This is a genomic window from Endobacterium panacihumi (genome assembly GCF_050847465.1).
Lineage (GTDB): Bacteria > Pseudomonadota > Alphaproteobacteria > Rhizobiales > Rhizobiaceae > Neorhizobium > Neorhizobium panacihumi.
Map to the genome: position 1 here is coordinate 57,672 of NZ_JBOZRA010000007.1, position 56,226 is coordinate 113,897.

The following is a 56,226-nucleotide window of genomic DNA, read 5'->3' on the forward strand; positions in this document are numbered from 1 at the left end:
GATTTCCCGCTGCACCACGACATCGAGCGCCGTCGTTGGTTCGTCCATGACAACCATTTTCGGCCCGAGCGCCAAACAGATGGCGATGACGATACGTTGGCGCATGCCGCCGGAAAACTGGTGCGGATAATCGCGCATGCGGTCGGGGTTGATATCGACCAGTTTCAGCATCTCCGCCGTGCGCTCGCGGGCTTGCGCCTTCGTCAAACCGAGATGAGCTTTCAGCACGTCATAAAACTGCGCTTCGACACGCAGAACCGGGTTGAGCGAGTTCATGGCGCTTTGAAAAACCATCGCCACCTCGCGCCAGCGAAAGGCGGCCAGCGCCTTCGGGTCGAGGTCCAGAACATCACGGCCATCGAGCAGGATTTCGCTCCCCGTGCGGATCAGCGCCGGCGGCCGGTGCAGGCGGCTGATGGCAAAGGCGATCGTGCTTTTGCCGCAGCCGGATTCGCCGGCAAGCCCAAAAACTTCGCCGGGCGCGACATCGAAGCTGACATTGTCGACGGCACGGAAATCGGTTTGATCGCCGATATAGTCGATCGTCAGGTTTTTCACGGACAACAATGGCTGGCTCACAGGCGACCCTCCCCATTGCGCACGAGAAGCGACCAACGACCCAGACGGTTGCCGGTGCGCAAGCGTGGATTGGCGATCTCATCGACGGCAAAATTCAACAACGACATGCCGATGCCGAGAAAGGCGAGTGCAAAACAGGGTGTCAAAATTTCCCACCATGCGCCGACCGAAAGCGCCGATGCCTTCTGCGCGGCAAACAGCATGTTGCCCCAGGAAATTGCGCGCGGGTCTCCGAGGCCCAAAAATTCCAGCGTCGCCTGCGTGATGATTGCAAAAATCACGCTGCCGATAAAATTGATGCCGACAATGGAGATGACGTTCGGAAAAATCTCGAAGGCCATGATGCGCCATTGTTTCTCGCCCATCATCTCGGCGGATTTGACAAAGTCCTTCTGTTTTACCGAGAGCGTTTCGGCGCGTGTCACCCGCGCTCCCCACGCCCATGAGGTGGCGCCGAGGATCAGTGCGATGACGACCGGGCTTGCCTGACCGATAAAGGCGGCCAGAACCAGCAGCAGCGGCAGATTGGGCACCACAAGCACCATGTTGGTGAAGAAGCTGATGACTTCATCCGTCTTACCGCCGCGATAACCGGCAACGATGCCGAGCACGGTGCCGACGATGGTGATCAGCAGGCCGGCGCCAAACCCCACCATGAGAGAGGTACGTGCACCATAAAGCACACGGGCAAACACATCCTGCCCGATACGGGTCGTACCAAGAATATGATCCATGGACGGGGCCTGATGCGGCCGGCCGGTGCGGGTGGCGGGGTTGTATTCGGTCAGCAGAGGTGCTGCGATCGCCAGAATGGCGATGGTGGCGATAATCGCCAGTCCCACAAGCGCCTTGCGGTTTCGAAGCAGTGTCTTCATGTCATGCCGCCTTCAGTCGCGGGTCGAGCAGGACATAGCTGACATCGACGATAAAATTGGCGACCAGCATGGTGGCGGTCATGATCAGCAACTGGCCCTGAATGACAGGGTAATCGCGCGCCAGAATGGCCTGATAGAGCACATTGCCGAGGCCGGGATAATTGAACACCACTTCCGTCACCAACGAGCCACCCAAGATGGTGCCGATGGCGATGGCGAGGCTCGAAACGGTCGGCAGCAGCGCGTTGCGGGCCGCATACCACAGCATGACACGGCGATCGGAAAGCCCCTTGGCGCGGGCCATGACGATATAATCCTCGCCCAGAAGATTGATCATGTTGTTGCGCATGGTGACGGTAAAACCGCCGATCAGCACGGTACACAGCGTCAGCATCGGCAGCACGCCGTGATAGGCGACACTGGAAATGTATTGCAGCGTGAAGGCGGGATCGAGCGACGGGTCGGCGGCATAACCGTTGGGGAACCAGTCCAGCGTGAAGCCGAACACGAAGAGCACGATCAGCGAGGTGACGACCGCCGGCACCGAGGTCGCGAAAATGGATGTCACCGACACAACAACATCAAAACGGCTGCCGCGTTTCCAGGCGGCCATCACACCCAGCCATGTGCCGAGGATAAAACTGATGATCGTCGCAGTGCCCATCAGCACCAGTGTCCAGATCAGCGCATGGCCGAGAACCGAGGTGACGGGCAGGGGGAAATATTTGATCGAACGGCCGAGATCACCGGTAAAGATGCTGCCAATATAGGTGAGGTATTGCTTCCACAGCGGCCCATCGACGAAACCGAAGGTGAGCTTGAGCGATTCCAGACTTTCCGGCGGCAGTTCGGCGCCGGCGCTGGAAAACATCAGCTGGATCGGATCTCCCGGCATCAGGCGTGGCAGAAAGAAATTGATGGTCGCGGCCGCCAGAAAGGCTGCGAGATAAAATCCCAGGCGGCGTAGAAGAAAGGCCATGCTCGGCTCCCTCAAACCGGCAGCAACATCTGTCGATACTGCTGCCGTCGGATTGATGACCTCAGCCGGCTGGCTTCAGCGCCAGAAGGTGCAGAATGCGCGCCGGGTTGGTGCGCGAGATCGAGGGGTTCACGAACGGGTTCTCTTCCGTCGACCAGCCGGTAAACCGCTTGGTGTTGTACTGGTACCAGTTCGGATTGTTGAAGACCGGGATCATCGGCATGTTTTCAGCCACGATCCGCTGCGCCTTCGCCATCACTTCCTTCTGCTTGGCTGGGTCCGCCGTGTGGGTGAATTCCACCACCAGCGCTTCCAGCTCCGGGTTGAACCAGCGCTGCGCAGTAAAGCGGGTCTTGCCCTTGTCGGCAGCGCTGAAGGCGCGTTTGTAGGGGTAATACGGCGAGGCCGATGCCGGCAGGCTGTTGATCGCCGCGTCGAATTTGCCGGAGATCAGGTTGGAGGTCCACACGGCCTCTTCCGGCGTCTCGATCTTCGCATCGACGCCCGCCGCCTGCATGCCCTCGATGGCGATGTTGACGGTATCGACCCAGTCGGTCCACGAGCTTGGTACGACGATCGAGAAGGACAGTTTTGTACCATCCGGGTTTTCGCGGAAACCGTCGCCATCCTTGTCGGCATAACCGGCGTCGTCCAGCAGTGCCTTGGCGGCCTTGGCATCATATTTGCCGAATTTGCCGAGATCGGCCGCGACCTTCTCGTCGGCCCAGCTCTTGTAGAGCTCGCCCATCAGGCCGGGGTCTTCGTTGAGCGTCGGATAACCGTAACCGGCAATGTCGATCATCGTGGCACGGTCGAGCGCCATGCTCATCGCCTGACGGAATTTCAGGTCGTTGAAGGCCTTTTTGTTGTTCTCGTTGGCGGTTTCCAGATTGAACAGAAATGCAACCATGCTGCTCGGCGAATACCAGAAATGGTAATGTTCCGGGTCCTTGGCGACGTAGACATTCTCGATGTCGGGAATGAAGGAGACGCCCCAGTCGAGCGTGCCGTCGGCGGTCGCGGTCAGGATCTGGTTGTTGTCGGCCAGCTGCGGAAAGCGCAGGCAATCGACCTTCAGCGTCGCGGCATCCCAATAATTGGGGTTGCGGCACTGGTCATAGGTCTGGCCGGTGAAGCGTGGGATTTCGGTCAATGCGCCGCTCGCCACCGGGTTTTCATTGGCAAAGGTCACCGGGTCGGCAATGTCCTTCCAGATGTGCTCGGGCACGATCGGCAGCTGCGACAGCTGCTCGGCGGCAATCGAGCTTGGCTCCTTCAGCGTGAAACGGACCGTCTGGCCGTCAACAGCCTCGACGCCGGTGATGAAGGTCCAGATGCTGACAAAATCCAGCGCCGGGAATTTCTTGATATAGTCATAGGTGAATTTGACGTCCGCTGCCGTCAGCGGCTTGCCGTCCGACCATTTCAGGCCAACCCGCAGCTTGAAATCGACGCTCTTCAGATCGTCGGCAAGCGTGTAGCTTTCTGCCAGACGATAGACCGGCTTGTTGCTGTCGAAACGGTTGAAGACGATCAGCGGCTCATACATGAAATCGAGCGTCGATTGCCGAGCCGATGTCTGGTTGAACGGGTTGAAGTTGCGCACCCATGTGGTTGCGGGTTCGATATTGGCGGTCAGCACGGTCTGGGCGGATGCCGTGCCGGCAAGCAGGGCCAGCGCGGCTGTTATGAAAACGGTATTCCTCATGTCGGTTCCCCTTGTTTTTATAATGGGCAGGCGAGGTTTTTATGCAGCGAGTTTTTCCGCAAAAATGGCTTCGATCTCTTCCTGCGCGCGGCGGTAATCGATCTTGAGAGTGCCGAGCCGGGCATTGCCGGCGGCGATGCGGTCAAGCGTTTTCTGCGTCACCGGGCGTGCTGCCTTGGCCGCTGCCTCGCTCTCGGCCAGATCGCCATGGCTGTGCAGCGCGATGTCCGAGCCGGCATCGAGCACCTGTTTGACGCGCTCGGGCAGCGTGCCTTGCAGGGATTCCATAAAGATGCAGTCGGAGATCAGCACGCCGTCATAACCGAGATCCTTGCGGATCACTTCGTGCATGGTCGGCGAAATCGACGCCGGCAGTTCCGGGTCGTATTCGGAATAAACCACATGCGCGACCATGGCCCAAGGCGTGTCCTTCAAGGCAACGAAGGGCGCAAAATCGGTCATCGTCAGGATTTCCTTGGAGGCGTCCACGACCGGGCGCTCCTTGTGGGAATCCAGCGTGGCGCGGCCATGGCCGGGAATGTGCTTCATCACCGGCAGGTTGCCGGTTTCCAAGAGCCCATCCACCACTTCGCGACCAAGCGCCGCGATAAATTCCGGGTCGGGACCAAAGGAACGCGCGCCGATGACATCGCTGGTCGTCTCAAAAACCAGATCGAGAACCGGCGAGCAGCCGCTGGAAAGACCGAGTTCCGACATCATCGAGCCCATGGCCTGTGAGGACAGGCGCAGCGCCTTGCGACCAGCCTCGAAATCCTTGCGGGCCAGCTTGGCGAATTCGCCAAAGCTGCGGAACAGCGGCCATGGTCCGCCATCGAGATGTTGCACCCGGCCGCCTTCCTGATCGGTGAATACAGGCGCATCATCGCGGCCAACGGCTTCGCGAAAACGCTCGATCAGGATTTTTGCCTGTTCGGGATTGCGCAGGTTGCGGCGCCCGACAAACAGGCCGAGCGGATTGGTGTCGCGGAACAGCTTGAATTCATCGTCGGAAAGGGTCGGGTTGGGCAGGCCGACAAAAAGCGCCAATGGTGTCGAGGACATCAGGATCTCTCTCCCTTTTATTCAGGATTGTGTTTTCGGGCGCCGCAGCATGCCCTCGTAAAGCCCCCTGTCGCGGGCCGGAATTTCGATCGCGCCGACGGCGCTTTTGTAAAAGTCGACAGGGCCTGCATCGCCGATAAAGGCATAGGCGTGGCCAAGCGTTTTCATCGTCTGCAGGCAATCGGAAAACAGCGACAGGCCGATGCCGCGACCGCGCGCGTCCTCCGCCACCCCGGTTGGGCCGAAAAAGCCGCGCGCTGTCGTGTCGTAACAGGCAAAGCCAAGCAGCTTGCCGTTTTTCACCGCAATCAGGCAGGCAATCGGCTGGCGGGAAAAGGCAACGGACACTTCGCTTGCCCAATTGTCGCTGAAATGCGCGCGAACCCATTCGACAACAAGATGCATTTCAGGCGGCAGGGCAGGGCGAATGGTCACGGAATGGCCATTGGCGTTTTCTGCCAAAGCGCTACATTCCGATGCATACAGGTTCACCAGCATGTCCGGCATCCCACCTCCTGCTTCCATAAAAATGGAATAGACGCCATTATTTTGTGTTAGGTTTGATCATAGGGCGGGCGTTGTCAAGTGGAGGTGTAATGCTCCACAATGACGCAGGATTTTTCCGAAGCGGTGAAGTGACCGGTGTGCGGCGAAGCGCGGAGAATTTATTCCGCAGCCTGCCGCATGGCTTCAACGTCCAGCAGATGTCCGGAACGGTTGGCCTTCGTCGCAAGATAATTGCGGTTTTCCGCCGTCACCACGCCCAGAACCGGCGTGCGGCGATGAACGTCGAAACCGGCCTTCTCTAGCGCCGCAATCTTGCGCGGATTGTTGGTCAGCATCTCTACGGATGTCACGCCAAGCGCCTCCAGCATGGCGACGGCCGCACCATACCGCCGGCCGTCCTCATCAAAACCGAGCTGGGCATCGGCGTCGATCGTATCCAGCCCCTCCTCCTGGTAGCCATAGGCCCGCATCTTGGCGGCAATGCCGGTGCCGCGACCTTCCTGGTCGAGATAGAGGAGGATGCCGCCGCCACGTTGCTCCAACAGCAAAATGCCTTCGCGCAACTGATCGCCGCAATCGCATTTCAGCGAACCGAAAAGGTCTCCTGTGATGCAGGAGGAGTGTATGCGCACCGGTACCGGCTTTTGGAGGTTCGGTTTGCCGATTACGATGGCAACCTGATCGCGCTGAGCTAAGCCGCCACGAAACACCACGAATTCGGCGGCCTCGATGCCTTTGAGGGGAACCTTCGTACGCGCCACTACCGAAAACTCGGCTTCAGCCACCGGCGCATCATCGAAGGCTGAACAGGGCAGCCGTGCGCAACCATCAAAACGTACGTCGTCTTCTTCGATTGGCAGGCAGATGAAGGCCGGCAAGAGCAAGGCCAAGCGGGCCAGTCGGCCGAACTGCGTCAGCGGGGCCAAGGGCGAGCGCCAGACAGGCAATTGATGGGTGCCCCGGCCATAGGCGATCTCGGTGATATCGTCATAAGTCAGGCCGTCGAGTGCCAGAAAAATGCCGTTGGGAGCATCGATGTCGAGTGCGCCAGCCCTGTCTTTGGTCAGGAAAAGCTCGTGCTGGTTCTGGGTGATCTCGGCAAATCGTTTCACCATTTCCGGTGTCGCCGTATCCAATGACAGTGCCGCGTATGCCAGCCCGTCGGTCTCGACAATCACGGGCCGCCCGTAACGCAGTTCAGAAACCGCGCGCTCGCACGAAATCCGGGCTTCGTCCTGTTCGGAGATAAAGCTGGCAGGAAGGTTCGACATCGGTTCTCCTTCGCATTTGCTTGCGAGCTGGCAGGCAAAAGGGCATCTGGCGTGTTGGTATGCAGATCTGAGGTAGGGCGTCCGGCAGTGGATTCCGACCCCTGTCGCAGGAAGAAACGCAAGAAACGCGTTTTTGCTCACCCGATCACGCAGCTGTTATAATCTCAGGATTTTCTGATGCTTAGTCACCTTGATGCCGTTGTCGCGGTGATTGGAAGCGATGATGTCCGTCAGCGTTCTACACAGTTGCGTAATCGATCGTTTTTGCGGCTTGTCAGGTCGTGGGTACTGCCTAGTTGCCTGTAGGTAAGCAGACAAGCGAAAGCGAAATTTCCATGGATTTGCAAAGCGGCCCCACGAATATTGCCGCGCAGAATGAACGGCTTGAGCAGGAGCCTTTGGGTTTACACAAAAGCTCGGCCCTTGATTATGCAGGTTTGCCTGTGGCATGGCGCCGCCGCATCGTGCTCTTCCTCAATCTCGCAACGATCAGTACTCTCGGTTTCCTGGTTTTTCGCATCCTGTCGCCCGGTGGCATCAGTGGTGCCGAGGCCATCATGTTGCTGGGTTTTCTGATTGCAACGCCATGGACGGTCCTCGGTTTCTGGAATGCCGTCATCGGCCTGACATTGCTGCATGGTCCCGGAAATCCCGCCCGAAGCGTCTATCCATTTTATCCGCAGGGGCACGGCACTCAGCCAAAAACACTGAGATCACAAACCGCGCTGACGATCTTTCTGCGCAATGAGGATCCACGTCCGGTCTTTACGCACCTGGACGCAATGGCGCGCAGCCTGCGATCGACAGGGCTTGAACGGCATTTTCGTTTTTTTGTTCTCAGCGACACATCCGATACGCGCATTGCAGCAGCCGAAGAGGCGGAATTTGCCCGATTTGCGGCGGGTCTTGTCGAGGATGGAGCCAATGTCCCCGTCTACCGTCGCCGGCAGGTCAATGCCGGTTTCAAGGCCGGCAATATTCTCGATTTCCTTGAGGAATATGGCCGCGACTACGATTTTTTCCTGCCGCTCGATTCCGATAGTGTCATGTCCGGCGAGATTGTCACCCGTCTGGCAGCGGCCATGGAGGCGCGGCCGGAGATCGGCATTCTTCAGACGCTGGTGGTCGGCATGCCGGCGGAAAGCGGCTTTGCCCGCATGTTCCAGTTCGGCATGCGGCATGGGATGCGCTCTTTCACCATGGGGTCGGCTTGGTGGAATGCCGATTGCGGTGCCTATTGGGGGCATAATGCCCTGATCCGCACCTCCGCTTTCCTTGGCCATTGCGAGCTTCCGGTTCTGCCCGGCTCACCGCCGCTCGGCGGCCATATCCTCAGTCACGACCAGCTCGAAGCCGCTTTCATGCGGCGAGGCGGTTACGAGGTGCGCGTTCTGCCCATCGAAACCCGCAGTTTCGAAGCCAACCCACCGACGCTTCCGGATTTTGCCAAGCGTGATCTGCGCTGGTGCCAAGGCAATATGCAATACTGGCGTTTCCTGTTCGAGCCAGGCCTGAAGCCGATCAGCCGTTTTCAGGTTCTGCAGGCGATTTTGATGTATATGGCGCCGCCGGCCTGGCTTCTGGCGACATTTGCCGCCACGTGGAAAGGTGCCTCGTCCGGTTTTGATGCCACTTATCTGCAGCTTGGGCTGTGGCTGTTCTTCTCGATCTTTTTCCTCTCCATTGCACCGAAACTCGCCGGCATGCTCGATGTGCTGCTGACCCGCGGTGCCGTCAGAAGTTACGGCGGTTTTTTGCGTTTCGGCATGTCGTCCATCATCGAAGTGCTGGCCTCGATGTTGATGGCGCCGATCATGGCGGTTTACGTGTCGATCTTTTTGATCGGCCTCCTTTTCGGGCGGTCTGTCACATGGAGCGGTCAGAACCGCGAACGGTTGGGCGTTGTTTTTTCCTCTGCCGTGAAGGCGATGGGCGTGCAGACCGTTATCGGCGTTTCGCTGGCGGTGACGATTTTTCTCGGCGTCGGTTGGATCGGGGTGCTGTGGACGTTGCCGGTGATTGCCGGTCTCTGTTTTGCTATTCCTTTCACGATGTTCACGGCCTCTGCAGCCTTCGGGCGCTGGACGACAAGGCTCGGCCTGTTTGCCATTCCTGAGGAAGGACATTTGCCGCGTGTGTTGAGCCGCCTAGTGCCTGATCGCGCTCGTCGCTGGCGCAGGCCCGTCGCCCGTCATCGGAGCCGCCGCGACATTGCCGTCGATGAAGCTCCGGCGGATGGGCGCGCATGACGATGACCCACGCACTCTGGCTGACCGGAAAGAACCAGGCAACACTGCGCGAGACCGCGCTCGGTCCATTGCGTGAAGACGATGTGCGGATCACAAGCCTGTTCGGTGCTATCAGCCGCGGCACGGAAGCCTTGGTCGCGAATGGCGCTGTGCCGACGGGTGAATACCAAACGATGCGGGCACCGCTTCAGGAAGGCCATTTTCCGTTTCCGGTGAAATACGGTTACGCCGTTGTCGGTACGATCGAGGAAGGCCCGGCCGAGCGGATCGGCGAGACGGTCTTTTGCCTGCATCCGCATCAGGATGTCTTTCACGCTCCAGCGGCCATGGCCATCCGGGTGCCTGATATCGTATCGACGCCGCGCGCCGTCTTAGCCGCCAATATGGAAACGGCGCTGAATGGCGTATGGGATGCGGCTATCCTGCCGGGGGACAAGGTGGTGATCGTCGGCGGCGGTCTGGTCGGCCTGCTGGTCGCATTTCTGGCTGCGAAAATTCCCGGTACGAATGTTACTGTTGTCGATGTGAATGACGGCCGCGCTGTTCTGGTGGAGAAATTCGGTTGCCGTTTCTCACCGCCCAGCGCTGCAGAGGCGATTGCGGGTGGCAGCGATGTCGTCATCCATACATCAGCCAGCGCTGCCGGTCTGGCAACATCCGTCGCCCTTGCTGGCTTTGAGGCGCGGATCGTCGAAATGTCCTGGTATGGCGACCGCATGCCGGAGGTGTCGCTTGGTGGCCGTTTTCATAGTCAGCGCCTGTCGATTGTCGGGTCGCAGGTCGGCCATGTGCCGCATCACCGCCGCGCCCGATGGCCGCTAACGCGTCGCATGGAAAAGGCACTTGAACTGCTGGCCGACGAGCGTCTCGACGGACTGTTCTCCGGCGAAACCGCATTCGGAAGCCTTGCCGAAGATTACGCAAAAATTCTTGCTGATGCCGGCACGCTCTGCCACCGCATCCGTTATCGTTGAACCCAAGGGAAAGTTTGAAAATGTTTGCTGTCGAAGTTCGCGACCACATGATGATTGCTCATAGCCTGCCGCGTCCCGTCTTCGGTCCGGCGCAGGGCATGCATGGGGCCACCTTCGTGGTCGATGCCGCCTTCATGACCGAGGATCTGGATGAGGATGGGTTGGGCGTCGATATCGGGCTGGCGACGACGGTGCTGAAGGAAACCATTGCGCCCTTGAACTATCAGAACCTCGATGACCTCGCTATCTTCAAAGGCAAGGTCACCACGACGGAAGTGCTTGCCAAGCATGTTTTCGATCAGTTGCGCGGGCGCATTCAGGCGGGGGATCTCGGTCCAGGTGGCGCGCGTATCAAGCGGATGAAGATCACCCTGCACGAAAGCCACGTGGCGCGCGCCTGGTATGAGGCCGCGGTTTGACCGGCACCGTTTCGCAGCGCCATCTGGTTTTCGCCATACCCGGCGATCTTCAGACGATGAGTGGTGGTTACGGTTACGACCGCCGCATGATGGACGAGTTGCAGGCGCTGGGCTGGGTGGTCGATCATCTGGAATTGCCTGGCGGTTTTCCCGCTCCGACTGAGGCGGAGCTTGAAACGACGGCTGCACAACTGGCGGCCCTGCCGGATGACAGCCTCGTTGTCGTTGATGGACTTGCCTTCGGCGCGATGCCCGGGATTGCCGAGGTGGAGGCAAAACGGTTGCGACTGGTCGCGCTCGTTCACCATCCGCTGGCGCTCGAAACGGGCGTTTCGGTCGATGTGGCGGAAAAGCTGAAGGAAAGCGAGACGGCGGCACTAAGGACGACACGTGGCGTCGTGGTTACAAGCCCGGCGACGGCACGCACGCTCGTTGCGGATTTCGAATGTGCCGAAGACCACATTTGTGTTGCCATACCGGGTACCGAACAGGCGCCGCCGGCTCAGGGCCGTGGAGGCGATGAACCGATGATCCTGTCGGTAGGTTCGCTGACGACGCGCAAGGATCACAAGACACTGGTGGCGGCGCTCGCTCTTCTCGCCGATCGTCCCTGGCAATGCCGCATTGTCGGCAGTGACAAGATGGACATGAAGTCTGCCGAGGCTCTGCGTCGACAGATCGATGAGCTTGGCTTGTCGGAACGTATTGTTGTGACCGGCGCTGTTTTTAATGTCGCGGCTGAATATGACCGTGCCGATATTTTCGCACTTGCCAGTCACTACGAGGGTTTTGGCATGGCTTTCGCCGAAGCCATGGTGCGTGGCCTGCCGATCGTCGGCTGCCATGGCGGCGCCATCCCCGATCTGGTCGATCCGCGCGCGGGTATCCTTGTCGACCCGGGTGATGCTACGGCGTTCGCGCATGCATTGGCGCGACTGATGGACGATGCGGCGCAACGGCAGACTTTGGCCAACGGATCGCTTGCCACCGGCCGACGTTTGCCCGACTGGCCAAGAACGGCCAAAACCCTGTCCGATTTTCTGGAAGGTATCTTATGAGCGGATTTGAAACACGCTGGCTCGACCTGCGTGAGGAAGCGGACCATGCGGCGCGGGATGCCAGGCTCTTACGACAGGCGATCGCACATGCCGACGCAGCCGGCAACGATGCAATGGTCGTCGATCTGGGATGCGGTACGGGATCGACCGTACGCGCGTTCTTTCCGGCGTCCGGCCGCTGGCGCTGGCGATTGCTGGACAATGATCCGGCGTTACTCGCCGAAGCGCGCGAACGCCATATGCAGCTTCCGAGCCTTGAATGCGTGCAGATTGATCTTGCCAAACTCTCTCCCGAGGATGTGAGCACGGCCCAGTTGATCACCGCGTCGGCCTTGTTCGATCTTGTTTCGACGGCGTTTCTTCAGGGGCTGGTGAAGTCGCTGGTTTCTCCAAATGCTGCCCTCTATACGGCCCTCAACTACGACGGCCGCTGTGTCTGGTCCGATCCTCACCCTGCGGATCAGGTGATAGTCGAAGCATTCAACAGCCATCAGCGTGGTGAAAAGGGTTTTGGTCCGGCGCTCGGTCCCGATGCCTGTGGCGTATTGTGCCAGTTGCTTGAAACATCAGGTTTTCGCGTGGAGATGGCCGACAGCCCATGGCGGCTGGGTATCGAACATGCGGAACTGCAAACCCGGTTCATCACCGGCATGGCCACAGCCGCTGCGGAGACACGTCTTCTGGATCAAGCCGATATCGAGGACTGGCGCAGGCAACGGATCGACCTGATCAGTACATCCGGATGCGAAGTCGGGCATTGGGACATGTTCGCTCGCCGGTAGAGCGCGGGCTTTAAGGAACAGCCACCATTGCTTCGCTGCCATGATCGCACTGCTCCACGGCACTTGTCCGCAGGTCGCAATCGAACAGCACGTCGCTTCCAAGGTTGTAGGCGGTCACTTTCGGCCGCAGCGCCTGAGACAGCGCCTTGATCGGTGGCAGGCTGAGGCCCGGCAGGCCCGAACCGACGATGATCGGTGCAATACAGACATGCAGTCGATCGACGAGGTCGTGACAGAGAAAATGCTCGATCGTGGTCGCGCCGCCCTCGATCAGGATATTGGTCAGGCCGCGTGCAACAAGAGCATCCAGAATATCCGCCGGCTCCAGCAGGCCATTCTGATTGCGCGGTAACGAAATCGTTTCAACATCGGTGCGCGCCCGCTGGTCATCGGCCTGGATGATGACGGTTTTCGACTGCCCGTCCAGGAGCTTGAAGCCGTGCGGAATGCGGCCGTTCGGATCGATGGCGATGCGCACCGGGTTCGGCCCGCTGACATTGCGAACCGTCAGCCGCGGATCGTCGGCCAGCACGCAGCCGACGCCGACAATCACCGCATCCGCCAGTGCGCGAATGCGGTGGAGATGGTCAAAACCATCCTGCCCTGAAAGGTCTCGCGCGTCGCCATCCACGGTCGCCACGCGCCCGTCAAGCGATTGGCCGACCTGCGCCAGCACCATCGGCCTGCCGGTTCGCCGCGCAATCGGCAGGTAAAGCGCGACCGCGTCATTCTCGTCCGCATGAAGCGGTGCAACGTTGCGCTCACGGATCGAGAGCAGCGTTTCCCACGATTTCTGGCAGGGGCGGGTGGCTTGAAACATGATCGATCTTTCGCGCAGGCAGGTTTCTGAAGGCTTGTCTCCTGCGAAAAGCATATGAGGCGCAAAATGTTCCTCTCAACCATGCCTCACGAGATTGTCAGGCAGGAGAATGAGACCCGGACGTCTGTCATCGGTATCGACGGAGACCTCTTTGCCAACGTCTAATTACCGACAGGGAGGAACTCTGCCTACCTCTTCAGCCTGGCAATTGTTGAGAGAACCAGAATGACATTCAGCGTCGACTCCAAGGGTGTTTATGCGATCGCGACCACGCCGTTTTTTGAAGACGGTTCCATCGATTTCGATTCCATCGACAGTTTGACCGATTTTTATCTGGACAGCGGCTGCACCGGCATCACCATTCTTGGCATCATGGGCGAGGCTCCGAAACTGGAGCCGGAGGAAAGCCGTGCCATTATCAAACGTGTCGTCTCCCGCGCCAAAGTGCCGATCATCGTTGGCGTATCGGCGCCGGGATTCGCGGCGATGAAATCCCTTGCCGCACCTCGATGGATATGGGGGCAGCAGGCGTGATGGTCGCGCCGACGCCGGCGCTTCGCACGGATGACCAGATCATCAATTATTTCGCCGGGTGTCATTGCACAAATCATCAGCAATCACTCGTCCTGCCTGATGTTGAAGCACGAGGACTGGCCGGGGCTGGAAAAGATCTCGAAACTGCGGGCGATGCAGAAGGCGGGCGAATTGCGGCCGTTCTCCATCCTCTGCGGCAATGGTGGCATGTTTCTGGATTTCGAACCCGAACGCGGTGCCGACGGCGCCATGACCGGTTACGGTTTTCCCGACATGCTGACCGAACTGGTTTCACTGTGTGCCGAGGGCAAGCGGGATGAGGCGCATGACCTGTTCGATGCCCATCTGCCGCTGATCCGTTACGAACAGCAGCTTGGCATCGGACTTGCCGTACGCAAGCATGTCCTGAAACGCCGTGGCGTCATCCGTTCGGATGCTCAGCGCAAGCCGGCGCAAATGTTGACGTCTGCCGCACGCGCGGAAGTCGATTATCTCCTTTCGCGTGTCGCATGACACGACAAGCGCGCCGACGTCTGAGCGAAAAAAAAACGGCCGTTCCAGTCCGGGCGGCCGTTTTTGTGTCCGTCGTCGATTGCCGGTCAGGCGGCAACATCGACCTTTGCGGTCGTGTTGAGGTACTCGATCAGGTCTTCGATGGTGACGACCAGAAGGCCGTGCTTTTCGGCAAAAACTTCCAGCTGCGGCAGACGCGACATCGTACCGTCGTCATTAGCGACTTCACAGATCACGCCCGAAGGCGCGCGGCCGGCGAGACGTGCCAATTCGACGGCGGCTTCAGTGTGGCCCGGACGGGCACGAACGCCTTCTGGATGCGCGCGCAGTGGAAAGATATGGCCGGGACGGGCAAAATCATCCGGCTTCGCATCGCCTGCCGCCAGCGCACGCACGGTCGCGGAGCGGTCTGCGGCGGAAATGCCGGTCGTGGTGCCGGGAATGTAGTCGACCGATACGGTGAAGGCGGTCTTCAGCGACTCGGTGTTGCGCGCCACCATCAGCGGAATGTCGAGTTCGTCGAGACGCTCACCCTCCATGGCCATGCAGACGAGGCCGCGGGCATGGTTCATCATGAAGGCGATATCCTTCGACTCCGCAGCATCGGCCGCGATGACGAGATCACCTTCGTTTTCGCGATCCTCGTTGTCAACGACAACAACCATCTCGCCGCGGCGGATAGCTTCGATCGCATCTTCAATTTTCGAAATGGTCATTTCCAAGCCTTTCAAGGGTTATGCCGGCGAACCGACACCAAACTCGTGGCCGTTTCTTTAGAAAACGGACACAAACATCCCTTGGGCGAACAAGCGTCGCACACCCGTTGAAGGGTGGTCTTCGCATTGTCCTCTTCCATCCGGACTATACCGTCGGCTCCGGCATCTCACCGGATCTGCTGACCCTTCAATTGCTTGAAGGCGCTCGCGGGCTCCGGAATTGCTTCCGATACCGCCGGTGGGGAATTGCACCCCGCCCTGAGAACATTCCAAACATAAGTTCTTAATTGAGCAAATTGCAAGGGCATAACCTCGCATTTTGTGCATTCGAACGGCCCGCTCCGGTGAACGGACCGTTCGAATAGCGTATTACGACATGATCAGGCCACCATCGACATTGATCGTCTGGCCGGTGATATAGGCGGCATCATCGCTGGCGAGGAAGGTGACGAGACCGGCAACATCCTCACCGGAACCGGCGCGCTTCATCGGAATGCCCTGCACCCATTCCTTCATCAACTCGCCCGGCGCGTAATCGCCCAGCAGCTTGCCCCAGACTTCATCATTGTAGGCCCACATGTCGGTTTCGATAATGCCGGGGCAAAAGGCGTTGACGGTGATGTTGTCGGTCGCCACTTCCTTGGCAAGGCTCTGGGTGATGCCGACCACGCCCATCTTGGACGCGGCATAATGCGGCGTGTAGATAAAACCGTCGCGGGCCTGGCCGGAGGCGGTGTTGATGATGCGGCCGCCCTTGCCATGCTTGCGGATGCGGGCAATCGCTTCCTGGGCGCAGAGGAACACGCCCTTGGTGTTGACGGCCATGACCTTGTCCCATTCGTTTTCGGTCATGTCCTCGATCTTGGCGATGGTGATGACGCCGGCATTCTGGATCGACACGTCGACCGAGCCGAATTCCTTTTCCGCCGCGTCATAAAGAGCCACCACGCTTGCCTTGTCCGTCACGTCGCCGACGAAGGAGATCGCCTTGCCGCCATCGGCGCGGATCTGCTCGGCCACGGCATGCACCGATTCCTCGTTCGCCGAAACGACGAGATTGGCGCCTTCGCGGGCAAAACGTTTGGCGATGGCAGCGCCGATACCGCGGCTTGCGCCGGTGATGACGACGGTCTTGTTGGTGAAGCGTGACATGGGACCTCCCTGATATGGTTTGCTTCTAGGTGAATTCGCTCAACCGTTCCGCCGTGAAGCGGTCGGTGATGAGGACGTCGATCAGCTTGCCGCGCAGCGCGCCGGCGATGGCCGCCGTCTTGCGCTTGCCGCCGGCAGTGCCGATCACGCGGGGCACGGCCCGCAATTCTTCCAAAGTCATGCCGACGACACGCTCGTAGATTTCGCCGGCCAGCGGCTCGCCGTCGGCGGTGTAGAACCGGAGACAGATGTCACCGACCGCGCCGCGACTGGCCAGTTCTTCCAGTTCGGCTTGCGTAAACGTGTTGCCGGAATAGATGAGGTTCTGCGAAGGGGCCATCGCGCCGATGCCGACAAAGGCGGTGGTCACACGCTTGAACTGGTCCACCGTCGCCTTCACCTGCGGGTCAGAGACGAGAATGCGCTTGGACTCCGGCGAGCCGGTCACGCAAGGGGCGGGCAGAAGCTGCGGTTCGCCATTGATCAGATGCGCCAGCCTCGTCGTCAGTTGCGTGGCATGGATCTGCGCGCTCGGTACGCCGATGCCGCCGAGAAGCTGGATCACACGTTCGGCGCGCACCCGTTTGATCGGATGGATGTTATCCAGCATCTGCTGCAGCGTCGCGCTCCAGCTGGACACGCCGATCACATCGCCATCCTCCAGCGTCTGTTCCAGCAGGTGGGCGGCGGCAATGCCGATGGCGGAAAACACCGCGTCGTCATTGTCCTCGCGGCAATCGGCGACGATGACTTCGCTGATGCCGAATTTTTCGCGGATGGCGGCTTCGAGATCCGGATAGGTGCCGCTGGGGGCGACAATCGAAACGCGCACGATGCCTTCCGATTCCGCCCGTTTCAAAAGCCGCGAGACGGATGCCTGCGAAATTCGCAGCAGCTCGGATATGTCGCTCTGCTTCAATCCTTCGAGATGATACATCTGGGCGACGCGCGTGATCATGCGCAGTTCGTTGGTGCGGCTCATGGGCGGCTGGCTCCTGTCTCATATGCGTGAGACTCAACCTCAGCGGGCCGTCCGACGCGTGTGCGAGGCATAGGAAATAAACGCCGCCATTGGAATGCAGGCTGTGCGATTGCCGGCTGCAACTGCAGATTTTCAAGCATGAATGACGTGGTCGCGAAGCATCCGCTTCCCGCTCCCGACCGTTTTGGAATTTTCAGAACCACGCTTGACATGGGTTAATCCTGCCGTATCATGAATATTAAATCAAGCGTGAATAAATATTCATGCGGAGGAAAAACAGGAGGAGACGCCGTGACCATCTCAGTCTGGCCAGACAACAAGCCGCTCGACGTCGCGGCGATCCGCGGCCTGCCGGAAAGCGAGCGCGCCGAACAGCTCAAGCTCGTTGCCAAGCAGGTCCGCCGCCTCGTCGTGCAGATGATCGACGCTGCCCGCGCCGGCCATATCGGCGGCGATCTGTCGGTGACGGATGCGCTGGTGACGGCCGCATTCGGCGTCCTCAACATCTCGCCGGAAACGGCTGACGATCCGGGCCGCGACCGTCTCATTCTGTCCAAGGGCCACTGTGCGGCGGCGCTTTATTCGGTTCTGGCTCTGCGCGGCTTTTTCCCGGTCGAAGACCTCGAAACCTTCATGAAGCCGCTTTCGAAGCTCAACGGTCACCCCAACCGTCTCAAGGTGAAGGGCGTCGAAGCCAATACCGGTCCGCTCGGCCACGGTCTTCCGATCGGTGTCGGCTCGGCTGTTGCCTCCAAACTGTCGGGCAAGAACTGGCAGACTTTTGTTTTCACCGGCGACGGCGAATTGCAGGAAGGCTCCAACTGGGAAGCGGCCATGACCGCAGCCCACCGCAAGCTCGACAATCTGGTTGTCATCGTCGACCGCAACCGTCTGCAGCAGGGCGCGCGCACCGAAGACACCGCCTCGCTTGACCCGCTCGCCGACAAATGGGCTTCATTCGGCTGGGAAGTCGCCGAAATCGACGGCAATGATACCGCAGCACTGCTGAAAACCTTTACGCAGAACCGCAACGGCAAGCCGCTCGCCGTGATCGCCAACACGCTCAAGGGCAAGGGTGTCTCGTTCATCGAGGACCGTGTCGAATGGCATCACAAGGTTCCGTCCAAGGAGCAGGTCGAACTCGCATTGAAGGAACTTGCCTGATGAACGCCCATAGCAGTGTGTCCAACGAAACCTTCGATTGCCGCGTCGCTTTTTCCGAAAAGCTGATCGCCCTCGCCGAAGCCGATCCGCGTATCGTTGCCGTCTGCAACGACTCGGTTGGTTCCAGCAATCTCAACGCTTTCCGTGACCGCTTCCCGGATCGCCTGATCAATGTCGGCATTGCCGAACAGAACATGGTCGGCGTTGCCGCCGGTCTCGCCAATGGCGGTTTCATTCCGTTCGTTTGCGCCGCAGGTCCATTCCTGTCCGGTCGCGCCACCGAACAGGTCAAGGCCGACGTTGCCTATTCCAACTACGGTATCGTGCTCTGCGCCATGAGCCCGGGCATGGCTTACGGTGAGTTGGGTCCGACCCACCACTCGATTGAAGACATCAGCTGGATGCGGGCGATCGACAATCTCGACGTGCTCGTGCCGGCCGATCCGGAACAGACCAAGGCCGCCATGGATTGGGCCGTCAAATCCGGTCGCCCGATCTATATGCGCGTCGGTCGCCACAAAGTGCCTTCGGTTACCCCGGCTGATCGCGAAACCGCCTTCACCTTCGGCAAGATCGACGTCACCGGCGATGGCAAGGATGTCGCGCTCGTCGCCACCGGCACGCTGGTCTCCCGCGCGCTCGAAGCGCAGGCCATTCTCGCCGCCGAAGGCATTTCCGCTCGCGTCCTGAACGTTTCAACCATCAAGCCGCTTGATGCCGAAACCATCATCAAGGCCGCCAAGGAAACCAAGGGTCTTGTTGTCGCCGAAGAAGGCGTGCTCGAAGGTGGTCTCGGTGCCGCCGTCGCCACCACTCTTGCCGAAAACCATCCGGCACGCGCAAAATTCCTCGGCGTTACCAGCTTTGCGCCGACCGGCTCCAACGACTTTCTGCTCGAGCATTTTGGTCTGACCGCCAAGGGCATTGCAGATGCTGCCCGCAAGCTGGTGGGCTGAGCCATGAGTGGCCCCTTCGTCCTCGCCATCGATCAGGGTACGGGCTCGACAAAAGCCCTGCTCGTCGATCGCGACAGCAAGGTTGTTGCCCGCGGCCAGCATCCGCTCGGCCTGTCGACGCCCCAGCCGGGCTGGGTCGAGCAGGATGCCGAAGAAATCTGGCAAAGCGTGCTGGCCGCCATTCGTGAAGCGGTGTCGCCCGAAATTGCGGGCGATATCGTCGCCATCGGTTTTTCGACGCAGCGTGAAAGCTGCCTGCTGTGGGAACGTAGCTCCGGCAAACCATTGTCGCCGCTTCTGTCCTGGCAGGACCAGCGCACGCTGAGCCTCTGCGAAGCCGTGCCGGAAACAACGCAGCGGATGATCCGGGCAAGAACCGGCCTGCCGCTCGATCCGATGTTTTCCGCCGTCAAGGCGCAGTGGCTGCTCGATCGCGTCGATCCCGACCGCTCGCGCGCCAAAGCCGGCGAGATCTGTGTCGGCACGATCGACAGCTACCTGATCGCTCGCCTCGGCGGCGAGCATGTGGTCGAAATCGGCAATGCCTCGCGCATGCAGCTCGTCGATCTGGAGAAGGGCGATTACGACGCCGACCTTCTGGCGCTGTTCAACATTCCGCGGGCTTCCCTTCCGCGCGTCGTGCCGTCGCGATACGATTTCGCAAAGGTCAGCGGCATCGCACCGCTTGCCGACGGCACGCCTGTTACCGCTGTCCTTGCAGACAGCCATGCGGCTCTCTTTGCCCACGGCGCTTTCCAGCCCGGCAAGGTGAAGGCCACGCAGGGCACCGGCTCGTCGGTAATGGGCCTCTATGACAGTTCGGTCCCGGCCGACCAAATCGATCTCGGCGTCTGCCGCACGATTGCGTGGCAGGTGGATGACATCGCCTATGCCTTCGAGGGCAATATCCGCTCGGTTGGATCGACCCTCGTCTGGCTGGCGGACTTTTTGGGCATCAGCACCGCTGACCTCGCAACGCTTGCGGCCAGTGTCACGGACAGCAACGGCGTCACCATCGTTCCGGCCTTCGGCGGCCTTGGCGCTCCCTATTGGGATGCCAATGCAGTGGGCATTATCGGCGGCGTGGCACTTGGCACCTCGCGGGCGCAGGTGGCGCGGGCGGCGGTGGATTCCATCGCTCACCAGATCGTCGATGTCCTCGACCGTGTTCTGGTCTCCGGCCTCAAGGTCGATCAGCTGTATGTCGATGGCGGTCCGACCAAAAACGAGCTGCTGATGCAGCTGGAAACGGATTTGGCCGGCGTACCGGTCGTGCGTCCGCAGACGGCCGAGCTTTCGGCCATGGGTGCCGCGCATCTGGCTGGTCTCGGCGCCGGTATCTGGACGCTGGACGATCTCGCGGCATTGCCGCGTGAAGGTAATGTCTTCACCCCGCAGATGGACGATCTCGCCCGTCAGCGCCAGCGATTGGAATGGCGACGGATGGTGGCGCGCTCGCGCGGCCTGTCCGTGCACGAACGGTCCGAACCCCGCAAGGCGGAGCGTTCGGCAACCTACTGAAATAACGATCGCGTCACAGGAGAAGGTGCGCGACAGGGAGGCTTATATGAGTGAGATCACGGAACAGGTTGCGCCGAAGAGCGGTGTCATCAGCATGTCCTTCGTGAAGAAGATGTCGGGACCGCTGGTCGGCCTCATCCTGTTGTGCGTCTTCTTTTCGCTGACCTCGGAATTTTTCCTGTCGGCCAGAAACGGCCTCAACATCCTCGATCAGGTGACGGTGCTCGGCATTCTCGCCATCGGCATGACGCTGGTCATCGTCATCGGTGGTATCGACCTGTCGGTCGGTTCGGTGCTGGCGTTTTCGATGATGATGATGGGGGTCATGCAACGGCAGATGGGCCTGCCGCTGGAACTGGCGATCGTGGTCGGTATCGGCACCGGAGCAATCTGCGGTCTGGTCTCCGGCCTGCTGATCACCGTTGCCAAACTGCCGCCCTTTATCGCCACGCTGGCGGTCATGTCGGTCACCCGTGGCCTTGCCAACATTCTTACCGAAGGCAAGCAGATCGTCGGTTATCCTGACTGGTTCACCTCCCTTGCCACGGTTCGCCAGTTCGGCTTCCTGTCGATGACGGTGGCCACCTTCATCGTGCTGGCGATCATTGCTGCCATCATTCTGAAATACCGCCCGGCCGGCCGTAACCTGTTTGCCATCGGCGGCAACCCGGAAGTGGCGCGCCTTGCCGGCATCAACGTCAATCTCAATACCTGCATCGTCTACGCCTTGAGCGGCGCGCTGGCCGGCCTTGCCGCCGTTGCCTTCGCTGCCCGCCTCGACAGCTCGCAGCCCAGTGCAGGTCTTGGTTACGAACTCGACACGATCGCAGCTGTCGTGATCGGTGGCGCCTCGCTTTCGGGCGGCGTCGGCTCGATCTTCGGCACTGTCGTCGGCGTCTTCATCATCGGTGTCCTGCGTAACGGTCTCAACCTTCTCGGTGTCTCGCCCTTCATTCAGCAGGTGCTGATCGGCGTCGTGATCGCCGCTGCCGTTACCTTCGACACGCTCGGAAGAAAGAGGAGATAACCGGCACCGGGGGAGGGTGCTCCTCAGTTCTCGCATACCCAGCAGACCTTAAGCAGACCATAGAAATTGTCGTCAATTCAGTGGAGGAACACATGACGAAGACTTTCCGTATGCTCGCAGCCACCGTCGCCTTCTCGGCCATGGCTTTCGCCGCCAACGCCCAGGAAAAGGTGACGATCGGCCTTGCCGTCGCCAACCTGCAGGCCGACTTCTTCAACCAGATCAAGGAATCGGTCGAAAAAGCCGCCAAGGAACAGGGCATCGAAGTCGTCACCGTCGACGCCAAGGGCGATAGCGCCACGCAGGTCAGCCAGATCCAGGATCTGATCACCCGCCAGGTCAAGGCGCTGATCTACATCCCGGCCGGCGCGACTGCCGCAACCGTTCCGGTCAAGGCCGCCAAGGAAGCCAATATCCCGGTCGTCACCGTGGACCGTAACCCGGAAGGCGCACCGGGCGATACGTTCATCGCCACCGACAGCGTTGCCGCTGCCAAGGAACTCGGCGATTATGTCTGCAAGGTTTCCGGCGGCAAGGGCACGCTCGCCGTCATCCAGGGCCAGCTCGGCACCACGCCGGAGCAGGATCGCGACAAGGGTTTTGCCGAAGCCATGAAGGCATGCCCGGGCATCACCGAAGCCGGCCGTCAGGCATCCAACGCCTGGATGCAGGACGAAGGTTTTGCCATCGCCCAGGACATGCTGCAGCGTAACCCGACGATCAACATCTTCTTCGGCCGCGCCGATGCGCTTGCTCTCGGTGCCGCACAGGCTGCCAAGGTCGGCGGCGTTTCGGATGCCATCATCGTCGGTTTCGACGGTGACCGCGCCGGTCTCGAAGCCGTCAAGGCCGGCACGCTGAAGGCCACCATGACCCAGCAGACTCAAGGCATGGGCCGTCTGGCACTGAAGTCCGCTCTCGAACTGATCAAGGGCGAAAAGCCGCCGGCAGAACAGCTGCAGCCTGCAACTCTGACCACGGCAGACAATGCCGAAGCCTTCATCAAGGAACATCCCTGATCGAAACTCTGCGCCCCGGTCTTCTCCGGGGCGCAGATCCCATGCTCGGAAAGGAGGCCGACATGCCTACTGAAAACCACAGCGCCGAAAACGCGGGCGAAACCATTCTGTCGGTTCGCAACCTGTCGAAAACCTATGGCAAGATCACCGTACTCAAGAATGTCAGCTTCGACATCAAGCGCGGTGAGGTCGTGGCGCTTCTGGGTGAGAACGGCGCCGGCAAGTCGACCCTGTCCTCGATCATCGCAGGCCTCGTCACCCCGACCGACGGCACGATGCAGTGGCAGGGCGCAGCCTATTCCCCGGCAACCCCGTCTGATGCGCTGAATGCCGGTCTCGGCCTCATCCATCAGGAAATGCGCCTTCTTCCCGAACTGTCGATCGCCGAAAACATCTTTGTCGGCCGTCTGCCGACCCGCTCCGGCCGTGTCGACAATTTCGAAATGTATCGCCGTGCCGACGAGCAGCTGAAGCGCCTCGGCCTCAATGTGTCTCCCGCCACCAAGGTCAAATATCTGCGCGTCGCCGCCCAGCAGCAGGTGGAAATCGCCAAGGCGCTGACGCTAAACGCCCGTTTCCTCATTCTCGACGAGCCGACGGCGGCACTCGGCGGCGAAGAAACAGACAAGCTGTTCGAACAGATCGAACGGCTGAAAAACGAAGGCGTGTCCTTCATCTATATCTCGCATCGCCTCGAAGAGATCGCGCGCATCGCCGACCGCGTCATCGTCATGCGTGACGGCGAACTGGTGGCGAATTTCGACAGCGCCAAGGTGCCGGTGTCCAATCTGGTGGAAGCCATGGTTGGCCGCCAGCTCGACCGCATTTTTCCACATCTGCCGGCCCCCACCCACAAGCCGCTGATCGAAGTGAAGAACCTCTCGTCCGCCGAAGGCGATTTTCACGATGTCAGCTTCACGGTGTCATCAGGCGAAGTCATGGGCATTGCCGGCATCGTCGGCGCGGGCCGCACCGAACTGGTGCGCGCTATTGCCGGTGCCGATCCGGTGAAAACCGGTTCCGTCACCGTTGATGGAAAGGTTCTGACACTCAAAAGCCCGGCCGACGCCATGGCGGCCGGCATTGCGCTGGTGCCGGAAGATCGCAAGCTGCAGGGGCTCGTGCTCGACCACACGATCGGCAACAATATCGCGCTCGGCAATTACCCGCGCATCACGCCGCGCAGCTGGGTCACGCCCACCGAAATCCGCAACTTTGCCACAACCGCCATCAAGCGGTTCGGCATCAAAGGCAGCGCCGACCAGCGCGCCAACGAACTCTCCGGCGGCAACCAGCAGAAGATCGTCATTGCCCGCGCCATTTCGGCCGGACCGAAGGTCGTCATCCTCGATGAACCGACCCGCGGCATCGATGTCGGCGCGCGTTCCGCCATCTACGACGTGATCGCCGAGCTCGCCAAACAGGGCATGGCCGTCATCGTCGTCAGCTCCGACCTCGATGAGGTTCTGGGCCTGTCCCACAAGGTTCTGGTCATGGCCCGCGGCCGCAACCAGGGCATCCTTTCCGGCGCTGACGCCACGCGCCACGCCGTCATGGAGCGGGCAACCGCCTAATATTATGAAATTCAGGAGACTGTGATGAAGCTCTTTTCTCTCGCCGGCGATGTTGCTTTTGTCACCGGTGCCGGCAGCGGCATCGGTCAGGCGATTGCCATCGGTCTGGCGGAAGCCGGTGCCGATGTGGCGCTGTTCGATCTGTCGCCCAAGGGCCTTGCCGAAACGCTGGATGCGGTGAAGGCGCATGGCCGCAAGGGTTTTGTTTTTGAAGGCAGCGTTTCCGACGAGAAACATTTGGCCGCAGCCGTTGAAGGCGCCGAAAAGGAGCTAGGCGCACTCACGGTGGCGGTCAACTCGGCCGGCATTGCCAACGCCATGCCGGCCGAGGATATGCCGCGCGAACGCTGGCAGCAGATGATGGACGTCAATCTCACCGGCGTCTTCCTCTCCTGCCAGGCGCAGGCACGCGTCATGCTGCCGCGCGGCAAGGGTTCGATCGTCAATATCGCCTCAATGTCCGGCTCGATCGTCAATCGTGGTCTGTCGCAGGCGCATTACAACACGTCGAAGGCCGGTGTGATCCACCTTTCCAAGAGCCTTGCCATGGAATGGGTGGAAAAGGGCCTGCGCGTCAACGCCATCAGCCCCGGTTACACGCTGTCGCCGATGAATAAGCGCCCGGAAGTCGCCGACCAGCTGAAGATTTTTGCCAATGAAACGCCGATGGCACGCATCGCTACCGTCGATGAAATGGTTGGTCCGGCCGTGTTCCTCTCCAGCGCCGCCGCATCCTTCATCACCGGCCATGACCTTCTGGTCGATGGCGGCTTCACCGCCTGGTAACTGCCATGACACAGCAGATACGCCCGCTGATCGCGGGAAACTGGAAGATGAACGGGCTTGCTGCCTCGCTTTCCGAACTCGCCCTTATCGCCGAAGGAGCCGAGGCACACAGTCAACGCCTCGATACGCTCATCTGCCCACCGGCGACACTGCTCGCGGCTTCCAGCGCAAAGGTGGCCGGAAAGGCGCTTGCCATCGGTGCGCAGGATTGCAGCAGCGAAACTCACGGTGCCTATACCGGTGACGTGTCGGCGGCCATGGTCGCCGATAGTGGCGGCCGCGCCGTCATCGTTGGCCATTCCGAACGTCGGCAGGGACGCAGCGAAACCGATGCGGATGTGAAGCGCAAGGCCGAACGTGTCATCGAAGCCGGTCTGCAGGCGATCATCTGCATCGGCGAGACCGAAGAGGAAATGCTGAAAGGCGCCACGCAGGACGTGCTGCTGCGGCAGTTGCAGGAATCCGTTCCCGCCGGCTCCACATCAGCGTCGGTGGTCATCGCCTATGAACCCGTTTGGGCCATCGGTACCGGTCGCACGCCGAGCATCGAGAATATTGCCGGTCTGCATGCCTTCATCCGCACCTCGCTGATTGATCTGCTGGGTGAAGAAGGGAAGGGCATGCGCATCCTTTACGGTGGTTCGGTAAAGCCCGACAATGCTGCCGAGATTGCCCGCATCGAAGACGTCAACGGCGCGCTTGTCGGTGGTGCCAGCCTCAAGGCCAGCGATTTTCTGGCGATCGTCAACGCATTCTGACGATTTTACGGGTGCCGCGCGATGGCTGCGGCACCCAATTTTCCACATGTGATTTGAATTTTTGCCGAGGCCGGAATGCCCGGATGCGGTCTCGCCGGTGGGCTGAGCAACGCCGCCCAAATATCTGCCGGCGCTTGCGAATTCCCGTCCCCACCTTCCAAACGCTTCCCGCCGGATTCGCAGATTTACGACCCACCTGGCCTGCGGCATACGCTCGCACGTGAGGTACGTAAGTCAAAAACTCTTTGCAACCATCGAGAGTCGTCGTATCACTCTTCACAAGAGGAGAGTGACCGGCCGCATTCGTGGTGGTCGCTTGAGGTGGCGCAAGCCGCTTCCGGGAGACAACGAATGCCGATCGGCAGGTGCGATCTGTAGCGCACATGTCCATCGGCATGAACGTTGGGAGCACGCCAATCACGGCGGGCGTCTAGAGGAGGGTAGGATATGAAGAAGCTTCTGTTCACATGCGCGGCCATCAGCCTTGCGGTCGGCGCATTCGCCGGCACAGCCAGCGCGTCGCCCGACAAGCCGGTCATCGGCTTTTCGATTGACGACCTGCGCGTCGAGCGCTGGGTCCGCGACCGCGATTACTTTATCGCTGCGGCCGAGCAGCTGGGCGCCAAGGTCAGCGTTCAGTCGGCCGATGGCAATGAGGAAAAGCAGGTCAAGCAGGTCGAGAACCTGATCGCACAGGGTGTCGATGCCATCGTCATCGTCCCGATGAACTCGAAGGTTTTCGATGCGGTCGTGGCCGATGCCAAGGCATCCGGCATCAAGGTCCTGTCCTATGACCGGCTGATCCTCAATGCCGATGTCGATGCCTATATCTCGTTCGACAACGAGCGCGTCGGCTTCATGCAGGCGGAAAACGTGCTGAAGGTGAAGCCGGAAGGCAATTATTACCTGCTCGGCGGATCCCCGACCGACAATAACGCAAAATATCTGCGCGCCGGTCAGGAAAAGGCACTGAAAGCCGCCGTCGATTCCGGCAAGGTAAAAATCGTCGGCTCGCAATGGGTCAAGGAATGGAGCCCGACCGAAGCGCTCTCCATCATGGAAAATGCGCTGACGGCTGCCGACAACAAGATCGATGCGGTTGTGGCGTCCAATGACGGCACCGCCGGTGGCGCCATCCAGGCGCTGGCGGCACAGGGCCTTGCCGGCAAGACTGCCGTTTCCGGTCAGGATTCCGACCTTGCCGCCGTCAAGCGCGTGCTCGATGGCACGCAGACCGTCACCGTCTACAAGCCGCTGAAGCTGATCGCCTCGGAAGCCGCCAAGCTGACGGTGCAGATGGTCAAGGGCGAAAAGCCGGCCTTCACCTCGAAGATCAACAACGGCACCAAGGAAGTCGATACGATGTTGCTGACGCCCACCGCCGTCACCAAGGAAAACATCGATATCTACGTCAAGGACGGCTTCTACACCAAGGAACAGATCGGCCTGAAATAATCCGGCCGGTTGGCCCCGGAGCCTGAACGGTTCCGGGGCCCTGTTTTATGTGCGAGGTGTCATGAGCGAATCTTTTCTTTTAGAGATGAAGAATATCTCCAAGAGCTTTTCCGGTGTGAAGGCTCTGGATGGCATTCATCTTCAGGTCCGTCCCGGCGAATGCGTCGGTCTCTGCGGCGAAAACGGTGCAGGCAAATCCACGCTGATGAAGGTGCTTTCCGCCGTTTATCCCTACGGCACATGGGAGGGCGAAATTTTATGGGAAGGCCGCGAGCTGAAGGCGGCGTCCATTCGCGAAACCGAAAGGGTCGGCATTGCCATCATCCATCAGGAACTGATGATGGTGCCGCACCTGTCGGTGGCGGAGAACATCTTTCTCGGCAACGAGATCAGCACTCACGGCTTTCTCGATTACGACGCGATGAATGCGCGGGCCCAGGAATTGCTGGCCAAACTCAACGTGCATGACATCAATCCGGCGCTGCCGGTTCTGAACTATTCCGGCGGCAAGCAGCAGCTCATCGAAATTGCCAAGGCGCTCAACAAGAACGCCAAGCTGCTGATCCTCGACGAACCGACCTCGGCGCTGACCTCGTCGGAAATCCGCACGCTGCTGGATCTCATCAAGCGCTTCAAGGCGGACGGCATGGCCTGCGTCTACATTTCCCACAAGCTGGAAGAGGTGGCCGAGATCGCCGACACCGTCACCGTCATCCGCGACGGCACGCATATCGGCACCAAGCCGATGGCGGACTTCACCACCGCCAGCATCGTGACGATGATGGTCGGCCGCGAGATGAAAAATCTCTACCCGAAGGAAGACCACGCCATCGGCGAGATCATTCTCGAGGCGCGCAACATCACCTGCTGGGATGTCACCAATCCCGACCGCAAGGTGGTGGACAATGTTTCGCTCAAAATCCGCAAGGGCGAAATTCTTGGCATCGCTGGTCTCGTGGGGGCAGGCCGCACCGAACTGGTCTCGACCCTATTTGGCGCTTACCCCACAGCACATCAGGGCACGATCCATCTCGATGGCCAGGAAGTGTCGATCAAAACGCCACGCGATGCTGTCAGGGCCGGCATCTGCATGGTGCCGGAGGATCGCAAGAAGAGTGGCATCCTGCCGATCATCGGCGTCGGCCACAACATGACAATCTCGGTGCTCAGCCGTTTCGCGCGTTTCGGCCTGATCGACGAACATGAGGAACTGGCGCAGATCCAGGCCGAAATTATCCGCCTCAAGATCAAGACCGCCGATCCGCTGCTGCCGATCGCCTCGCTTTCGGGCGGCAACCAGCAGAAGGCGGTCCTCTCGAAGATGATGCTGCCGGAACCACGTGTGCTGATCCTCGACGAACCGACACGCGGCGTCGATGTCGGCGCCAAATACGAAATCTACAAGCTGATCTTCGCGCTCGCCAAAACCGGCGTGGCGGTGCTGATGGTGTCTTCCGAATTGCCGGAGGTGCTCGGCATTTCCGATCGTGTTCTTGTCATCGGCGAGGGGCAGCTGCGCGGCGATTTCGTCAACGACAATCTCACCCAGGAACAGGTGCTGGCGGCCGCGATCGGCCATGCCGCACAGGTCGCCTGATCCTACTGTCATTGCTGGTGAAGGTTTTGAAATGACTGGCATAGTTTTGAGAAAATTCCTGTCCGAAAACAAGATCGTCGCGCTTCTGATCGTGGTGGCGCTGATCTGGGCGCTGTTCGGATATCTCACCTACAATACCGATACCGGCGTCTCCGGCTTCCTGACGGCGCGCAATTTTTCGAACCTCCTGCGCCAGATGGCGATCACCGGAATGCTGGCGGCCGCCATGGTCTTTGTCATCGTCGCCGGCGAAATCGATCTGTCCGTCGGCTCGCTGCTCGGGCTTCTCGGCGGCATCGCGGCCATTCTCGATGCTGTCTACGGCTGGCCGCTGGCCGGAACGATCGCCTTCGTGCTTCTGGCCGGTGCGGCCCTCGGCCTGATGAACGGCTGGTTGACCTCCTATCTCGGCATCCCCTCCTTCATCGTTACGCTCGGCGGGCAGCTCGCCTTTCGCGGCGCCGTGCTGGGCATCACCGGCGGCATCACCATCGCTCCGGTCTCTCCGGGCCTCAAATATCTGGGCCAGGGTTATCTGCCGGGCTGGCTCGGCAATGGCTGCGCGATCCTGCTCTTCGCCGTGCTGCTGTTCATGGCGATCCGCACCCGCCGCAAGCGCCTTCAGCACAATCTGAAAGTGCCGACACCCGCCATGGAGGCCGCAAAATTGTTCGGCACCGGGCTTCTCATTCTCGGTTTCGTGCTGGTGTTGAATTCCTACCAAGGCATTCCGGTGCCGGTTCTGCTGCTTCTCTTCGTGCTGGCCGTCTTCACGGTCATCGCCAAGGGTACCGTGTTCGGCCGTTACATCTACGCCGCCGGCTCCAATTCCGAAGCAACGCGCCTCTCCGGCGTCAATGTCAATCTGGTAAAAATGTCGGTCTTCGGCCTGATGGGGCTGATGGCCGCACTCGCCGGCCTTACCACCACGGCACGCCTTGCCGCCGGCACGCCGTCTGCCGGTTTCGGCGGCGAACTGGATGCGATCGCCTCCTGCTTCATCGGCGGCACTTCGATGCGCGGCGGTGTCGGGTCGGTCATCGGCGCGCTGGTCGGCGCGCTGATCATGGCAAGCCTCGATAACGGCATGTCGATGATGGGGGTCGACACGTTCTGGCAGCAGATCATCAAGGGCATCATCCTCGTCATCGCTGTGTATCTCGACATCATCTCGTCGGGTGTGAAACGGCTCTGATTTGATGTGGTTACCGGCGTGGACACTTACGCGCCGGCAACAACGTCCTCCGCTGCCTGCCGGATCGTCTGCATCAGGATCGTCAGCGGCAATGACGGCGTGGCATCGGCGCGAATGGTCAGCCCCACTGGCCCGCGCGTTTCCGATGTATCGATCGGCAAGGCGGCCAGAAACCCGTCGGCAAGATCGGTAGCGATCACGCCCCGCGAAATGATCCAGATCGCATCGCTCTGGCGCACGAAGGCGCGACCGAATGCATCGGACACCGTTTCCACCTGCGTCGGCAGGTTGGCGACACCATTGGCGATCAGAAACTGTTCGACATAAGGCCGGATGATCGAGCCGCGCGTCGGCATCAGCACCGGATAATCTGCAAATCCCTCGAATATGGATGTTTTGCTCGCCAGCAGAGGATGTCCGGCACGCACCACAAACACGACCTGTTCGGAATAAAGGTGCTCGAAGGAAAACCCCGCCATCTTTTCCGGCGCCGCCAGCCGTCCGACCACCAGATCGAGATCGTCGACCCGCAACTGTTCCAGCAAAACAGCATTGTCGCCTGTGACGATCTTGATGCGGCTGCCGGTTTTTTCCTTCAGAAACATCGACATGGCGCGTGGCATGATGCGTGTCGAAACCGTCGGCAGCGCACCGACTCGCACAGGCGGCGCTGCATCGAACAGTTCCTGCGAAACACTGTCCACGCCCTGCCTGAGCGCCGTCAGTGCCGCACCGGCATGGCGCAGGAAAACATCGCCATAACGGGTCAGGCGAATGCCGCGCCCGTCACGCTCGACAACGGCGACGCCGAGCGCCTCCTCCAGCTCGCGAATGGTTTTGGTCACGGCCGGCTGGCTGACATTGAGAATATCGGCCGCCTTCGCCACGCTCTTCTGGCGTGCCACCTCCACAAATGTCTGCAAATGCCGGAATTTAACGCGATTGGCTTTCAATTCATAATCCCCCGGTTAATGAAATGCGCCCAAAAATCATTTTACCTAACCATTTGATCGCTGCAATCTCTGTTGTGGAGGAGATTTCAGATGCAGTTCGTTTCGATCAACGACATCGTCATCCGTTATGACGTGGCGGGCGCGGGCGACCGCAAGCCGGTCATAGTCTTCATCAATTCGCTCGGCACCGATGCCCGTATCTGGGACCTCGTCCTGCCGAAATTTTCCGACGACTATACCGTCATCACCTATGACAAGCGCGGCCACGGCCTCTCCGATCTCGGCCAGCCACCCTACCGGATCGAGGACCACGCCGCCGATCTTGCCGGGCTGATCGATCATCTCGGTTATGCCGATGTCATTATTTGCGGCCTCTCCGTCGGTGGGCTGATCGCCCAATCGCTGTATGCCACGCGGCCGGATCTCGTTCGCGTACTCGTGCTGGCCGATACCGCCCACAAGATCGGCACCGCCGACATGTGGGCCGAGCGTATCACCAGGGTCGAGGCGGAAGGTCTTGGCCCCATGGTCGATGGCATCATGCAACGCTGGTTCACCGACGCCTATCGCGTGCCGGAAAACGCGGCCTATCGGGGGTATTGCAACATGCTGCTGCGTCAGCCGGTTGCCGGTTATGCCGGCACCTGCGCCGCCATCCGCGATGCCGATTTCACAAAGGCCGCCGGAAATATCGCGGTGCCGACGCTCTGCATCGTGGGTGCGCAGGATGGCTCGACGCCGCCCGATCTCGTGCGTTCGCTTGCCGATCTCGTGCCGGGCAGCCGTTACCACGTCATCGAAAACGCCGCCCATATCCCTTGTGTCGAAGCGCCGGCCGCCTTTGCCGCCGTCCTTCGCGATTTTCTCGCGCAATTGCCCGGAGAGTGAACCATGGCCGAGACCCCGAATTCTTCCGAGCGTTATCGCAAGGGCATGGCAACACGACGCGCCGTTCTCGGCAATGCCCATGTGGACCGGGCGCTGGCCAACGAAACGCCGTTCGACCAGCCGTTTCAGGAGTTGATCACCGAAACCGCCTGGGGCAATGTCTGGTCGAGGGAAACCTGGTCGAAACGCGACCGCTCGATCGTCACGATCGCGCTGCTTGCGGCACTTGGCCAGCATGAGGAAGTGGCGATGCATGTGCGCGCCACCAAAAATACCGGCGCCAGCCGGGAGGATGTCTGCGAGGCGCTGTTGCATGTGGCGGTCTATGCCGGCGTGCCGGCCGCCAATCACGCGTTCAAGATCGTCAAGGCAGCCTATGCCGAAATGGATGCCGCCGGCGGACAAGCCGGGGAGGAGGCAGAGTGAAGAACGAGAGACCCGAAACCGGCGGCTTTTTTGCCCGTGATCGCTCCATCCATCCGCCGGCCTATACGCCCGGTTACAAGACCTCCGTGCTGCGTTCGCCGCAAAAGGCGTTGATCTCGCTGGATGGCACCCGTTCCGAAATCACCGGCCCGGTCTTCGGCCACAATATTCTCGGCGAATTCGACAACGACCTGATCGTCAATTATGCCCGTCCCGGCGAGATGGCGATCGGCCAGCGTATTCTCGTGCATGGCCGGGTGCTGGACGAGCGCGGGCGTGGTGTCGATGGCGCGCTGGTGGAATTCTGGCAGGCCAATGCCGGCGGGCGGTATCGGCACAAGAAGGAAACCTATCTGGCGGCCATCGACCCGAATTTCGGCGGCTTCGGCCGCACGATCACCGATGAGAACGGTTATTACTGGTTCAAGACCATCAAGCCCGGCGCCTATCCCTGGCCGAACGGCGTCAACGACTGGCGCCCGGCGCATATCCATTTTTCCGTCTTCGGTCATGGTTTTTCGCAGCGCCTGATCACCCAGATGTATTTCGAGGGCGATCCGATGATCTGGCTGTGTCCGATCGTCAAAACCATTCCCGACGAACAGGCAATCCACCAGCTGATCGCGCCTTTGGACATGAATGCGACGATCCCGATGGATATGCGCGCCTACAAGTTCGATATCGTCCTGCGCGGCCGCCGTTCGACCTTCTTCGAGAACCGAAAGGAGGGCAACTGATATGCCGCAACCTCTCGGTTACCTGAAGGAATCCGCCTCGCAGACCGCCGGCCCTTACGTCCATATCGGCTGCACACCGAATTTCACCGGCATCGAGGGCGTTTATGAAACCGATCTCGGTTCCGGCCCGCTTGCGTCGGAAAAGACCCGTGGCGAGCGTATTACCATAAAAGGCCGCGTTCTCGATGGCACCGGCACGCCGCTCAAGGATGCGCTGATCGAAATCTGGCAGGCCGATAGCGACGGTTTCTACAACAGCCCATCGGAAACCTGTGGCAAGGCGGATCCAAACTTTTTCGGCTGGGGCCGTTGTCCCACCGACATGACGACCGGCGAATTCTTCTTCGATACCGTCAAGCCTGGCCGGGTGCCCTTCAACGACGGTCGGATGATGGCGCCGCATGTGACGCTCTGGATCGTCGCGCGCGGCATCAACATCGGGCTGCACACCCGCATGTATTTTTCCGATGAGGAAAAGGCCAATGCCGAGGACCCGATCCTGATGCGGCTGGAACATCGCAGCCGGGTCAAAACCTTGATCGGCAGACGCGAAGGTGACACGGTGTCCTTCGACATTCATCTTCAGGGCGAAGACGAGACCGTGTTCTTCGATATCTGAGCAGTTAAGGCATCGGTTTTCATGAGCGTATCCGCCTTCGATCATCCTTTCCTTTCCGGCCTTGTGGGCGACAGGGAAACGGCAGCCTTTTTCACCGCCAATGCCGATATCAAGGCCATGCTGGATTTCGAGATGGCGCTGGCCTCCAGCGAGGCGGCGGAGGGCTCCATCCCAGTCTGGGCGGCCGAACGCATCGCCGAAGTCTGCGCCCATTTCGCGCCGGATATGGAAAAGCTGCGTGTCGCCACCGCCCGTGACGGCGTCGTCGTGCCGGAACTGATCCGGCAGTTGCGCGAGGCCTGCGGGCCGGATGTCGGCCGCCATGTCCATAAGGGCGCCACCAGTCAGGATGTCGTCGATACCAGCCTGATGTTGCGGCTTCGTGGTGTTGCGGCGCTTCTGGAAGACCGGATGGAAAAACTCGATGCCGCCTTCGCTGAGCTCGACAGAAGTTTTGGCCATCACGTTATGATGGGCCATACCCGCATGCAGGCGGCGATCGAGATAAAAGTGGCCGACCGCATCCGTGCATGGTGCGAGCCGCTCGCCCGCCACCGCGCCCGTCTCGAAGCCTTTGCCGAAAGCGCGCTCGTGCTGCAATTCGGCGGTGCCGCCGGCACGCTGGATGGTCTGGGAGAGGAAGGTGTGGTCGTGCGCGAGGCACTCGCCGAGGATCTCGGGCTTGGCAATCATGCGCAGTGGCAAAGCCAGCGTGACCGGCTGGGCGAACTTGCGGGCCTTCTGTCTTTGATAACCGGAAGTCTCGGAAAATTCGGTCAGGATATTGCGCTTCTGGCCGAGGCCGGATCGGAAATCTCACTTGCCGGCGGCGGTGCGTCCTCCGCCATGGCGCACAAGCAGAACCCTGTGGCGGCTGAAGTTCTTGTGTCGCTGGCGCGCTTCAACGCCGCCCAGCTTTCCGGCATGCATCAGGCGCTTGTGCATGAGCAGGAGCGTTCCGGTGCCGCCTGGACGCTGGAATGGCTGACCCTGCCGCAGATGGCGGTTTCGACCGGCGCCTCCTTGCGTCTTGCACTGGAACTGGCCGGTAATATCCGCTCGCTCGGCCGGGATTGATGCCTGACCGACATTGCCTTGAATCATAACCTTTTGCATATGGGTCATCTCGGCCAATTCATTTTACTTGGACGCGCCATATGACAAACTGCAATTTGAATGCGGAGGAGGAGGCCCATCGGGCTTCCGCATCAGGGAGGGTAACATGAAGAGATTTCTGGCAACCGCGATTGCCACGCTGGCGCTCAGCGTCAGTGCGCATGCGGCCACGATCAAGGTCGGTGTCATCGGTCCGTTTTCCGGCCCGTTCGCGCTGCAGGGCAAAAATTTCAAGGCCGGCATCGATGCCTATATGGCGGTCAATGGCGCCAAGGTCGGCGATAACGATGTCGAGATCATCTATCGCGACGTGCCGCAGGCCGATCCGGCCCAGTCCAAGGCGCTGGCGCAGGAACTGATCGTCAAGGAAGGCGTGCAATATCTCGCCGGCTTCTATTTTACGCCGGATGCGATGGCGGCCACGCCGATCCTGCAGCAGGGCAATGTGCCGATGGTGGTGATGAATGCCGCGACCTCGGCAATCGTTACCAAGAGCCCCTATGTGGTGCGCACGTCGTTCACCACTTGGCAGACCTCGACGCCGATCGCGCAGGTCGCGAAAGATGCCGGCGTCGACAAGGTCATCACCGTGGTCAGCGATTACGGTCCGGGCGTCGATGCCGAAAACGCCTTCAAGGCGGCCTTCGAAAAGGCCGGCGGCAGCGTGGTCGAAGCGATCCGCATGCCGCTTTCCACCAACGACTTTTCGCCGATCATGCAGCGCATCAAGGATTCGGGTGCCGGCGCGGTGTTCGCCTTCCTGCCATCCGGCCCGACCACGCTCGGTTTCGTAAAAGCCTATAACCAGAACGGCCTGAAAACCGCTGGAATAAAAATCTTTGCGCCGGGCGACCTGACGCAGGAATCCGATCTCCCGGCCTTGGGCGAAGCGGCTGCCGGCATGCAGACCACCTTCCATTACGCCGTCAGCCACGATTCACCGGAAAACAAGGCCTTTGTCGAAGCCGCCTCCAAGGCGATCGGCAACCCCGCCGAACTGTCCTTCCCGGCCGTCGGCGCTTATGACGGCATGCATGTCATCTACAAGATGATCGAGGCAACCGGTGGCGAGCAGGATGCCAAAAAGGCGGTCGATGCGGTCAAGGGCCTCGCGTGGACCAGCCCGCGCGGGCCTGTGTCGATCGACGCCGAAAGCCGCCATATCACCCAGAACATCTATCTGCGTGAAGTGACCAAGGGGGCGGATGGCGCTTACATCAACAAGGAAATCAAGACGTTCGAGCGTCAGGGCGATCCGGGTCTGGCGGCTGCGAAGTAGAGTTTCTACGGGGGTGAATTGCCCCTCACCCTAGCCGTCTCCCCGTAAGGACGGGGAGACGGGATGTGGCTCACGCACCCTCAATTCTCGGGGCAGCACGGTGCGGCATATCCCTTCTCCCCGCGAGCGGGGAGAAGGTGGCGGCAGCCGGATGAGGGGCAAGTTCAACGGTCACGGGGGAATAGATATCCCCCGAAGCCGCCGACAACAAAAATACAACCACACCACAAGGACCCATACCCAAGCATGCAGACCGTTCTGAGCATAGCCATCGACGCCCTTGCCTATGGCATGGTGCTGTTCGTGATCTCGATCGGTCTGTCGGTGACGATGGGCCTGATGCGGGTCGTCAATCTTGCGCACGGCGCCTTTGCCATGATCGGCGGTTATCTCGCCTCCTATGCCACGCGTGATCTCGGCCTTGGGTATGCCCCCGCCATCCTCATCGCCGTCATCGCCACCGCCATCATCGCCGTGCCGATCGAACGGCTGCTTTACCGCCGCATCTATGGCGCGCCGGAACTGACGCAGGTGCTGATGACCATCGGCATCACCTTCTGCGTCATCGGTCTCGCCAACTATGCCTTTGGCCCGACGCTGAAAACCATTCCGCTGCCCGAAACTCTCTCAGGCTCGATCGACCTCGGTTTCCGCGCCATCGCCACCCACCGCATCTTCGCCATCGTCTGCGGCCTTATCGTCGCCGGTGGTCTGTGGTTCCTGATCGAACGCACCGCTTTCGGCATCCGTCTGCGCGCCGCGGTCGACAATGCGCCGATGGCCGAAGCCCTCGGCGTGCGCACGCAACTCGTTTATGCCGTCAGTTTCGCCGTTGCTGTCGGCCTTGCCGCCTTCGGTGGCATCGTCGGGGCCGAACTTCTGCCGGTCGAACCCTATTATGCGCTGCGCTACATGGTGACGTTTCTGGTCGCCGTATCGATCGGCGGCGCCGGCTCCATTCCCGGCGCACTGATCGCCTGTCTCCTGCTCGGCGCCATCGATACGACCGGGCGTTATCTTGCGCCGGAATATGGCGAGTTCTTTTTCTATCTCGCGGTGATCGTCATCGTCACCCTGTTCCCGCGCGGTCTGGCAGGGCGGTTCAAGTCATGACGGTTATGATGGATAGCACTTTTCCCACCCGCCGCCGGCCGCTCGGAACCCTGATCGGCATCGCCGTCATCATCGCGGCCAGCGTCATCGGCTATTTCCTCTTCCCCAACAATCTGGCGCTGCTCACCCGCATCGTCGCCACCATGCTGCTGGTCCTGTCGATCGATCTCGTCACCGGCTATTGCGGCGTCGCCACGCTCGGCCATGCAGCGCTGTTCGGGGCAGGGGCCTATGGCGCCGGCATCGTGTCTGCCCATTTCGGCATCACCGAACCGCTGACCATGACGCTGATCGGTGCTGTTGCCGGCGCGCTGGCGGGTCTAATATCCGGCATCGTCATCCTGCGGGCCCACGGCCTGCCTCAGCTGGTTTTGTCCATCGCCGTCGTCCACCTGTTTCACGAGGTCGCCAACAAGGCATCGGGCTGGACCGGCGGCAGTGACGGTCTTTCCGGCATCACCACGGATGCGCTGCTCGGCCTGTTCGAATTCGATCTCTGGGGCCGCACCGCCTATGTCTACGGCATCGTGCTGCTGCTGATCGTCTTCGTGGCTTTGCGCATCCTCGTGCAGTCGCCTTTTGGCATGCTGGCGCGCGGCGTGCGTGAAGATCCAGTGCGTGTCGCCGCCATGGGGGCGTCGGTGCATTCGGTCATGTTGCGCATGTATGTGATCTCAGGCGCTGTCGCGGGCATCGGTGGTGCGCTCAATGCCATCTCCACGCAGGTTGTCGGGCTGGACAGCCTTTCGTTCACGCTTTCGGCGGAAGCGCTGGTCATGCTGGTTCTCGGCGGTACCGGTTCGCTTTATGGCGCCATGGTCGGCACGGTCTCCTTCATGTGGTTCGAGGATGTGGTTTCCGCCGCCAACCCGTTCCACTGGCTCACCATCGTCGGGGCGCTGCTGATCGTCGTTGTGCTGTTTGCGCCAAAAGGGCTTTACGGCTCGGCCGCCGCCTTCCTGTCACGCCGTCGCGGGGGTGCAAAATGAGCCTGTTCGAGGTCCAAAAACTCCGCAAAAATTTCGGCGGCCTTGCCGTCACCAACGACGTGTCGCTGTCACTCGCGCCCGGTGATCGCCTTGCCCTGATCGGCCCCAACGGCGCCGGCAAAACCACCTTCGTCAATCTCGTCACCGGCCATCTCAAGCCGGATGGCGGGTCGATTGCGTTGGCAGGCGAGGATATCACCGGGGTCAAGGCGATGCAGCGCGTGCGCCGTGGTCTCGTCCGCTCGTTTCAGGTCACGCGCCTATTTGCCGATATGACGCCGCAGGAACATGTGGCGCTCGCCATCCTGCAACGCGATGGCAAATCCACCCGCATGTTCGGCCGTCATGATGCCATGCGTCCCGTCGTGGAAGAGGTGAGGGAAATTCTTGCCCTGCTCGGCCTGTTGGAACTTGCGCATATAAAAGTGCGAGAAATCGCTTATGGCCAGCAGCGTCTTCTGGAAATCGCGCTCGCCATGGCGCTGCGGCCAAAAGTCCTGCTGCTGGACGAACCCGCAGCCGGTGTGCCGCAAAGTGAAACGGCGCGCATCGAACGCGCGCTCGATATGCTGCCGCCCGATCTCGCCGTGCTGATGATCGAGCACGACATGGATCTCGTATTCCGCTTCGCCAAAAGGGTCATGGTTCTCGCCGCCGGCACCGTCATCTTCGATGGCTCGCCGCAGGATGTGACGCAGGATGTGGCTGTGCGCGAAGCTTATCTGGGGAGTTATGCCAATGCCGGCAGCGCCGCTTGAGGTGATAAAACTGTCGGCCGGTTACGGTCCGACGCGCGTGATCGAGGACGTTTCTTTCTCCGTGCCCGCCGGCGAACGCCTCGCCGTGCTCGGCCGCAACGGCATGGGCAAGACCAGCCTGTTCGCCACCATTGCCGGCCAGACGCGGCGATATGGCGGTGAAATCCGTCTCGGCGGTCAGGATATCGCCGCGCAACCGAGCGCAGCCCGCGCATTGTCCGGCATCGGTTATGTACCGCAGACCCGCGACGTGTTTCCCAGCCTGACGGTGGAGGAAAACCTGTTCGTCGGCCTGAAAAACCGCCCGAAATCCGCGGTCGAGGAAGCTTACGCGATGTTTCCGCGGCTAAAAGAGCGGCGTACCAATCTCGGCAGCCAACTCTCCGGCGGCGAGCAGCAGATGTTGTCGACCGCCCGCACCATTCTCGGTCAGCCGAGCGTGCTCCTGCTCGATGAACCGCTGGAAGGTCTGGCGCCGGTGATCTGCGAGGAACTGATGGCGGCCTTTTCTCTACTGGCGCAATCAGGCGAGACCACCATCCTGCTCGTCGAACAGCGTATCCAGAGCGCACTGGAATTCGCAGATCGGGTGATGATCATGGAACGCGGCCGCATCGCATGGACCGGCACGCCACAGGCGCTGTCTGGAGATCATGACGTGGTAGACCGCCTGCTGGGAGTCGGTGGATTGCACTGATCGCGATATGTCGCACCGATCGGCGGTTGATTGCTCCACTTGCGGATAGATGATAACGCTGATCATCTTTTGAGGCTTTTGCCCCGCCATATACGGGTTCCGAGGTGTCCTACATCCCATCCATGACTGCCTCTACGCAAGGCATCACGCCGACGGCGCCGGTCAAATGGCGTTGCCTCGATGGGGCGGTCGGCGTTTTCTGGGAGGCAAGCTGCAAGGTCGGTGCCAAGGGATATTACGTTTCGACCGATCCTCGGGTGATGATTTTCTTCAACGATATCTCTGCCCAATTCAGCATGTCGAACCAAAGCGAAGGTGCGGGCCGGGATCTGCGTGCCATGAGCCGCGCGATCTATGTGCCGGCTGGCGTTCCCATGTGGACCTCTGCATGTGCAGACCACCGCTTTTCCCATCTCGATGTGCATATTCACCGCGACCGCCTGCTGAAGTTTTTAACGCCGTCGCTCGGCACATCTGCCGCCAGAACGGCATTGATGCGACCCGTGGAGACGCAGGATATCGGTGCGGTCGAGACTCTGGCCGGGCTGTTGGTCGAGGAGGTCTCCACACCGAGTAAACACCCGATTTATTCTGAAAGCCTGGTTGGCAGTCTCGTGACCGGACTTCTGGATATCCCGGCGGATGATGATGCCTGGAAATACAAGCTTTCGCAGGCGCAAATGAACAAACTTGTCGCCCGTTCGGCCACCGACGGTGGCCTGAAGCTGACCGTCGCGGAAATGGCGACGGTGGTCGGCCTGTCTGAAAGCTGGTTCAATAAGGTTTTCAAGAACACGACAGGTCAAACGCCACTGCAATGGCAACTGGGCCGACGCGTGGAATTGGCGCAGCAGATCATGCTGGAAAGCGAGATGACGGTGACCGATGTGGCTGCAAGGCTCGGCTTTACCGATCAGGCGCATCTAACGAAGACATTCAGGCAGGTGGTCGGTGATACGCCGGCATCGTGGCGACGGATGCACAAGGTGCGATAGGCGCGATTTATCTGAATTGCGACGAGAAAGCCCCACTCGAATGCACGGGTGGGGCTTTGTTGTTTTTACCAGCTCTGGCGCAATGTCGCCATGACGGTCCGGCCCGCATTATAGAATTTCACGCCGGCCGCATCGTCGCGTTGAGCGATATGCTTTTCATCGAACACGTTGCTGACGTTCAGCTGGAATGTTGTGTTTTCGCGCACCTTGTAGGTGAATGCGGCATCGAACAGGATCGACTCTTCGCCATAAGTTGTGTTTTCGATATTGGTGAAATACTCGCCCATATATCGTGCGCCGAGGCCGAATGTCATGTCGCCGCGCGCTCCATCGCCCTGCAGGGTGTAGGTACCCCAGACAGATGCCACATGCTCCGGTACGCGCATGAGACGGTTGCCATCATCATCGCCACCCGGTTCATCGATCTTGGAGTCGATGTAGCTTTAGGCGGCGATCAGGTTGATATTATCCGTGACCTCAGCCTTGGCCTCGAGCTCGATACCGCGATTGCGGACCTTCGCGACCGTTTCCGGAACATAGGTCACGTAGTCGTAGGTGCCGACGTTTTTCTTGGTCAGGTCGTAGAAAGAAGCCGTGAACAGCGCCGGGAAAGCCTCCGGTTTGTATTTGAAGCCGACTTCATACTGCTTGCCGGTCGTCGGCTCGGCGCCTGTCGCGGGTGGTGCCACCGATTCACCGTAGCTAGCAAACGCTGCCAGCTCCGGCGTGATCTTGTAGCTTACGCCAACACGCTTGCTGAACTCGCTGTGATTACTTGAGGTCGTCCCGTTCGAGAGGTCGAGCCAGTCATTGCGAAGGCCAAGACTTACAGTCAACTTATCCGAAAAGGTCAGTTCCTGCTGAAGGTAGAGAGCCTTGGTTTTCTGATCGCTGATTTCCAGGGATTTTGCTAGCGTCAGATCGGGTCCTCCGGAATAGATCGGGTTTGTCCAATCAATCGGAGGAACAGGATAAAAAGGATATGGATCGTATTGATTTTCCGGCGAAAGATAGAGGCTGTAGTTTTCTGATGTATAGTTGTTGTATTCAACGCCTACCAAAGTCCGGCTGTCAATCGTGTCGAAATTTGCCTCGTAGGTGAGGTTGGCGTCAACGATAAACTGCTCGCTAGACTTGTCGCTACCATAAAAATAGCGGCTGGCCTCCGTGGAGCCCGGTGTTGTACGCAAGAGATACGCGCTGCCGGCATCCACGAACGAGTTGCTGTAACGCGCCTTTGAACCAAAGGTCAGGCCATTGCCGAAGTCATGGTCGAACATCAGGCTGTAGCTGTTGCGGTTGACGTCGTTGTGGTAATAGTCCGGCTCACCGAAAAAGGCGGAGCGATCAAAATCGCCTTCCAGCGGGTAACCGCCGCTGCCCGGAACGCCCTTCTTGTCCAGATGGTCATAGACGAATGTCAGGCTGGTCGCATCGCTGGGTCGCCAGGTCAGGCCGCCCATGAAGAAGTTTTCGTCGTCGCGCGAAAAATCGTATTCGGCGTCTGCGCGCTGAAGCTTTCCGGTCAGGCGGTAGGAAAGCGTGTCATCCTGCGTGATGTTGTCGCCGAAATCGAAGCCAACTTCCTTATGCGCGTAAGAACCGCCAGTTGCGTAAACTTCGCCAAAACGTTCGCTCTTCGGCTTTTTGGTGACGTAATTCACAGAACCGCCCGGCTCGGCTACGCCAAAACCTGCGGAGCTGACGCCTTTGAGAACTTCGAGACGCTCGAAAGCATAGGGCTCTTCCTTGATACCGCCGAACGTGCGTCCGATGGAGAGGCCGTCACGATAGGTGTAGGGAGTGAAGCCACGGATGTCGAAATAATCGAAACGGTCGTCCGCCCCATAAAAGTCAGTGATCACGCCGGCAGTGTACTGGACGACCTGCTCGACGCTGGTTGCGCCCCGCTCCTGGATTTCCTTGGCCGTCACGACGGAAACAGACGCAGGCGTGGTCAGCACTTCGCCGGGCAGTTTGCCAGCACCGGTTGTCATGTTTGCAATGATCGACTTGGAATCGTCATCTCCCCCATTGCCCGAAACGGTAATGGTCTGCAGAACGGTACCAGAGCTAGATGCCGCGTCCTGCGCAGCCACGAGACCGGGCGATAGCGTGATGATTGCGGTGCAGCCGAGAAGAACTGCGTGTGCTCGCCGAGTGAAAGTCCGCCGTTTGGCCTGGCCGGATCTCTTGCTATCCATTGTCTACGTTCCACAGGTTAGAAGACTATTCGAGGATGCTGGCCTGGGAGTGCTATCATCCTTGTTGCGGAGAGTTCGCATCAAACGACGGCCGCTGATCGTCTTTTGACAAGACTGCGCAGCCGGTAACGTCGATGTGATGTCCCCGGAAATTCACTAACCTGAGTTTACTTATCAGGTATTGTATCTTTCTGGCAATTTGTAAAAAACCGTGGAATTTTGCAGGCACTTTTTGCCGCAATCGGCGGTATTTGTTGAACCTGTGGCCAAACTGCCCTGCCGGCACAAGGCAATTTTACCGGGTTAACGGGACCGACGCGGCACGATATGGATTTCGACGTGCACAGAGGTCCGCATCCGGCTATGTCGGAGTCCAGATGAAGGAAATGCGGGAGTGTCCCATGCCGGCTGCGTCGTTGCCATGCCTTGCCGCCATTGCCTTGAGCGGCGAGGGATCCGTAGAGCCGCTTTTTGATAATGTCATCGAAAGCCTCAAGCGACGAGGCGTGCGGGTTGGCGGTTACATCCAGCGGGAGTATGCCGCGCCGGCAGGGCGTGATCCGCTGGTCGTTGCCGAGGACATTGAGACCGGCGTGACGTTTTCGATCATGCAGCCGCGCGGCGGGGCCGGTGCCGGCTGTCGTCTGGATCCAGGCGTGCTGGCCGAGGTGGCCGGCAGGGCGATCGCGCGTCTGGACGGCGATATCGAGCTTCTTGTGCTCAACCGCTTCGGGCGGACCGAGACCGAAGGCAGTGGCCTGCGTGCTGTTTACGAGAAGGCCATTGAACGCGGCCTGCCGGTTCTGACCTCGGTCAAGCCGGAGCATGTGCAAGGCTGGAAAGACTATACCGGCGGCATGTCCGTTCTGCTGCCCGCCGAAGAAGATGCGGTTTACGGCTGGTGTCGTCAGGTACTCGCCGCTTGGGAGCAGGTGCCGGGCAGATAGCACCCGCGACAACTTGTGCCGCGGGGGGAATGAACTGGCTTGCGTGATCCTACTGATGTACGACGATCCGGGCGTGATAGGGCACGCGGCTGTAGAGATCGATGACATCCTGGTTGATCAGGCGCACGCAGCCGGAAGAGGTGGCTTTGCCAATCGACTGCCATTCCGGCGAGCCGTGCAGGCGGTAGAGCGTGTCCTGATTGTTCTGGAAGATATAGAGTGCCCGCGCGCCCAGCGGGTTTTTGACGCCCGGGTCCATGCCGCCGTTTTCGACGGAAAACCGCTTGAGGCTTGGCTGGCGGGCGATCATGTCGTCCGGCACCTTCCAGCGCGGCCATGGCTGGCGCCAGTGGATGACGCCTTCGCCCTGCCAGGCAAAACCGTCACGGCCGATGCCGACGCCATAGCGCATGGCGGTGCCGCCCGGCTCGACCACATAAAGAAAACGCTCGGGCGTGTTCACAACAACCGTGCCGGGCTTTTCGCCGGTCGGATCGAGGACACGCTGGCGGTAATATTTCGGGTCGATCTGCTGGTAGGGAATGGCGGGGATCAGGTGTCCGGCATCGGAAACCGCCGCGTAACGCTCCTGCAACTCGGCCTCTGTCGGAGGCACGATCGGACGGCGAACCTGTTCCGGCACGGGTACGTTTCTCGGTGTGGTGGTGCAGCTGGCAAGCGTTGCGGTCATGGCTGCGGAGCCGATGACGAAAGCGCGCCGCGACAATTGAAATTCGCTGTTCATGTGAGGGTACAGGTTCTCTGGGAATCAATGATGATCCGTTCTGAACCGGCACTATCCGCCGGACAAGACGAAGGCCATCACATTGGCGGCATTTCCGTGCGGTTGGTCAAAAGCTCGACAAATATGCCACGATTGCGGCCATCGCGACAAAAAGCCTGTGTGGGGAAAGGTCCGTTTGCGCGCAGGTTCTGGCAACCGCCGCCAAGGCGGTATATCTCAGTCACTCCCGGTCTGTCGGGATGAAACCAATGGAAAACGTCATGACGAACGAACCCGATGAACCCGAAATGGAACATTCCGAACTGGCGGGTGAATTCACCGAGGATGACGTGACCGTTCTGGTCGATATCTATCGCCCGGCAGGCACTCAGAACGATTGGGTGCTGGAAGTCATTACCGAAGAGGATGACCTGACCACCTGGGACGAGCCCTTCGCCACGGACCGGGAAGCCTTCGAGGAATTCCTGGCGACCGTGGAGCGTGATGGCATTCGCTCCTTTTTCGGGGGTGAAGAGACCGAACCGGCGGTTCATTGATGAAGCGTGTCGATGATTTGATCCAATCGGCGCGCGCTGTGCATGATCGGTATGCCGCTGGCCGCATGGAGCGTGACATTGTGCGCCAATGGGCCATCGGGCTTGGCGGTTATCCGGAGCCACATGCGACAGCGGTGGCAGAGGCGATAACGTGGTTCAAACCCCTGCGCGACGGTGCCGACCCGGTAGAACTGAAGATCGCGGATCTTGCGCGCCTTCAGGCGATCTATAGCGCCTGAACCTGAGAGACGCCGCATTTGATGTGCGGCGTGACGCATGTCTTTCTACGGACGGTTTTTCAATTCCAGTGCATCTCACCGCCGATCAGCCGTGAGCGGATCGCGTTCGGCACGGTATTGAACAGAAAAACGACGAGCAGGATGCGCAGCACTATATAGGCGATATTGCCCCGGCCGGTATTGGTGCCCATGGCTTCCGGCCGATACCTTAATGCCTTCCGGTTTCCTAGAACATGAAGCCTCACACGGCCGTGCGTAATGTTTCCGCAATGTCCGCCATCGACACGACGAGCCGCGACCACTGTCGCCATCATTCCCATGATCAAGACGGCCCAAGGCCGTTGCGGAGAGGCAAGTCATGAAAAAAGTCATCATTCCCGTTTTGTGCGTTATCGCGCTCGCATCCTGTTCAAAGACGGAGAAATCCGCTGCCATCGGTGCCGCGTCCGGTGCGGTAATCGGCGGTCTCGTTTCGAACGACTGGCGCGGCGCGGCAGTCGGTGCGGCGGCCGGAGGAGCAACCGGCGCACTTGTCGGCAGAGCCAGCGAGGATCGTCGCCAGTGCACCTACCGCGACCGTTATGGCCGTCGTTACGTCGATCGCTGCTGATGCCGGCGGTATGAAGCGGTGCACACCACCGCTTCATGTCCATTGCTGAGCGGATGTCGAGCGGCCTATGCGCAACCATTGGCGACGCGGAGCGTAATGTTACCGTAATGCTGGTGTGGTCCTGAACGATCCGATGAGCCGGAGGGAAACCGGGCGGACACGAAGAACCAAAGGTGCCGGAATGAAGATCATCGCCACTGCCGTTTTGACAGTTGTCCTGTGTGCTTTCGCCACCATGGGGCTGGCCCAGGAACCGCGCCAATCTCCATCATCGTCTGACGCGCGCACCATTGGCGATCTGATCGATGTTCTCAAGGACGATGCGCTTCGCCAGCAACTGATCGGCCAACTCGAGCAGTTGCGAAACGAAAACCAGGCCACCACCGGACAAACGCCTGCCGAGGCATCAAAATCTGCGGAAAGCCCTGCGGCTGCCGGCGAAGAAGATGCCGTGTTCAATGACGGGCTGGTAACCGGTCTTTCGCAGTGGTTTGGCGATCTTGCACAGCGTTTGCCGACGGCTGCGCTCGGCGCACCGATCGATGTCAAATTCAATCAGGCGGAAGTGCAGGTCCAACGACGACTTGCCGCTCCGGGTGCGGTCGACGATCTGAAAGGCTTCGGTTCCCGATCGCTGGTTGGCTGGGCTGTGATAACCGTGGCGGCGCTGGCGGTGTTCCTGCTGGCAAGACGCCGGATTAGGACGCGGGTTGCCCGCGGTACACTCAAACGATCCGTGGTGCGCGACGTGGCGGTCAGGTCCCTTTATGCACTTTTGCCCTTGGTGGTCTGCATCGTCGTTGCGTTGATCTGGGTGGCTTTTCTGCCCTATTCGGATACCGGCAAGGCGATTTTTGTCCTTCTTGCCATGCCGTTTGCTGGTGCAGTTGCCAGCGCCAGCCTGATGTCGGCGCTGCTGGTTCTGCTGGCGCCATCAAAGGGCTGGCGTCTCGTCTCCTATGCGCAAAGGCGCCTGTCGCCGTTGGTTGGCGCCCTTGTCGGTCTCGCCTCGGCCGGTTCCGCGGCGATTGCGCCGGATATCCGCAGTGCAATCGGTCCTTCCACCAGCGATATCATCTCGCTTGTGTTCGATATTGCCGTGCCGATCTTTGCCGCCGTCATCATCGCACTTCATCGCAGGACAGTGCGCTCACTCATCGTGCGCGGATATTCCAACGACAGCGAAAGGCCGGTTTTCGACCGGGCCATCTACTGGATCGGTACGCATTGGCAGCATTTCGGCTTCCTCTTCGTCACCGTCAATATTGGAGCGCGGCTGTTCGGCGCTCAGTCGGGAAGTTTTCTGACGCAATCCAGCCTGTCGGTGGCGGTTATCGTCGTCGCTTTCATTGCTGTTGCCTCGATCCGCCGGTTCGAAAACAAGCGCATCGCGACCGCGAACCGCCGGCCGCAGATCGGTGTGCGACCTGTCATCCTGCGGCGCCTGTCGTCGATTGCCTATCGAACCCTTCAGGTGATCATCATCTTTTATGCGGCCGTATTCTGCCTCGGCCTGTGGGGGCTCGATGTCGGTGGGTGGGTCAGCAGTCCCGCAGGACTTTCCGTCATAGGTCCCATCCTGTCCATCGCACTGATGATGCTGGTCGCATGGTCTCTTTGGGTTGGTCTCGATGCCTGGATCACCGCGGCACTGTCGCAGTCGCAGGTCGGCGGTACCTACCGCGAGCGTTCGGCGCGTGTCCGCACGCTGCTGCCGCTGCTGCGCAACGTGGCCTTTGTGGTGCTGACGGTGTTGACGGTGATCGGCGTTCTGGCCAATCTCGGCATCAATGTCGCGCCGCTGATTGCCGGTGCCGGCGTGGTCGGCCTTGCCGTCGGCTTCGGCTCGCAACAACTCGTGCAGGATGTCATCACCGGTCTTTTCATTCTTCTGGAAGACACGCTCGCCATCGGCGATGTCATCGACACCGGTGACCGGGCGGGCACGGTGGAGGCGCTGACAATCCGCACCGTCAAGATCCGTGACGGTGATGGCGCACTGCATACGATCCCGTTTTCGACGGTCAAGGCGCTCAAGAACAGTTCGCGCGGTTTTGGCGTCTATACCGTGGCAATCACGCTGGCGCAGGGTGCCGATATCGGGAAAGCGCTGGACGTGTTCAAGGACGTGGGCGAGGAGGTGCGAAACGATCCGAAATTTGCGACCAATATCGTCGCGCCGCTCGATGTCTGGGGTGTCGATCAGGTCGGTCTGGACGGCATCGTCATCAAGGGCGCGATCAAGACACGACCACTACAGCAATACGGCGTCGGGCGCGAAATCAATCGCCGCATGAATGTCCGGCTGCAGGAGCTAGGCATCCCGCTGGCCAAACGCAGTGCCGGCTGGTCGGGAGAGAAGGTGATGGCATGAGACTGCTTCTTGTCGAGGACGAGATCGAGATGGCCAAGGCGTTGAGCGCGGTTCTCGCCCAGCATCACCATGTCGTCGATCATATGTCGAACATCGAACTGGGGCGGGAGGCCATCCGATCCAATGTTCATGATGCGATCATTCTCGACCGCCATCTGCCCGACGGAGATGGTCTTGATCTGCTGCGGGAAATGCGGGATGCCGGAAATTCGACACCGGTCATCGTGCTGACCGCGCATAACACACCGAGTGACCGCATTGGCGGGCTCAATGATGGTGCTGACGATTATCTTGGAAAACCTTTTCTTGCCGAGGAGCTGATTGCCCGGCTTGGTGCCATCATCCGTCGCTCTGATACCTATGCCAGCCAGACGATCGTGGAGGGCAATGTCTGCCTCGACCTTGATCATCAGGAAGTAACCATCGATGGCGAGGCACTGTCCTTGCCGCGGCGGGAAATGCTGGTCTTGCAGATGCTGATGCGCCGGGCCGGTCGAACGGTGTTGCGCCGCATGCTGGAGGAAGCGGTTTACGGATATGACGACGAGATCCAGTCGAATGCGCTCGACAGCCACGTCTCGCGCCTGCGCAAGCGTCTGGCGGATGCTGGTGCAAGCGTCACAATCCACAGTATCAGGGGGCTCGGCTATCTGCTGAGGGAAGGATGATGTCCGGCTGGTTCAGTCAAAAATCGCTGAAAGGGCAATTGGTCACGCGCTTTTCCATCGTTCTGGGTCTGCTGATGGTGATCATGACGGCCGGCATTCTGGCGCTGCTTGCCCTGGTCCTGCCGCCCATCGGTGATGCCGACCGTACGGTCCGGCCGATCATCGCGGAGGCCCTGCGAAACCAAGGTGGCCGCCTGGTTATAACCGAAACACCGGAACTGCAGCGGATCACACGCGAAGCGCCGAGTTTCTGGTTTGTAGCGTCCCGGGGCGATGACCGTGTCAGTCATGGTGTCGTGCCGGATGCATATCGGCCTGTTCTCGATGATCTCGATAGTATCGTTTTCCTTGATGTGCGCGAACGCGACGGATCGCCGATGACGGCAAGTGTTGCCGAGCTGGAAACCGTCGCCGGCACGCTGAAGGTCATGTATGGCGGCCGCTCCTATCCCGGTTCATTCCTGTTCAACGTGCTTTGGGGTTTGAAGGTCGTTTATCTGCCGCTTATCCTCATTCCGGTGGGCCTGGTTTTTCTGGCGTTGCCGTTGATGGTCGGTAAGTCGCTTTCCGGGCTTCGCCGCACCATCAGCGAAGCGGCCTCAATCGATGCCAATAGCCTCGGCGTACGCCTGCCCAAGGAGGGCGTCGTGCGTGAACTTCACCCGCTTGTCGATGCCATCAATTCCGCACTGGAACGGATCGACGAGGATGTCGGGCAGCGCCGTCGTTTTTTCGCCAATGCCGCACATGAATTGAGGACGCCGATCGCCATCCTGCAGACCCGACTGGAAGGACTGCCAGCCGCCAAGGACAAGGACAGGTTGTTGATGGATGTCGGGCGATTGGCCGCGACAGCCGAACAGCTGCTCGATCTCCAGCGTTTCGGCAGCGTCCAGTCCTGGGCGGATGTGGATCTCGTTTCGATCTGCGAGACGGTGGCCGCCGATTGCGCGCCTCTGGCGATCGCGGCCGGGTATGAGCTGGAATTCGATGCGGAGATAAAAGCGATGCGCATCCGCGGTGATCGGGATTCCATCGAGCGCGCCGTCACCAACCTTGTGCGCAATGCCATCGAACATGGCGGGGGGACAGGGCGCATTCGCATTGAGGTTTTGCGCGATGGCACGATCGAGGTGACGGACGAAGGGCCGGGAATACCGCCCGGTGAGCGTGAAAAAGTGTTCGAGCCGTTTTATCGCGTGACGCCGAAATCGATCGGGGCTGGGCTTGGCCTCAGCATCGTCAGCCAGATCGCTCAATTGCACAAAGGGCATGTCAGCGTCATCGATCATCCCTGGGGAGCGCGGTTCCGGCTGAAACTCGGTTGACTTTCAGATGTTGAAACGCCGGGATGCCCGCCAGATTGCGTCTCGGCGTGCATCCCGGCGACAACCACGGCCGGGCAGGCCCGTGAGGTCCAGCCGTGGTATCTGAAATCTCTCCGATTGCGGGCTTATCGCCTGTTCCCCATGGCGGGGACAGGTTCGGACAATGAGACGACATCGTCATCATCATGGTCGGTCCGGATCCGCGTCGCGGTCCGTTTTGCGGTCTCGTCTTTCAAGTTGATAACGCCGCTACGTCCCTGCTGTGGCTGGACATAATGGTCATTGGAAAGAAGCGTGGCGAAAATCGCGATGCTCATCTCAAACCTCTTGAAGATTGTCAGGCAGGATAAAGGGCGACCTGAAATGTCGATGCGAGAGGAATCGCTGCGTCGCATTGCGGGAACATTACGTGACAGGAAAAAACGAACAGCGGTTGTCGACACGGCCTTGTCGTGGGCTTTGATGCCGAAATCTTCATCCGGTGCTGGAAAGAAGTTTTGTGGTTGAAGGCGTTGATTTGGCCGAAAGCGAAGTTCCGGTATCTGTCGGTTCTTGAACCTGTTAACCCATTTCTATATCGCTCGAACGATCCCTAGGCGATAGGCCGGGAAGACCAAGCGGATTGTCGAATATCCATGCTGACCAAAAAAGGGAAATACGGGCTGAAGGCGCTTGTGCATCTGGCGCAGATCGAACCTGGCACGACGGCCTTCGTCAGCGAGATCGCGGCGCAGAACAATATTTCCAAGAAGTTTCTGGACGCCATCCTGCTGGAGCTTCGGAAGGGCGGCATTCTTCGCTCCAAAAAAGGGCCAGGTGGCGGTTACGCCTTATCGAAACCCGCATCCGAAATCTCGATCGGGCAGGCGGTGCGCATCCTCGATGGTCCGCTGGCGCCGATCCGCTGTGCCAGCAAAACCGCGTTTGAAGCCTGTGACGACTGCAATGACCCCGAGGACTGTCAGGTCCGACATTCGATGACGGAGGTTCGCGATGCGATCTCCGCCGTTCTGGACACCATGACGCTTGAGCAAATGGTTGCCAAACGGTCTTCGGGATTTGTCGACAAGATCGTGCAATAGTCAGAATTGGCCGTTGGGCTTGGGCAGCTTTCCATTCAGGTGGAAATCCCCGATCGCATGATGTTTCCAGCGAACAGGGTCATGCACCGTGTGGGTCCGTGCATTGCGCCAGTGACGATCGAAATTATGACTTTCGTCCGTCGATGATGTCCCAGCCAGTTTAAACAGGGCGTTGCTGGCTTCCAAAGCGGCCTCCGTGGTCAGGATCTTCGCAGTTGCGACCGCAATCGAAGCATCGTTTGCCGCGTCTGCGGAAGGGCTGACCTGTGCCACATCGATCTTGCGGCCTGCGCGTTCAAGAACGGCAGCGGCAGCCTCGATCTTGACCGCTATGGCACCCGTGCGTGCGACGGCCAAAGGGTCGTTGCTTGGCGTCTCGATGCCGATATTTTGGTTGCCTCGTGCTTTTGTTCGCACGAATGTCACCATGTCGTTGAAGGCTGCGCGGGCGATGCCGAGATCAACGGCCGCGTGAAGCAATTGCGCCAGCGCACCCAGTGGCGCGGGCTGGGCAAATATTTTGTGATTATCGATGACGGCATCGGCTGAAACATAGAGGTTGTCGATAATGACCGTACCGCTTGCGGTCGTGCGCTGTCCAAAACCCGACCAGTCGTCAACGATGGACAATCCCTGGCTCTGTTGCGGCACGATCGCCATGACCAGTCTGTCTTGAACATCCAGCGCGAAAATGGCGATCCAATCGGCAAAGAGCGCGCCGGTAGAGTAATATTTCCGTCCAGAGATCCGATAGCCGGCTCCGTCGGGCACCAGACGCGTTTCGATGTCGCCTGCTACCTTCACGTCCCGTTCCGCCAGCGCGTTGGCAAAATGATCGCCAGCCAGCGCGCGGGCGAAGAAATAGTGCCTCTGTTGCTCGCTGCCGGCCAGGCGCAGCACGTCGAGAATGTAAAAATGGTTCTGCGGGATCTGGCCGATTGAGCTGTCCGCTTCCGACAGGATGGCCAACATTTCCGCCAGGAAGGGATTGGAAATATCAGCACCGCCATACTCTGACGGCACCGTGACGCCGAGAAGGCCCGACTGGGCGACAAGCTGCATCTCGTGGCGCGGTAAGGTCCGCTCTCGATCTCTGAGGCTTGACCCTTCCCGAAATCGGGCCGCCAAATCCTTGGCGATATCGATCGCCTGATCCTCGCTAGCGATGTAAGGCGCAACCGGCCTGAGCTTCGCTGTCAATCCAACAACATTGCCCATCCAAATCTCCCGAGGCCTGAATGCTGACCCTCTGGCCCTGCAAAAGGTGTATTGGGTCATGCCGGCGAGGCATTGAGAAGAAATAAATCATCAATAACCCGACGATGTTTGGTGGATTTTGCTTTTTTGCGATTGTCTGAGGCTTCATCATTGCAGAGCGGCAATGTCCGCCTTCGACGTTGCAATCAGCTCGACATTCACGGGCTTGGCAAAAGTGCCGGCACCGTAATTCCGCCGGACTGCCGGCTGGCATTAGCCCGCCATGACGCCGCTTTGCCCCTCTTTCCAATAGGCTGCCGCCAGCGTCTGATCGCGGCTGAAACCGAGCGTGTTTCGCCAGTGATCGCGCACTTGCGCAGCAGCTCTGCCTTCGCTCGCGAACCAGCCGAACGTATTCCGGTCTGTGGGCCAATCCACCGCCATGATGGCATCCGCGAGGCAGGTGGCCATCTGGCCGCGATAGAGCCAGCCGATTTCGATGCCTTCCGGGTGGGTGATCGCTTGTTTTTCGCCGCTGTCGGCAATCTCCACAAAGGCAATACCGGATGTCCTGGAGGGAGCCATTCATTCCCTTGCGGCAGCGCTCTACGCTGAGAAGGTGATGAAATCGACGCGGTGATAGATGGCGGACGTAAGCTCTGTACGAGATGGCTTGCGACGATTTCGGAGGCTGGCCTTATCCTGCCCGCACTTGACAGTGCAGGTGTGTGCGGTGTTTCTCCGCATAACATGATTTTTGTAGGAAGGTTTATGTGGCGAGACCTGTGACGACGCCAACCATCTTTGGCCGTGCCTCTCAAAGAGGCACTGTATCGAAGTGTCAGTCTGAAAACCGATGACGATGACCTGGGATCTGAATACGCTTTTTCGACGGCATGCCGCCGGCATTGTGCGCTCTCTGAAGCGCAGAGGTGTCAATGATGAAACGGCTGCGGATCTGACGCAGGATACGTTTGCGCGCGTGCTTGCCCGGCCTCCGCGTGATGCTGCCCAAAATTACAATCCGCAAGCCTATCTCTACCAGGCCGCACGCAATCTCAGCATCAATCACCACCGACGCGAAGCCCTGTTTGAGGCCGTCGCCCTGGATGACGAGGAGGCGATCCAGTTCGCGGATCCGGCGCCGTCGCCCGAACGGATCGTGCATTCCAAGCAAAGTCTGTTGCTGACGCATCAAGCGCTTGGTGACCTGCCGGAACGGACAAGGCTGGCATTTGAAATGCACCGGCTCGGCGAGAGGACGATCGCCGAAATTGCCGAGGAACTCGGCATTTCCAACACTCGGGCTTGGTCGCTGGTGCGCGAAGCGTATAAGCATCTGATCAATCGGGTCGACGTTTTCTGATTTATTTCCAGTTCAATTGTGAAAATTCGCGACGCTCGTTTGTATGAATGGGTAGAGCTGGCATCTCTATCGCCTGCCAAGAGGACAATGATGCGCGAAACGCCGGAACAGGATCGGTTGCTGGATGAAGCGATCGACCTGATCATCCGTTATCAGAACGATCCCGCCAATCCGGTGGCGACGGAATTGATCCATGCCTGGCGTGCGCGCAGCCTGGAGCATGAGGCCGTATGGGCGCGCGTTTCGAAAGTGCATGGCGTCTCAGGCACGATCCTCAACGAACGGCGACGGATCGAACGGCGCGAGAGTTTTGATCTTTCGCGCCGAAATTTCACCATTGGCGGCTTGCTGGCGCTGGGTGCCGGCGCGACCGCCTACACATTTGCGCCCGGCATGATCCTGCAGGCGCGTGCCGATCACATGACCGCCAAGGGAGAGATCCGCAAGGTCGATCTGCCGGATGGCAGCGTCGCGACGCTTGGGCCGGAAAGCGCCATCGCACTCGACTTTCAACCTGACGCGCGACGCATCGATCTCCTCGCCGGCATGTCGTTTTTCGATGTCGCGGCGGATAGGGGGCGGCCCTTTTCCGTGTCTTCCGGGCACGTGAAGGCAACGGCTCTTGGTACCGCTTTCGACGTGTCAAGCGATGCAGGCATCGTGACCGTGTCTGTTGATCATGGCCTTGTCGACATTCGGGCGCCAGATCAGGCGTTTGTTGCCGGCTTGAAACTGATGGAAGGCGAGTGGATGGCTTTCGATCAGGCTTCCGGAAGCATCGATCGCGGCCAGCGGGACCAGGGCCAGATCGCATCCTGGCGCGACAAGCTTATCGTCGCCGAGCGCGAAACCGTATCGGCTCTCGTTGCCCGCATCGGTCGCTGGGTGCCGGGCCGCATCGTCATTGCCGATCCCTTCATCGGAAGCCGGAAGGTCAGCGGTCTTTTCGACCTCAATGACCCCGTGCGCGCGCTTGAAGCCGTCGTGCATCCGGCGGGTGCGCGTGTGCGGCAGATCTCGTCGCTGATGACGGTGATTTCGCCGCTTTGAAAAAACTTGAGTGCAAAGGTGAATATTTCTCCGGCCCGATTGTAACAGGCATAGGGACAGAGAATAGCTCGCCTCCAAGTGGGCCTGTCCGGTAACGATATGAAGCATCGGAGAGGTCGACGATAATGGGGCGCATGACGAGCAAGGTCATATTCGAGGGGATGAAGAGCAGCGCGCTGGCGGTGTCGTTGTGGGTGTCGGCGGCGGTCGGATACGGTCTCGTCGCTCTGCCGCGTCAAGCCGTCGCGCAGCAGCAAGCCTCGTTTGATATACCTGCGGGTCTGCTCAGCCGCGCTCTGACGGCATTTGGGCGCCAGACCGGCGTTCAGGTGACCTATCTTGCCTCCGTTGCAGCCGGCAAAACATCGCCTGGCTTTTCCGGGTCAGCCACGCGCGAACAGGCGCTGGCGAGAGTGCTGGCAGGCTCCGGTCTCGTCTATTCCTTCCCGAATGCCACAACCGTGGCGATTTCCGCACCCGCAGGAGGGGCCGATGGTGTGGCAGCCGATGGCTCTACCATGTTGCGCACCATTCAGGTGGAGGGGCCGGGATCGGACAACAGCACGGTTGCGGCAAGAAACAGCAGCGCGGCGACAAAGCTGGACACGCCCCTGATCGAGACCGCCCGTTCGGTATCGGTGGTGACGCGCAAGGAAATCGAGCAGCGCGGTGTGCAGGATATCGTCGAAGCCGTGCGTTATTCCGCCGGCATTGTCACCGATCGTTCCGGCTTTGACCCGCGTTTCGACACTGTGGAAATTCGTGGTTATGATGCGACATCGACTGGCGACTACAAGGATGGTCTGCGCCAGCCCTACCTCAACTACGGCATGCTGCGCACCGACCCGTATGCGCTGGAACGTGTCGAGGTGGTCAAGGGGCCGGTTTCGGTGCTTTACGGTGCGGGCACGCCGGCCGGCATCATCAACAAGGTTTCGAAATTCGCCAATGGCGAACGCAGCCGTGAAATCGGGACCTCCTACAGCACAGAAGATCGCCGGCAGGCTGCCTTCGATATCGGTGACAGGATTTCTGAAGACAGCGATTTTTCCTATCGCCTCGTCGGCCTGGCACGAGC

General features: G+C 59.9%; 55 protein-coding genes, 2 pseudogenes and 1 riboswitch (2 of these 58 running past the window's edge). Of the genes and pseudogenes, 40 read left to right on the plus strand and 17 right to left on the minus strand.

Translation table 11 applies throughout. The features are described from left to right. From ACRQ1B_RS23730 to ribA, 7 genes are all read right to left on the minus strand, one after another. Window positions 1-579, minus strand: the 5' portion of a protein-coding gene (locus tag ACRQ1B_RS23730; RefSeq protein ID WP_432296602.1) for an ABC transporter ATP-binding protein. 225 nt of this gene lie to the left of the window's left edge; the window shows 579 of its 804 coding nt (coding positions 1-579); it begins with the start codon at window positions 577-579; the stop codon falls past the left edge of the window. Continuing rightward, a complete protein-coding gene (locus tag ACRQ1B_RS23735) occupies window positions 576-1,454 on the minus strand; it encodes an ABC transporter permease (RefSeq protein WP_432296603.1) in 879 nt (292 codons plus the stop codon). The genes ACRQ1B_RS23730 and ACRQ1B_RS23735 overlap by 4 nt, the downstream gene beginning before the upstream one ends. 1 nt (window position 1,455) lies before the next feature. Then, on the minus strand, window positions 1,456-2,433 hold the full coding sequence (locus ACRQ1B_RS23740) for an ABC transporter permease (RefSeq protein WP_432296604.1): 978 nt from the start codon (window positions 2,431-2,433) through the stop codon (window positions 1,456-1,458). A 61-nt stretch (window positions 2,434-2,494) separates the two neighbouring features. After that, entirely contained in the window at window positions 2,495-4,141 is a 1,647-nt protein-coding gene (locus ACRQ1B_RS23745) for an ABC transporter substrate-binding protein (RefSeq protein WP_432296605.1), read from the minus strand. A gap of 39 nt (window positions 4,142-4,180) precedes the next feature. After that, a complete protein-coding gene (locus ACRQ1B_RS23750; RefSeq protein WP_432296606.1) occupies window positions 4,181-5,203 on the minus strand; it encodes a glycoside hydrolase family 3 N-terminal domain-containing protein in 1,023 nt (340 codons plus the stop codon). Between the two features lie 21 nt (window positions 5,204-5,224). Next, the gene (locus ACRQ1B_RS23755) at window positions 5,225-5,710 is read right to left on the minus strand and encodes a GNAT family N-acetyltransferase (protein ID WP_432296607.1); all 486 of its coding nucleotides are present in this window, start codon (window positions 5,708-5,710) and stop codon (window positions 5,225-5,227) included. A 158-nt stretch (window positions 5,711-5,868) separates the two neighbouring features. Continuing rightward, complete coding sequence (gene ribA, locus ACRQ1B_RS23760) at window positions 5,869-6,981, minus strand: GTP cyclohydrolase II RibA (protein WP_432296608.1); 1,113 nt, start codon at window positions 6,979-6,981, stop codon at window positions 5,869-5,871. A 443-nt stretch (window positions 6,982-7,424) separates the two neighbouring features. Between ribA and mdoH the strand changes: the two genes are divergently transcribed. The 5 genes from mdoH to ACRQ1B_RS23785 are packed head-to-tail and all read left to right on the plus strand — an operon-like array spanning window position 7,425 to window position 12,463. Next, the gene (gene mdoH, locus ACRQ1B_RS23765) at window positions 7,425-9,230 is read left to right on the plus strand and encodes a glucans biosynthesis glucosyltransferase MdoH (protein WP_432296609.1); all 1,806 of its coding nucleotides are present in this window, start codon (window positions 7,425-7,427) and stop codon (window positions 9,228-9,230) included. Next, window positions 9,227-10,204 carry a zinc-dependent alcohol dehydrogenase gene (locus tag ACRQ1B_RS23770; protein WP_432296610.1) on the plus strand — a complete coding sequence of 326 codons (978 nt, stop codon included), beginning with the start codon at window positions 9,227-9,229 and terminating at the stop codon, window positions 10,202-10,204. Before mdoH ends, ACRQ1B_RS23770 begins: the two co-directional genes overlap by 4 nt. 20 nt (window positions 10,205-10,224) lie before the next feature. Beyond that, a complete protein-coding gene (locus tag ACRQ1B_RS23775) occupies window positions 10,225-10,623 on the plus strand; it encodes a 6-pyruvoyl trahydropterin synthase family protein (RefSeq protein WP_432296611.1) in 399 nt (132 codons plus the stop codon). Further along, window positions 10,620-11,681, plus strand: a complete 1,062-nt coding sequence (locus ACRQ1B_RS23780) for a glycosyltransferase family 4 protein (RefSeq protein ID WP_432296612.1) — start codon at window positions 10,620-10,622, stop codon at window positions 11,679-11,681. Before ACRQ1B_RS23775 ends, ACRQ1B_RS23780 begins: the two co-directional genes overlap by 4 nt. Next, window positions 11,678-12,463 carry a class I SAM-dependent methyltransferase gene (locus ACRQ1B_RS23785; RefSeq protein WP_432296613.1) on the plus strand — a complete coding sequence of 262 codons (786 nt, stop codon included), beginning with the start codon at window positions 11,678-11,680 and terminating at the stop codon, window positions 12,461-12,463. The genes ACRQ1B_RS23780 and ACRQ1B_RS23785 overlap by 4 nt, the downstream gene beginning before the upstream one ends. A 10-nt stretch (window positions 12,464-12,473) precedes the next feature. Here the strand turns inward: ACRQ1B_RS23785 and ACRQ1B_RS23790 are convergent, their stop codons facing one another. Continuing rightward, entirely contained in the window at window positions 12,474-13,283 is an 810-nt protein-coding gene (locus ACRQ1B_RS23790; RefSeq protein WP_432296614.1) for a RibD family protein, read from the minus strand. Window positions 13,284-13,508: 225 nt separating this feature from the next. Here ACRQ1B_RS23790 and ACRQ1B_RS23795 point away from each other — a divergent pair. Continuing rightward, window positions 13,509-14,330, plus strand: a pseudogene (locus ACRQ1B_RS23795) (dihydrodipicolinate synthase family protein). Window positions 14,331-14,416: 86 nt separating this feature from the next. On the opposite strand, the gene ribB reads toward ACRQ1B_RS23795, so the two are convergent. From ribB to ACRQ1B_RS23810, 3 genes are all read right to left on the minus strand, one after another. Next, entirely contained in the window at window positions 14,417-15,046 is a 630-nt protein-coding gene (gene ribB / locus ACRQ1B_RS23800; RefSeq protein WP_432296615.1) for a 3,4-dihydroxy-2-butanone-4-phosphate synthase, read from the minus strand. 124 nt (window positions 15,047-15,170) lie between these two features. Further along, window positions 15,171-15,316, minus strand: a riboswitch (FMN riboswitch). Window positions 15,317-15,415: 99 nt separating this feature from the next. Beyond that, on the minus strand, window positions 15,416-16,198 hold the full coding sequence (locus ACRQ1B_RS23805; protein ID WP_432296616.1) for a glucose 1-dehydrogenase: 783 nt from the start codon (window positions 16,196-16,198) through the stop codon (window positions 15,416-15,418). A gap of 25 nt (window positions 16,199-16,223) precedes the next feature. Beyond that, window positions 16,224-17,180 carry a sugar-binding transcriptional regulator gene (locus ACRQ1B_RS23810; RefSeq protein ID WP_432296617.1) on the minus strand — a complete coding sequence of 319 codons (957 nt, stop codon included), beginning with the start codon at window positions 17,178-17,180 and terminating at the stop codon, window positions 16,224-16,226. Window positions 17,181-17,528: 348 nt separating this feature from the next. Between ACRQ1B_RS23810 and ACRQ1B_RS23815 the strand changes: the two genes are divergently transcribed. The 11 genes from ACRQ1B_RS23815 to ACRQ1B_RS23865 all read left to right on the plus strand — a co-directional run bounded on the left by ACRQ1B_RS23815 (window position 17,529) and on the right by ACRQ1B_RS23865 (window position 30,232). Continuing rightward, entirely contained in the window at window positions 17,529-18,344 is an 816-nt protein-coding gene (locus ACRQ1B_RS23815) for a transketolase (RefSeq protein ID WP_432296798.1), read from the plus strand. Next, window positions 18,344-19,300 (plus strand): transketolase family protein, encoded by a 957-nt coding sequence (locus ACRQ1B_RS23820; RefSeq protein WP_432296618.1) that lies wholly within the window; start codon window positions 18,344-18,346, stop codon window positions 19,298-19,300. Before ACRQ1B_RS23815 ends, ACRQ1B_RS23820 begins: the two co-directional genes overlap by 1 nt. Window positions 19,301-19,303: 3 nt before the next feature. Continuing rightward, entirely contained in the window at window positions 19,304-20,821 is a 1,518-nt protein-coding gene (locus ACRQ1B_RS23825; RefSeq protein WP_432296619.1) for an FGGY family carbohydrate kinase, read from the plus strand. Between the two features lie 46 nt (window positions 20,822-20,867). Then, the gene (locus ACRQ1B_RS23830) at window positions 20,868-21,848 is read left to right on the plus strand and encodes an ABC transporter permease (RefSeq protein WP_432296620.1); all 981 of its coding nucleotides are present in this window, start codon (window positions 20,868-20,870) and stop codon (window positions 21,846-21,848) included. 92 nt (window positions 21,849-21,940) lie between these two features. Continuing rightward, a complete protein-coding gene (locus ACRQ1B_RS23835) occupies window positions 21,941-22,867 on the plus strand; it encodes a substrate-binding domain-containing protein (RefSeq protein WP_432296621.1) in 927 nt (308 codons plus the stop codon). 62 nt (window positions 22,868-22,929) lie between these two features. Continuing rightward, the gene (locus tag ACRQ1B_RS23840) at window positions 22,930-24,441 is read left to right on the plus strand and encodes a sugar ABC transporter ATP-binding protein (RefSeq protein WP_432296622.1); all 1,512 of its coding nucleotides are present in this window, start codon (window positions 22,930-22,932) and stop codon (window positions 24,439-24,441) included. 9 nt (window positions 24,442-24,450) lie between these two features. Beyond that, the gene (locus tag ACRQ1B_RS23845) at window positions 24,451-25,227 is read left to right on the plus strand and encodes an SDR family oxidoreductase (protein ID WP_432296799.1); all 777 of its coding nucleotides are present in this window, start codon (window positions 24,451-24,453) and stop codon (window positions 25,225-25,227) included. A gap of 5 nt (window positions 25,228-25,232) precedes the next feature. Then, window positions 25,233-25,985, plus strand: coding sequence for a triose-phosphate isomerase (gene tpiA / locus ACRQ1B_RS23850; protein WP_432296623.1), 753 nt, complete (start codon window positions 25,233-25,235; stop codon window positions 25,983-25,985). A gap of 447 nt (window positions 25,986-26,432) precedes the next feature. Beyond that, window positions 26,433-27,440, plus strand: coding sequence for a D-xylose ABC transporter substrate-binding protein (gene xylF / locus ACRQ1B_RS23855; protein WP_432296624.1), 1,008 nt, complete (start codon window positions 26,433-26,435; stop codon window positions 27,438-27,440). Window positions 27,441-27,501: 61 nt separating this feature from the next. After that, window positions 27,502-29,037, plus strand: a complete 1,536-nt coding sequence (locus tag ACRQ1B_RS23860) for a xylose ABC transporter ATP-binding protein (RefSeq protein ID WP_432296625.1) — start codon at window positions 27,502-27,504, stop codon at window positions 29,035-29,037. Between the two features lie 31 nt (window positions 29,038-29,068). Next, entirely contained in the window at window positions 29,069-30,232 is a 1,164-nt protein-coding gene (locus ACRQ1B_RS23865; RefSeq protein ID WP_432296626.1) for a sugar ABC transporter permease, read from the plus strand. Window positions 30,233-30,258: 26 nt separating this feature from the next. On the opposite strand, the gene pcaQ is transcribed toward ACRQ1B_RS23865, so the two are convergent. Beyond that, complete coding sequence (gene pcaQ, locus ACRQ1B_RS23870; RefSeq protein WP_432296627.1) at window positions 30,259-31,185, minus strand: pca operon transcription factor PcaQ; 927 nt, start codon at window positions 31,183-31,185, stop codon at window positions 30,259-30,261. A gap of 90 nt (window positions 31,186-31,275) precedes the next feature. On the opposite strand from pcaQ, the gene pcaD reads away from it, so the two are divergent. The 11 genes from pcaD to ACRQ1B_RS23925 all read left to right on the plus strand — a co-directional run bounded on the left by pcaD (window position 31,276) and on the right by ACRQ1B_RS23925 (window position 40,802). Then, window positions 31,276-32,073 carry a 3-oxoadipate enol-lactonase gene (gene pcaD, locus ACRQ1B_RS23875; protein WP_432296628.1) on the plus strand — a complete coding sequence of 266 codons (798 nt, stop codon included), beginning with the start codon at window positions 31,276-31,278 and terminating at the stop codon, window positions 32,071-32,073. A 3-nt stretch (window positions 32,074-32,076) separates the two neighbouring features. Then, window positions 32,077-32,499, plus strand: a complete 423-nt coding sequence (pcaC, locus tag ACRQ1B_RS23880; RefSeq protein WP_432296629.1) for a 4-carboxymuconolactone decarboxylase — start codon at window positions 32,077-32,079, stop codon at window positions 32,497-32,499. Next, window positions 32,496-33,236 carry a protocatechuate 3,4-dioxygenase subunit beta gene (gene pcaH / locus ACRQ1B_RS23885; protein ID WP_432296630.1) on the plus strand — a complete coding sequence of 247 codons (741 nt, stop codon included), beginning with the start codon at window positions 32,496-32,498 and terminating at the stop codon, window positions 33,234-33,236. The genes pcaC and pcaH overlap by 4 nt, the downstream gene beginning before the upstream one ends. A gap of 1 nt (window position 33,237) precedes the next feature. Continuing rightward, complete coding sequence (gene pcaG, locus ACRQ1B_RS23890) at window positions 33,238-33,855, plus strand: protocatechuate 3,4-dioxygenase subunit alpha (RefSeq protein WP_432296631.1); 618 nt, start codon at window positions 33,238-33,240, stop codon at window positions 33,853-33,855. 21 nt (window positions 33,856-33,876) lie between these two features. Continuing rightward, a complete protein-coding gene (locus ACRQ1B_RS23895) occupies window positions 33,877-34,932 on the plus strand; it encodes a 3-carboxy-cis,cis-muconate cycloisomerase (protein WP_432296632.1) in 1,056 nt (351 codons plus the stop codon). 145 nt (window positions 34,933-35,077) lie between these two features. Beyond that, entirely contained in the window at window positions 35,078-36,250 is a 1,173-nt protein-coding gene (locus tag ACRQ1B_RS23900) for an ABC transporter substrate-binding protein (RefSeq protein WP_432296633.1), read from the plus strand. 246 nt (window positions 36,251-36,496) lie between these two features. Then, entirely contained in the window at window positions 36,497-37,363 is an 867-nt protein-coding gene (locus tag ACRQ1B_RS23905) for a branched-chain amino acid ABC transporter permease (RefSeq protein ID WP_432296634.1), read from the plus strand. After that, window positions 37,360-38,352: a branched-chain amino acid ABC transporter permease gene (locus ACRQ1B_RS23910; protein WP_432296635.1), complete on the plus strand. Its 993-nt coding sequence runs from the start codon at window positions 37,360-37,362 to the stop codon at window positions 38,350-38,352. The genes ACRQ1B_RS23905 and ACRQ1B_RS23910 overlap by 4 nt, the downstream gene beginning before the upstream one ends. Further along, window positions 38,349-39,110, plus strand: a complete 762-nt coding sequence (locus tag ACRQ1B_RS23915; RefSeq protein WP_432296636.1) for an ABC transporter ATP-binding protein — start codon at window positions 38,349-38,351, stop codon at window positions 39,108-39,110. Before ACRQ1B_RS23910 ends, ACRQ1B_RS23915 begins: the two co-directional genes overlap by 4 nt. Then, on the plus strand, window positions 39,091-39,807 hold the full coding sequence (locus ACRQ1B_RS23920) for an ABC transporter ATP-binding protein (RefSeq protein ID WP_432296637.1): 717 nt from the start codon (window positions 39,091-39,093) through the stop codon (window positions 39,805-39,807). The genes ACRQ1B_RS23915 and ACRQ1B_RS23920 overlap by 20 nt, the downstream gene beginning before the upstream one ends. 104 nt (window positions 39,808-39,911) lie before the next feature. Next, window positions 39,912-40,802 carry a helix-turn-helix domain-containing protein gene (locus ACRQ1B_RS23925; RefSeq protein WP_432296638.1) on the plus strand — a complete coding sequence of 297 codons (891 nt, stop codon included), beginning with the start codon at window positions 39,912-39,914 and terminating at the stop codon, window positions 40,800-40,802. 65 nt (window positions 40,803-40,867) lie between these two features. Here the strand turns inward: ACRQ1B_RS23925 and ACRQ1B_RS23930 are convergent. Beyond that, window positions 40,868-43,006 (minus strand): annotated as a pseudogene (locus ACRQ1B_RS23930) (TonB-dependent siderophore receptor). Window positions 43,007-43,407: 401 nt separating this feature from the next. Here ACRQ1B_RS23930 and ACRQ1B_RS23935 point away from each other — a divergent pair. Continuing rightward, window positions 43,408-43,953 (plus strand): DUF2478 domain-containing protein, encoded by a 546-nt coding sequence (locus ACRQ1B_RS23935; RefSeq protein WP_432296639.1) that lies wholly within the window; start codon window positions 43,408-43,410, stop codon window positions 43,951-43,953. Window positions 43,954-44,002: 49 nt separating this feature from the next. Here the strand turns inward: ACRQ1B_RS23935 and ACRQ1B_RS23940 are convergent, their stop codons facing one another. Further along, entirely contained in the window at window positions 44,003-44,698 is a 696-nt protein-coding gene (locus tag ACRQ1B_RS23940) for a L,D-transpeptidase (RefSeq protein WP_432296640.1), read from the minus strand. Between the two features lie 260 nt (window positions 44,699-44,958). Between ACRQ1B_RS23940 and ACRQ1B_RS23945 the strand changes: the two genes are divergently transcribed. Both ACRQ1B_RS23945 and ACRQ1B_RS23950 read left to right on the plus strand, forming a co-directional pair. Continuing rightward, window positions 44,959-45,234, plus strand: a complete 276-nt coding sequence (locus tag ACRQ1B_RS23945) for a hypothetical protein (RefSeq protein WP_432296641.1) — start codon at window positions 44,959-44,961, stop codon at window positions 45,232-45,234. Beyond that, window positions 45,234-45,473, plus strand: a complete 240-nt coding sequence (locus tag ACRQ1B_RS23950; protein WP_432296642.1) for a hypothetical protein — start codon at window positions 45,234-45,236, stop codon at window positions 45,471-45,473. Before ACRQ1B_RS23945 ends, ACRQ1B_RS23950 begins: the two co-directional genes overlap by 1 nt. A 59-nt stretch (window positions 45,474-45,532) precedes the next feature. Here the strand turns inward: ACRQ1B_RS23950 and ACRQ1B_RS23955 are convergent, their stop codons facing one another. Further along, window positions 45,533-45,664: a hypothetical protein gene (locus ACRQ1B_RS23955; protein ID WP_432296643.1), complete on the minus strand. Its 132-nt coding sequence runs from the start codon at window positions 45,662-45,664 to the stop codon at window positions 45,533-45,535. A gap of 167 nt (window positions 45,665-45,831) precedes the next feature. On the opposite strand from ACRQ1B_RS23955, the gene ACRQ1B_RS23960 reads away from it, so the two are divergent. From ACRQ1B_RS23960 to ACRQ1B_RS23985, 6 genes are all read left to right on the plus strand, one after another. Continuing rightward, window positions 45,832-46,083 (plus strand): YMGG-like glycine zipper-containing protein, encoded by a 252-nt coding sequence (locus tag ACRQ1B_RS23960; RefSeq protein ID WP_432296644.1) that lies wholly within the window; start codon window positions 45,832-45,834, stop codon window positions 46,081-46,083. 181 nt (window positions 46,084-46,264) lie between these two features. Then, the gene (locus ACRQ1B_RS23965) at window positions 46,265-48,457 is read left to right on the plus strand and encodes a mechanosensitive ion channel domain-containing protein (protein WP_432296645.1); all 2,193 of its coding nucleotides are present in this window, start codon (window positions 46,265-46,267) and stop codon (window positions 48,455-48,457) included. Then, a complete protein-coding gene (locus ACRQ1B_RS23970; protein WP_432296646.1) occupies window positions 48,454-49,125 on the plus strand; it encodes a response regulator transcription factor in 672 nt (223 codons plus the stop codon). The genes ACRQ1B_RS23965 and ACRQ1B_RS23970 overlap by 4 nt, the downstream gene beginning before the upstream one ends. Next, window positions 49,125-50,453, plus strand: a complete 1,329-nt coding sequence (locus tag ACRQ1B_RS23975; protein WP_432296647.1) for a sensor histidine kinase — start codon at window positions 49,125-49,127, stop codon at window positions 50,451-50,453. Before ACRQ1B_RS23970 ends, ACRQ1B_RS23975 begins: the two co-directional genes overlap by 1 nt. 294 nt (window positions 50,454-50,747) lie before the next feature. Beyond that, on the plus strand, window positions 50,748-50,960 hold the full coding sequence (locus ACRQ1B_RS23980) for a hypothetical protein (protein WP_432296648.1): 213 nt from the start codon (window positions 50,748-50,750) through the stop codon (window positions 50,958-50,960). A 128-nt stretch (window positions 50,961-51,088) separates the two neighbouring features. Further along, complete coding sequence (locus tag ACRQ1B_RS23985) at window positions 51,089-51,535, plus strand: RrF2 family transcriptional regulator (RefSeq protein ID WP_432296649.1); 447 nt, start codon at window positions 51,089-51,091, stop codon at window positions 51,533-51,535. On the opposite strand, the gene ACRQ1B_RS23990 is transcribed toward ACRQ1B_RS23985, so the two are convergent. Both ACRQ1B_RS23990 and ACRQ1B_RS23995 read right to left on the minus strand, forming a co-directional pair. Continuing rightward, window positions 51,536-52,753, minus strand: a complete 1,218-nt coding sequence (locus ACRQ1B_RS23990) for an SfnB family sulfur acquisition oxidoreductase (protein WP_432296650.1) — start codon at window positions 52,751-52,753, stop codon at window positions 51,536-51,538. 252 nt (window positions 52,754-53,005) lie between these two features. Continuing rightward, window positions 53,006-53,317: a siderophore-interacting protein gene (locus ACRQ1B_RS23995; protein WP_432296651.1), complete on the minus strand. Its 312-nt coding sequence runs from the start codon at window positions 53,315-53,317 to the stop codon at window positions 53,006-53,008. 271 nt (window positions 53,318-53,588) lie between these two features. Between ACRQ1B_RS23995 and ACRQ1B_RS24000 the strand changes: the two genes are divergently transcribed. The 3 genes from ACRQ1B_RS24000 to ACRQ1B_RS24010 form a co-directional block, all read left to right on the plus strand. After that, entirely contained in the window at window positions 53,589-54,098 is a 510-nt protein-coding gene (locus tag ACRQ1B_RS24000) for a sigma-70 family RNA polymerase sigma factor (RefSeq protein ID WP_432296652.1), read from the plus strand. A gap of 87 nt (window positions 54,099-54,185) precedes the next feature. Beyond that, window positions 54,186-55,148, plus strand: coding sequence for a FecR family protein (locus ACRQ1B_RS24005; protein WP_432296653.1), 963 nt, complete (start codon window positions 54,186-54,188; stop codon window positions 55,146-55,148). A gap of 134 nt (window positions 55,149-55,282) precedes the next feature. Beyond that, window positions 55,283-56,226: the beginning of a TonB-dependent siderophore receptor gene (locus ACRQ1B_RS24010; protein ID WP_432296654.1), read on the plus strand. 1,456 nt of this gene lie beyond the right edge of the window; the window shows 944 of its 2,400 coding nt (coding positions 1-944); the start codon lies at window positions 55,283-55,285; the stop codon falls past the right edge of the window.

Bases quoted from the DNA above. Each gene is read 5' to 3' on its own strand.
- ACRQ1B_RS23735 (WP_432296603.1), bottom strand. From the start codon at position 1,454: ATGAAGACACTGCTTCGAAACCGCAAGGCGCTTGTGGGACTGGCGATT.
- ACRQ1B_RS23740 (WP_432296604.1), bottom strand. From the start codon at position 2,433: ATGGCCTTTCTTCTACGCCGCCTGGGATTTTATCTCGCAGCCTTTCTG.
- ACRQ1B_RS23745 (WP_432296605.1), bottom strand. From the start codon at position 4,141: ATGAGGAATACCGTTTTCATAACAGCCGCGCTGGCCCTGCTTGCCGGC.
- ACRQ1B_RS23750 (WP_432296606.1), bottom strand. From the start codon at position 5,203: ATGTCCTCGACACCATTGGCGCTTTTTGTCGGCCTGCCCAACCCGACC.
- ACRQ1B_RS23755 (WP_432296607.1), bottom strand. From the start codon at position 5,710: ATGCCGGACATGCTGGTGAACCTGTATGCATCGGAATGTAGCGCTTTG.
- ribA (WP_432296608.1), bottom strand. From the start codon at position 6,981: ATGTCGAACCTTCCTGCCAGCTTTATCTCCGAACAGGACGAAGCCCGG.
- ACRQ1B_RS23770 (WP_432296610.1), top strand. From the start codon at position 9,227: ATGACGATGACCCACGCACTCTGGCTGACCGGAAAGAACCAGGCAACA.
- ACRQ1B_RS23775 (WP_432296611.1), top strand. From the start codon at position 10,225: ATGTTTGCTGTCGAAGTTCGCGACCACATGATGATTGCTCATAGCCTG.
- ACRQ1B_RS23785 (WP_432296613.1), top strand. From the start codon at position 11,678: ATGAGCGGATTTGAAACACGCTGGCTCGACCTGCGTGAGGAAGCGGAC.
- ACRQ1B_RS23790 (WP_432296614.1), bottom strand. From the start codon at position 13,283: ATGTTTCAAGCCACCCGCCCCTGCCAGAAATCGTGGGAAACGCTGCTC.
- ribB (WP_432296615.1), bottom strand. From the start codon at position 15,046: ATGACCATTTCGAAAATTGAAGATGCGATCGAAGCTATCCGCCGCGGC.
- ACRQ1B_RS23805 (WP_432296616.1), bottom strand. From the start codon at position 16,198: ATGTCACGCTTCACCAACAAGACCGTCGTCATCACCGGCGCAAGCCGC.
- ACRQ1B_RS23810 (WP_432296617.1), bottom strand. From the start codon at position 17,180: ATGAGCCGCACCAACGAACTGCGCATGATCACGCGCGTCGCCCAGATG.
- ACRQ1B_RS23820 (WP_432296618.1), top strand. From the start codon at position 18,344: ATGAACGCCCATAGCAGTGTGTCCAACGAAACCTTCGATTGCCGCGTC.
- ACRQ1B_RS23825 (WP_432296619.1), top strand. From the start codon at position 19,304: ATGAGTGGCCCCTTCGTCCTCGCCATCGATCAGGGTACGGGCTCGACA.
- ACRQ1B_RS23830 (WP_432296620.1), top strand. From the start codon at position 20,868: ATGAGTGAGATCACGGAACAGGTTGCGCCGAAGAGCGGTGTCATCAGC.
- ACRQ1B_RS23835 (WP_432296621.1), top strand. From the start codon at position 21,941: ATGACGAAGACTTTCCGTATGCTCGCAGCCACCGTCGCCTTCTCGGCC.
- ACRQ1B_RS23840 (WP_432296622.1), top strand. From the start codon at position 22,930: ATGCCTACTGAAAACCACAGCGCCGAAAACGCGGGCGAAACCATTCTG.
- tpiA (WP_432296623.1), top strand. From the start codon at position 25,233: ATGACACAGCAGATACGCCCGCTGATCGCGGGAAACTGGAAGATGAAC.
- xylF (WP_432296624.1), top strand. From the start codon at position 26,433: ATGAAGAAGCTTCTGTTCACATGCGCGGCCATCAGCCTTGCGGTCGGC.
- ACRQ1B_RS23860 (WP_432296625.1), top strand. From the start codon at position 27,502: ATGAGCGAATCTTTTCTTTTAGAGATGAAGAATATCTCCAAGAGCTTT.
- ACRQ1B_RS23865 (WP_432296626.1), top strand. From the start codon at position 29,069: ATGACTGGCATAGTTTTGAGAAAATTCCTGTCCGAAAACAAGATCGTC.
- pcaD (WP_432296628.1), top strand. From the start codon at position 31,276: ATGCAGTTCGTTTCGATCAACGACATCGTCATCCGTTATGACGTGGCG.
- pcaC (WP_432296629.1), top strand. From the start codon at position 32,077: ATGGCCGAGACCCCGAATTCTTCCGAGCGTTATCGCAAGGGCATGGCA.
- pcaG (WP_432296631.1), top strand. From the start codon at position 33,238: ATGCCGCAACCTCTCGGTTACCTGAAGGAATCCGCCTCGCAGACCGCC.
- ACRQ1B_RS23895 (WP_432296632.1), top strand. From the start codon at position 33,877: ATGAGCGTATCCGCCTTCGATCATCCTTTCCTTTCCGGCCTTGTGGGC.
- ACRQ1B_RS23900 (WP_432296633.1), top strand. From the start codon at position 35,078: ATGAAGAGATTTCTGGCAACCGCGATTGCCACGCTGGCGCTCAGCGTC.
- ACRQ1B_RS23905 (WP_432296634.1), top strand. From the start codon at position 36,497: ATGCAGACCGTTCTGAGCATAGCCATCGACGCCCTTGCCTATGGCATG.
- ACRQ1B_RS23910 (WP_432296635.1), top strand. From the start codon at position 37,360: ATGACGGTTATGATGGATAGCACTTTTCCCACCCGCCGCCGGCCGCTC.
- ACRQ1B_RS23915 (WP_432296636.1), top strand. From the start codon at position 38,349: ATGAGCCTGTTCGAGGTCCAAAAACTCCGCAAAAATTTCGGCGGCCTT.
- ACRQ1B_RS23920 (WP_432296637.1), top strand. From the start codon at position 39,091: ATGCCGGCAGCGCCGCTTGAGGTGATAAAACTGTCGGCCGGTTACGGT.
- ACRQ1B_RS23935 (WP_432296639.1), top strand. From the start codon at position 43,408: ATGCCGGCTGCGTCGTTGCCATGCCTTGCCGCCATTGCCTTGAGCGGC.
- ACRQ1B_RS23940 (WP_432296640.1), bottom strand. From the start codon at position 44,698: ATGAACAGCGAATTTCAATTGTCGCGGCGCGCTTTCGTCATCGGCTCC.
- ACRQ1B_RS23945 (WP_432296641.1), top strand. From the start codon at position 44,959: ATGACGAACGAACCCGATGAACCCGAAATGGAACATTCCGAACTGGCG.
- ACRQ1B_RS23950 (WP_432296642.1), top strand. From the start codon at position 45,234: ATGAAGCGTGTCGATGATTTGATCCAATCGGCGCGCGCTGTGCATGAT.
- ACRQ1B_RS23955 (WP_432296643.1), bottom strand. From the start codon at position 45,664: ATGGGCACCAATACCGGCCGGGGCAATATCGCCTATATAGTGCTGCGC.
- ACRQ1B_RS23960 (WP_432296644.1), top strand. From the start codon at position 45,832: ATGAAAAAAGTCATCATTCCCGTTTTGTGCGTTATCGCGCTCGCATCC.
- ACRQ1B_RS23965 (WP_432296645.1), top strand. From the start codon at position 46,265: ATGAAGATCATCGCCACTGCCGTTTTGACAGTTGTCCTGTGTGCTTTC.
- ACRQ1B_RS23970 (WP_432296646.1), top strand. From the start codon at position 48,454: ATGAGACTGCTTCTTGTCGAGGACGAGATCGAGATGGCCAAGGCGTTG.
- ACRQ1B_RS23975 (WP_432296647.1), top strand. From the start codon at position 49,125: ATGTCCGGCTGGTTCAGTCAAAAATCGCTGAAAGGGCAATTGGTCACG.
- ACRQ1B_RS23985 (WP_432296649.1), top strand. From the start codon at position 51,089: ATGCTGACCAAAAAAGGGAAATACGGGCTGAAGGCGCTTGTGCATCTG.
- ACRQ1B_RS23990 (WP_432296650.1), bottom strand. From the start codon at position 52,753: ATGGGCAATGTTGTTGGATTGACAGCGAAGCTCAGGCCGGTTGCGCCT.
- ACRQ1B_RS23995 (WP_432296651.1), bottom strand. From the start codon at position 53,317: ATGGCTCCCTCCAGGACATCCGGTATTGCCTTTGTGGAGATTGCCGAC.
- ACRQ1B_RS24000 (WP_432296652.1), top strand. From the start codon at position 53,589: ATGACGATGACCTGGGATCTGAATACGCTTTTTCGACGGCATGCCGCC.
- ACRQ1B_RS24005 (WP_432296653.1), top strand. From the start codon at position 54,186: ATGATGCGCGAAACGCCGGAACAGGATCGGTTGCTGGATGAAGCGATC.